We start from the raw sequence: 57,671 nt of genomic DNA on the forward strand, positions 1-57,671 counted from the left end.
GGCTTGCCGGAATGTGATTTCCGTACGGTTAAGGGAGGTACCCAATCTGGCTACTTGTCTCTTGAGGAACATGATTTTTCTTCCGAAGTTATGTGTGAAACTGGTTTTACCTACTCCTACAGGGTGGTCAGGGAAGCCGGTGTTGTTCAAAAGATCTTGAGGACAGATGATCAGAATGTTCGGGATGTTTTTGAAAATGCCTGTGCTGCCGAAGACGGAATTCTGGCAGAAGATGTATGTAAGGTTGTGCTTACTGAAGGGGCTGCAAATAAAACACCTTATGAAGATCCTTATTGGGCGTCCTTTGCCGCAGAAGTTATAAACAAATGTCACGATTAAAGTAAGGAGGAAACTATGAATTACAAAATGCTAACATGCGGCATTGCCGCCCTGGGTTTGCTAGCCTGTTCCGATAACAGCTCAAGTCCCGAGGAAGTCTCTCCTCAATATACGCCGGCAGCGGGATTGAATGAGGTTTTGAAACCGAATGATGAAACTCCTAAGGTTCCTGACATGGATTCCGTGACGCGTGAAGAAAATTCGCAATCTCGTGAAGAAATTCTGGATTCCTATCGGGATGCGGGACATTTCTTGGACGAGAGGGTCGAAGTGGAGCCTTGTTCTACTGCTGATGACAAGGATGACCACTGCATGTTGAAAAAAGATTATGCCAAAGGCAGTGTCTATTTCAATTACCTGGGCTCGGAGGAATATATTCGTTGTGAACAGTATGAAGGACGCGCTTTGGAATATCGTGTTTCAATAAAGGATTCTGTGGTAACCCAGACGTTGACCGTGTCCGAAGCCAAGGGTCTTGTGGATACGATTCCTTTCTATGCCAGCTCTAGTGAAACAAGGTTGTCCCTTTCTTGCAAGGGCCAGTATAGTCACAATGTGGATGAAGGTTCCTATAGCTGTACCACAGTGATTGAACCGAATGTATTTAAGGAACAGTATGTGCTGATTCGAAATACGTATGAAAAGGAGGATGGTCCTGACTTTAGCAGTTTGACATGCGTAGTCGAGGGCGTAGATAAAGCCTCTGGAGCGGCTTATTGCATTGAACTTGATCACAATGGGTACATTGAGGAAGACGATTCCGATGTGGATTATGAATATGTGTACAAGGTTTATTCCGATGCAAAAAGTGCAGAAGAACTAGACTTTGATGCTATTGAAGAAGAATTCAAGAAACTCCATGATGGTTCTAACGTCACTTGTGCTAATGGCGTTTGCTTGCAGGAGACAACGTACTATTCCTACGCAAATGAATCTTGGGGGCAGTTTAGCAACGATGTTGTGGTAGATTGCCTTCAGATGCCAAGTACGCCACAAGAACAGCCCACATCCGATAATTAGAAGTGGGCTTGACGCTTAACGCATTTTTGGGAGCTAGGCGGTTACTTAGTGGCAGGGAAGGCAGCAATGCCTTCCTTCCATGCTTTTAGGGATTCGTTGGATGTATCTACGCCCCAATCGGCTTCGTGGCCTTTGCTTTGACTAAAGATGACAAGACCCTTGATTTTCGGGAATTCCGTGGGCAAAATGCGGAACATTTCCCGGAACCATTCTGCCTTGCTACCGCCGTGTTCTGAACAGGAAAATTCTGCGATGAACATGGGCTTGTTGAAACCTTCGATGGCTCTGTATGCAGCCCTGAACACTTGTGAGAAGCTTTGCCAGCTAGACCAGCTTTGTGCGGTACCCCAGTTGTAGCCGTCGATAGAGGTGTAGTCTACGTAGTCGTTGCCAGGGTAGGAACCCTTCAATGTGGACTTTGCGCCGCTGTTGCTAGCGTTTGTTGTCCAAACCCATTTGACGTTGGAGACGTTCTGGGCCCGGAAACGTTCTACGATGTGGCGGTAGGCTGCGGCAACTTTGTCTTCGGCGTTATTGACGGGATCTTTGCCTGTGCCCCAGGTGTACCAATCGCCGTTGGATTCATGAAGCGGTCGCAACCAGATTTCGGATCCGAATTCCTTCACGCCCTTAGCAAAATCATCCAGGTAGGCGTCGGTTTTGCCGTCGAGGATATCCTGCGCTGTGTAAGGCTGGGGCATCCAGGTAATCATCATGATGGAACCGCGCTTCTTTGCCATTTCAACGTAGGGCTTTGTCCAGGCCCAGTCATTGTATTGCCAAAGGACAAAATGGTGGATGACGTCGAGATGGCGCCCCTGCAATCTTTCAAAAGCCTCGACGTTGGCTTCCGTAGGCTGGGGGACTTCTTCCGGTCCGCCCACCCATGCTCCAAAGAACATGGAGTTGAAAGTCTCTGCATCTGGTGTAATGGGTCCCACTTGTGGCTCGGATGTGCTTGATGATGAAATGATGTTTAGTTCTGAAGAGCTGGATGAAGGTGCTATAGGAGTGTCCGCAGAAGAACTTGGCGGGATTGTCAAGGAGTCGCTATTTTCTATTGGATTTGACGGATTTTCAACGACTCCGCTGCCATAATCAGGTTGCTCTGTTGGCTGGGTGATTTCTGGATTTGTGACTTCGCCGGTTTGAATTTCAGTAGGAATGGATGGATCGTCGGGGCTGGCGATGCTGCTTGCTGGATTGGACGTTTTGGAAGTGCTGCATGCGAACATGAACAGGCACGCACTAGCCATGATAAATGACTTGATAAAAGCGTTTTTCATAGAATTTTGTTCTCCTGCCCTCAAAATAGAAGGAAATTGTGGAGAGATTACATTTTTTTATTTAGTTTGGAATAAAAAATGTTTTAACTGTTTTGAGCTTGCTGCTGAGTTGTATTCTATTTCAGGTTGATCAGTCCAAAGCCCGCCAGGCAAACCAGAATGCCCACCACTTTATTCCAGGTGATGGCTTCGTTATAAAGCCCATACCCAACGAAAATCAGGATGATGGCGAGAATGGTGGCCTGCACGATTTGCGCGATGCTTACGGGCCAGCCGGCTTTGTAGGCATAGATGAAGCCCACTTCAAGGCCAACCACGATAAGGCCAAGAACGATGGGCGCCCAATTCAGCTGCTTGAATTCAGCAAGCAGACTGCCGGACTTTCCCAGAATAAAGTAAAGAATGAGCGAGGCTATGGCTCCAACGCTGTAGGTAATGGCCAATGCTGCGAAGGGGTTCATTCCCTTGGAAACGGACTTGGCGCAAATCTGATAGATAACGTTGCAGGAAATGATTAGGGCCATGGGCCAAACGTAGGAGAGCATAGGCGGAATATAGATTATTTAAGCAGGTCTTTTGCCCATTCGGGAATGGTGTCGGAGTATTGTTTGATCAATGTGCCGTCCACCATTCTGCAAATCAGACGGGGTGTTTCGTTCTCGATGGAATTGTCGTAGATATAAGCTCGATCGACTAAAGGCAGAATTAACGTTGCGTTTGTTTTTGATTTGTAATAACGAGAGATGATTTTAGAAATGGGAACTTCGTGTCCGCCGTTGATAACGCGATTGGTAATTCGCATTACATTGATTAATGGATTTTCTGTACACAGTCGCCGAAGGTTTCTTGAGCAATGTTGTCGGGGTTGATGTAGATGCTGTCGGCTGTCCATTCGTTTTCAAGAAGCTGGACTGTCGTTGTGGTTTTGCCAGAACCATTGGGACCGGCGACAATGCAGAGGGTGGGCTTTTTACGCATCGTTATAACCCCATCTTCTTTCTTTTTCTTGTCACGTTTTTAACGGCATTTTCGCGCATGCTCTGCAAGGCTTTTGCTGCGTTTGTTGTGGACTCGCGGGCAGAGTCGCGGACTTTCAGCATTAAAGCGTTTAGCATTTCATCAGAAGGTTCTTCAGAAGATGTCAGGCGATAGCTTTTTAAATCAACGCCGGCGTTGTACGTGGTCTGAGTGTCAGAACAGAAAGGCTTTGCCGAAAAATGTTGAACGTTGTTGACGCAGGTGTTTGTAGGTGCGTTGAGTCCAGCGACAGCTTGTGCTGTTTCGTTGGATTTTGCGCCGGGCAGCTTCACGTCGAAGGGTAGGCCTTGCTGCAGGATAATCTGCTTGTAAAACATATTGATGGCGTTGGAAACGGGAATCCCCAAGGCTTCAAGAATGCTTTCCGCCTGTTCCTTGACTTCGGGCTCGATACGTGCGTATAAATTTGCTGTTTTTGCCATATAAGACAATATAGAAAAATGTATTGCGAAACGCAATACATTATAATTGCCATCAATCATTCCGTTGTGGACTATGGCGTTAAGTAAGCTTTTTTATTTAATCGAATATTGTGTTATTTGCAATCGCGTTAGGCCTGCAACCACTTAGAGCTTCGCTCTTAGTGGGGCATGGTCCCCTTTAGGGGATGCCGCAGCCCGTATAGCGCAAGAGGGCTGGCCCGCAAGGGCAACGCCCATTATTTCACGATATGTCTATGATACTCCTGCAGGCTGCACACCTCGAATCTACCGTAGTCGTGCTTGTCCATGAGGCCTTCGACGATGGCGAGGGCTTCTTCCACATTGTGGGCGATGCCGGAAGCGGCCTGCTTGATGCCCACCTTGTCAACCAGCTGCTTGAAGAAGTCGCGGTCTTCGGCAAGGTCGATATCCTCGGGGCTTGTACCCACCACATTGGCGCCGGCCTTCTTCAGGCGCATAGCCAGGTTAAGCGGAGTCTGGCCACCGAACTGAACGATCACGCCGTAGCAGTTTTCACGTTCGTAGATGCCCATGACATCTTCGAGGGTCAGCGGTTCAAAGTGAAGCTTGTGGTCAGTATCGTAGTCCGTGGAAACGGTTGGAGGCTGCGCTTCCTTTTTTTATTTGGGGCGTGGCGCAAGCGCACTCCCATGCGTCTCGGCAGTACGAACACAAGTGTTCGTGTTGCTCTCGACTTTAGGGCGTTCCCTTGCCTGCGGCAAGGTCGGGCTATACTCGCTTCGCTCACCGAGCCTAAAGTCTCGGCCCCATAAAGACCGTTCGGCTTTCGCCTCACCTTCGCCAACACAACTTGTTAATACAAGTTGCTTTTGGCTCACGGGGGTAACCATCCCTAACGCAAAACGCTAGTCATCAGTCTCATTGGCCAGCTTAATAAAGTTATCAAAAGCCTCGATTATGGAATCTGCGTTTGTATAAGACTTGCGGATAATCAAGAACGAATAGGACTCTGTTTCGCTAAAGAAAATTTCTCTTGGGGTGATGGAAAATTCATTTTCGCCATACATACGGAACCAGGACTGAAAAAGCCTGTGTCTTGCCCGCCCCTTACTGTCGGTCGATGTGTCGATGAACGCAACCAAGGCGCTGTCGAATTTGTCCAGGAAGTTTCGAATGATCGAAACAATGGTATCTCTAGTATTACTTCCAGAAATATCGTTTACATGATTATTTGGCAGCAAACTGCTTTCTACGCGATAGATGTCCACGCAGAAGATAGGGAAGTTGGCTTCAAATTGCGAAGTCAAGTCGTTGAATATGACAGAAATTTTATTTTGAGTTTCGGTCTCAAAATAAAAGGTGTCGCAATCTTCAATTACTGGATAAATCACAAAAAAACTACTTTGTGGGAGCAAAGCCCTTCAAAGTACCGTTGGCTTTGAAATATTCCGCCCTTTGTTTCTTTTCGGCAAGAATGTCTTTCAAAAGCTTCCTTGCTTCGGATGTAGTAAACTGCTTCATAGCATTATCCTCATCCATAATATAGGATTTTGAAGAGGCCTTGTCAAAGGACTTGTCTGTTTCTGCTGACTTTTCCAAGGCTTCGTCCTACTTCTTCAATGTCTTTTTGCAATTTCTTTAATTTTGCCTTTAACTCTCTTCGTCTTGCATCTTGTTCTTCAAATTGCGCGGCTTGCGGATCGACGCTTTTGCAGAGGTATTTGGTAACAACTTTCCCGTTTTGACGGGATACATGGTAAAGATATACCTGCTTGCCTATTTTTTTTCTTCGAAGAGAACATGAGGGGAGTTTTGCTTGTTCGGAGGCATACTTCGCCTGAAGTTTTTCCAGGCGATCGAGTTCTTCTAGCAATATTCCTTTCACAACGCTCATCTTACCCTACAATATAAAAATATTTGACGGTTGTAGGGTAGAGTTGCCCTACAAGTGCTTGAAAATTGAGTTTTGTAGGGTAAAATCTCCCGATGAAATAAAAAAACACCCTGCGTCGGCAGGGTGTCTTTGTATGCGCGATGCGCAATCGGTATTCTATGTAGCTGCTATGCGGCATTAATCCTCCCTTCGGCAACGCCTGCGGCGGCGTTTACCGGGAGCGCGAGGGCGGCAGCGTCACGGGGTTCCGGGGTGGCTCCTTCGCGGGCCTTTGCACGGGCCTTTGCGCGAGCCTTGTAGAGGGAACGGCTGTTGGCGATGAATACGTTCACCTTGTCGATGAAGGCCGTGCAACTTTCGTCACCCTTGGTGGCCGCGTTGTACTGCGCGAAGTTAATCAGCTGGCGGAAGGCGCTGATGCAATCGTTGCGGAGATTCTTGCTGGTGGTCTCCTCGCGGATGCGGCGTTCCTCGGCGCGGGTCTGGTTGGCTTCGGCGAATGCGCCTTGCACCTCCTTCAGGGCGTTGAAGGCAAGCTCCAGTTCGCTCCCGGCCAGGGCCCCGGCATATTCTTCCTTGCCAATAACCGCCTGGACGTTAGCAATGACCGATTCGATGATGCCGGTGAGGCTCTTCTGGTCAACGGAACCTGCATTGCCGTAGCCCTTTACATATTCCCAGATTTCCTTGGCCAGGGCGGAACGCTGCTGGTCCAGGGAGCCTGTGAGAACCTTTACCGTTCCACGGAAATTGCGGAATGCGATGGTGCGCTTGGAATCCTGTTCCGATGCGCCCTTCTTTGCCGCGGCCTCCGCCACACTGGTGGTGTAGTCGGAGAACTTGCCGATGGTTGCCTTGTATGCGTCCAGCTGGGAACGGACATCCTTGAGGTTGATGGATGCGGCTGCCGTTGCCACGTTGTTGTGGAAACCGATGAAGCCGTCGTTGGTGATGCGGTTGAAGTTGATTGCGTTAACGTTTTTCATATAGGTACCCTCGTAAAGAGTGTTGATGTTTAGGTCAATCTGTCCGAGCAATTCCCGGCTCATTGATCACTAAACTACAAGGGTCCGCCGCTAAAGAAAAGTTTAAAAATCTATACAAAGTTTGTATGTAAATGAAGATTTTCTAAAAAGGATGCAACCATTTTGCACCACGCAAATTTTTTCTAAAATCGCCGATTTTTCGGGGCTTGCAGGCCGTTTTTTATAAAAGAAAATATTCCCATTTGGAATCGATTGCCCTCAAAAAAACTTGCAAGGAGCTTGTTTTCGGTGAAGAAGCTGCTCTACGAACCTGTAGAGATGCTTTGTCTATGTGAAGAAGCAAGTTCCTCAATCCGTGGAGATGCTTTGTCTATGTGAAGAAGCAAGTTCCTCAATTCGTGGAGATGCTACGTCTATGTGAAGAAGCAAGTTCCTCAGTTCGTGGAGATGCTATGTCTATGTGAAGAAGCAAGTTCCTCAATCCGTGGAGATGCTATGTCTATGTGAAGAAGCAAGTTCCTCAATCCGTGGAGATGCTACGTCTATGTGAAGAAGCAAGTTCCTCAATCCGTGGAGATGCTTTGTCTATGTGAAGAAGCAAGTTCCTCAATCCGTGAAGATGCTTTGTCTACGTGAAGAAGCAAGTTCCTCAATTCGTGGAGATGCTTTGTCTATGTGAAGAAGCAAGTTCCTCAATCCGTGGAGATGCTATGTCTATCCGGGGATGAATAGCTTTTGTTTAGGACCTTTGTGCTATTGTAAATTTGTGTGTATTTTCTATCTTTTTTGAAAATTAGGAAAAAGTAAGGAAAATTTATGAAGTTTCGTGGATTTAAGAACATTCTGTCGGTGCTGGCTATGCTAGTTTTGCCCACGGCTTTATTTGCCCAAACGGCATATCTTGACGAAAAAGGCTCTCTAAAAACACTAGAAGAATCTGCAACAGCGATTACTAGCTCTATGACAACCTGGAGTGCAGGCTGGTATGTTGTATCGGACAATGTAACAATTGATGAGCGCATCACGGTAAATGGTGATGTGCATTTGATATTAGCTGACGGAGCGACTCTTAATGCAAATAAAGGTATTGGCGTTAGCAGTAGTGCGACATTCAATGTCTATGCACAGTCGGAGAATGAAGCGACGATGGGTGCGCTTGTGGCTAATGCAAAAAACGTATTTGGCAGCGCTGGTATTGGTGGAACTAATATGGCGGGCTTTGGTAACATCATTATCAATGGCGGAAAGATTACGGTAATAGGCCAAACTACTGGTATTGGTGGTGGTTATAATTCAACAAGTGGAAACATTACCATTAATGGTGGTGTTATCGATGCAACAACACATTCTGCATATGGTGGTGCTGGCATCGGCGGTAGCGGGAATGGATATGTATCGAGCATTACGCTAAATGGTGGAAGCATTACTGCAACTGGTGCAGCACTAAACAGTTATGGAGGAGCAGGTATTGGAACAGGAAATATGGCCAAGAGTGGTACAATGACCATCACAATTAGTAGTGCTGTAAAGAAAATTGTTTCAACTAAGGGATCATCTGGCGCTGAATGTATCGGTCAAGGTGAAAATGGACAAACCACTATCAATGTGATATTTAAGGACGGCGAGTCGACAGTCGAAGGGAATGCCAAGGATAAATTGTTTTATGATTCTGGTGAGGGCGAACAGCGATATGTTCGAACCAAAGCATTAAATCATCATATAGTAATTAGTGATAATATCAAGGCTCAAATAACAGCAAATACAGAATATGCTTTTACAGGAGAGATGGTTACACTTTCTATTGGCGCGGCAGTTGATGTTGAATCGATTAAATTAAATGGTGGCGCAGTATCGTTATTGGATGCAGGAAATGGTCAGTACACTTTTGTTATGCCAGATGGTGATGTAAATGTGACAGCAGGAGCCTCTGATACATATTCTGTCGTTATCCCTGAACAGATGGAAATTGTAAGCTCCACAAATCCTCCAGATGGTGACGGCAAATATATTTCAGGAACGGTTGTTGAGTTTAGACCTAACTATACTTATACGGTATTTGATGTTTCTGATGGAACCAATGCTTTGGTTGCATCAAACGGTGTTTATAGTGTGACAGTTGGAACTTCTGACATAAATATTACGGCTACAATAAATCATGAGTACAATGTAAATCTAGCGGAGGCACCATATGATTTTACTGCTCTAAATAATGATGTTCTTAGTGGTACAACAGAACGCACGGTAACAATTGCCAATGGTGCAAATATTACACTTTCTAATGCGACAATAAATGGAGGTATAGTTTGCGAAGGCTCTGCAACAATTATTCTTGAAGGTTCAAATAATGTTAAGGGATATTCAAGTATAAGTAAAAATGTATTTAAAGCGGGTATCCAGGTTGGTGGCGAAGGGACTGTACTTACTATCAAAGGTAATGGTTCCTTAACAGCAATTGGTAGTGATGGAGCTGCAGGTATTGGTTTAGATTGTGTACGGTATGTTGATGCTTATGGTGGAGATATTGTTATCGAAGGAGGAACAATTAATGCTATCGGAAGTGGATCTGGAGCCGGAATTGGAACTGGCTTTGCGTATGGTGGCGCAAATATTGTAAGACTTGGTAATATTACCATTAAGGGGGGCTCGGTAAAGGCAACTAGTGGTGGGTCAGCTGAAGGCATTGGTTCGGGTTTGGTAAATCCTGGTAGTACGAATGAATTTGGTACGGTAACCATTTACGATAGCGTAGTACTCGTTGATGCATCAAGTATTGGAAAAGATATTACCTATATGCATGGCGAGAGCAATGTGACCGCCAATAAAACCGATTATTTCAATATCAGCGAAGATGGCAACCGACGCGTTATCGCACCAAAGGACGATGCCGATTATAGCATTTCCATTGCTAACGACATCGAGCATGGTACATTGACAGGAGCAGGGGCGGCAAAGTATACGGAAAAGGTGACAATTACCGTTACTCCAGACTTTGGATACAGAATTAGCCGTCTTATCGTAAAGGATGCCAATAACAATGATGTTGTAATTGATGGGAATTCTTTCGTGATGCCAAAGGGCAATGTAACGGTAAGTGCAATTTTTGAGCAAGGCCCTCACGGTACGACGGAGTTTGTGTGGCAAAATGTATCTGGCAGTATAGTTAAAGAAAACATTATCTACGATGGTGTGACTACATTAAATCTTGAAGCTAACAGTAATTATAAAATTGTTTCTAAAGACCAAACTTATTTGAGGTTAGATAAAAGCACTGTCGATATTCCATATTCCGATGGCGTAGGGGAGTTTATTGATGATGATAAATCGACGATATTTTATTTTCGCAATATCCCATCGGGCTTCTACGATATCATACTAACCGATCTTGGCGATGATAGATGGTCGGTGTCTATTCTGAAAACTGTTGCTGCTTTGGACAATGTTCCCGACCAGACTTATACGGGTAGCGAGATAAAGCCTGAGCCACTTGTTTTAGCAGGCTCACTCAGTCTTGCAGAAGGTACCGACTATGAATATTCATATTCCAACAATATAAATGTTGGCACCGCAACTGTAACTGTTACTTTCCTTGGCGAATATGACTGGGTCAAGCCTGTTTCAAAATCCTTTAATATCACGAAGGCTACGCCTACAGTTGAACCTCCGACTTCTGCCAATCCGAAGTACGCTGGTGCATGCGTCGCACTTGTCACCGCCGGATCTACGAACTTTGGAACGATGCTTTACAGTTTAGATGATGATGATGATTACTCGGAAAATATTCCTTGTGCGGATAAAGGCGGCGATTATACGGTTTACTATAAGGTCGAGGAAAGCGATAACTGGTCTGGTGCCGCAGGGAGTGTTGAAATTCAGGTGCCGGTTCGTGTTGATGTGACCGTGGTTGGCGACGGTTCTGTAAGTGGCTACGATCCCGACGAATTCTACCCTGTTGGTACAGTACTTACCCTTACCGCGGAGCCTGCAGACGGATACAAGTTCCTTAGCTGGAACAGTGATGTCGATGTCCCAGCAACATTTGAATACACGGTTGATGCTGAACAGAATAGCCTAGAAGCAACTTTCAGCAATCACTATATTGCTTACACAACCAGCGACGGTGATACTGCTTTGCCTGTGCTTTCATCTATGTATGATATTAAGAAAAATAAGTGCGAGGACGGTCTGTGTGTCATGTTTTTGGGCGATGGTGTTACAGAACTAGAAAGTGGCGCATTTCATGGTAATAAACGCTTGACTAGTATTGAAATCCCGAGCAGTATTGAAACTATTGGGCATTTCGCTTTTGCAGAAACTCCTTTGATCCGTGTGGATATGAAGTCAAAAGTGCCCCCTCAATTGGGGGAATGGATGACTTTCTACAGCGTTCCTGATGAATATTTGATTCACGTGCCTCATGGTTCAGCCGACGCCTACAGGTTTGCCGATGGCTGGAAGGATTACAAGGACCACATTGTTGATCACGACGCATCTATGCTGGTCTGGACCGATGATGCTGTAGTACCCACATGCTCCGAAACAGGTTGGGAAGCTGGCTATATCTGCAATGAGTGCCACAAGCGCTTTGCCGATGTGGATGGCCATGTTGAAATGTCCCCGGTGGCCGCCCTTGGCACAACCTACGGCGCAGCTTGTATATACAATGACGATAGCAAGGCAATTATCGACGGAAACTCCGAAACCTCCGTACTGCTCCCTTGGAATATCGATGTGGACGCAATTGAGCTGAATAGGACCTTTGCCGCTGGCACAATCTCCACCATTACGCTGCCTTTTAGCATGTATGTGGAAAATGTGGAGGGCGCTGTATTCTACAGATTTAAGTATGTTTCTTCGGATGACTGGACTGTTCACGTGGGTTCCGTTCGTGACGAACTGATCGCAAACACCCCGTACCTAGTGAAAACTACTGGCGAGACCATCTCCTTTAAGACTGGGGCTACCTTGGAACGTACATTGGATGCCTCTCCCACGGACCAGGGCCAGGATGAGGGTGATGGCTGGGAACTTCGCGGAACCTATGGAAAAATGGTCTGGAAGGAAGGTCATCCGGATCTTGGGTATGTTTATGGTTTTGCTGCCGAGAATGTTGCCGATGTCCATATTGGCGAATTTGTGAAAGCTACCGCTGGTGCAAATCTGCCGCCTATGCGAGCCTACCTCTATTACAATCCTGTCGCAACTCCGGCACCTTCTCCGAAACCATCCTTCCGTGGCATGGCTCCCATGGCTCGTTCGACTTCCAGTATCGAGACCCCGAATTACTTGGATGTGGTCGTGGATGACGATGAGGGCGGAACTCTGTATATCGGTAAACTCAATACCCGCACCGGCGAGTTCAACGCCGCGGGAGAGCGCTGGTTCGACATGAAGGGCCGTAAACTCAACGGCAAACCCAGCGTTAAGGGCTCCTTCTTCAATAACAAGAGCAAGGTTATCGTAAAATGAAAAGGCCGGAACCGAAGAAACTGTATTGCAAACCCCAGGTAAAAGTGATCAAGCTAAAACACCGTGCGAACCTGCTGCAAAACAGCGGTTTTGAAAATGACGGTCCCAAGGGTTATGGCGGCAAATTTCAGTAATAGGAGTAGAAATGAAAAAGCAAGAGCAGAAGAAACAGTACAAAAAGCCCCAGGTGAAGGTGATCAAGCTGAAGCACCGTTCAAACTTGCTGCAGAGCAGCCTTCCCGACAGAATGGGTGTTGTCGTTGACGATTAGTTTGTTTTTACGATTTCGCCTTGAAGTATAAAACGAAAGTCCTTCCGACCAAAATCGGAGGGATTTTTTTGTGCGGATTTTAGGGCAGGTGTTTGACAAAGGTTCTGCGGAAAACTATATTAGGTAGTGCAACAGGGTGGTAGGTCGTCACCTGAGAAAAAAAGAAAGGCCGACTAGATGCAACAGGGTGGTAGGTCGCCACCTGAGAAAAAAAAGAAAGGCCAACTAGATGTGCCGGAGTAAAATCCGGCATTTCTTGTAAGGAGGAACAAGTGATTAACATTGTTGTACTGACGCCCGCATTTTACGCAAAGCATGTATCGGATTCCGAAATTCTTTGCAAGCAGCAGCGCCCCTACCTAACGTTAATAATAGAGGCCTTTGGAAAAAAGTTTGCTGATCCTTTTAGGACAAATGCTCATAAACCAAAAAAACGAAAAGGCGTTCCTCAATCCGTATATTTTTTCGGATCATCTGGCAGTTCCGAATTAAGTAATGAACAAAAAGTTCCTGCACTAGATTTTTGCAAGGCTGTTGTAATTGTAGATGAAGATGTTGGCCTTCCTGCGTCTATTGATAAACGGGAGTTCCAAGAGCTTAATTCAAATTACACTAGAATTGTGGAAATGTTCAAAAGATACTATGAGTTTTACATAGCATCAAAAGATGATGCTAACTTGAAGGATCTTCCCGAAATAAAATATTCGGCCTTACAGTATTTTGTCTGAGTGCTATGGATTTTTCCAGATACGATAATTTTTTCTTTCTGTTGCGTATCGCCCTTGGGTGTCCGGGGGCAAGTGCTGGCGTGTTTCCGCGGCTGTCTGCGGAAGAGTGGAAGCGTATTTACGACGAGGCGGACCGGCAGACTCTTCTGGGGCTTGCGTTTGACGGGGTGATGAAGTTGCCTCAGGAGCTGCGCCCTCCCATGGAGCTGATGTTCCAGTGGGCCAGCGAAGCGGAATCCTTTAGTGGCCTGAACAAGATTTTGAATGAGGAAGCGGCGAGGCTTACTGAATTTTTTAAGGGGCATGGCAGAAGTTGCGCCGTTTTGAAGGGGCAGGCCAATGCCCGCCTTTACCCGAATCCGCTTTGCAGGCAGCCGGGTGACATCGACATCTGGGTTTCCGGCGGGAAAAAGAGCGTCGTGGGTTTGCTGCGGGAAACTGGAATGCAGGAATCGCTGAAGGATTCACCGCATCACACCCACATGAAAAATGATCGCGCCATCGATGTGGAAGTTCATTTCCGTACCTCTTCGGGCAATTACAATCCGTTTGCGACAAGGCAACTGCTGAAATATCTGGACTGGGAAATCCTGAACTCGGTAGAGGTTCCCGAAGGTTTCTGCGCCCATTCCATGAAGTTTGCGCTGGCCATGCAGCTATCGCACATCTATCGCCATTTTATTGGTGGCGGGGTAGGGCTCCGGCAGATTGTAGATTACTATGTGTTGCTTAGGCATTCCAGCGAAAGTGATCGCCACGAACTGAAGGCGAACCTGAACAGCTTTGGATTGCGAAAAATTGCGGGGGCCCTCATGTGGCTGCTTCGTGAATCGTTTGGTCTTGACGAAAGTCTGATGCTTTGCAAGCCTGACGAATTCCGCGGGCGGTGGCTCCTGCGGGAAATCCTGCAGGGTGGCAACTTTGGTCGCCATGTAGGAGGCGGTCGCCTCAAATGGCTCTACTGGTGGCTTGGCAAGCGCAAGAAATCCTTAAGTTACTGGCGCTTCGATTTGGCGGAAACCTTCTGGGCGGAAGTCGATTACTGGAAAGTTTTTGTAGAAAACACTTCGACACGAATCCGGCTGCGCAAGATTTCATTAAGGGATGTGAAGTTCTGATAATGCTTTCGCGTTAGGCCCCGCAGCCCGCATGGGGTCGGACTCGCGCGGCGCTTGCCTTGTGCAGTTTCAAGGAGCGCGAGGCTGAACGACAAAAAGACCGAACTGGATTTTTCCAGTTCGGTCTTTTTATAGCGCAAGAGGGCCGGCCCGCCAGGGCAACGCCCTGGATCCTTCGCTTCGCTCAGGACGACACTTTAGTGAATGGAGATCCCGGAACAAGTCCGGGATGACATCCTCTTACTTCACGATATGTCTATGATATTCCTGCAGTGAGCAGACTTCGAATCTACCGTAGTCATACTTGTCCATGAGGCCTTCAACGGTAGAGGTGAGGGCTGCGATGGTAGTAGTGATAGGCACGCCGCTGACCACTGCCTTACTGCGCATCTGGATTTCGTCCACCATGGCTTCGGCACCGGTTTCGGAGGTGTTCACGATCCACTGGACTTCGTTATCGTGGATGAGGTCCAGCAGGTTCGGGCGACCACGGGAGATACGGAACACGGCGCGAGTCTTGATACCAGCGTTGAAGAGGATGGTAGAAGTACCGCGGGTGGCGTAGATGCCGTAGCCCAGGTCTGCAAGCTTCTTGATGAGAGGCACTGCGCGTTCCTTGTCTTCGTCCTTGAGGGATACGAAGATGTTGCCCTTGTCGGGGATGCGGTTGCCGGAAGCCAGCTGGCTCTTGAGGTAGGCGAGGCCGCGGTCGCGATCCAGGCTCATGACTTCGCCGGTGGACTTCATTTCCGGAGAAAGGGTGACGTCCACGCCCGGGAACTTCACGAAGGGGAATACAGCTTCCTTGACGCTCACGTACGGAACATGGACTTCTTCGGTGAAGCCGATTTCTTCGAGAGTTTCGCCCAGCATGCAGCGGCTTGCGTAGCTTGCCAGAGGCACACCGATGGACTTGGAGACGAAGGGCACGGTGCGGGAAGCGCGGGGGTTCACTTCGATCATGTAGAGTTCGCCATCCTTGACGGCCAGCTGCATGTTCATAAGGCCAACCACATGGAGTTCCTTTGCGAATTCCTTGGCGTAGGCGCGTACGCGGTCCTGCAAATCCTTGGAGAGGGACATGGGCGGGATGACGCTTGCGGAGTCGCCGGAGTGGATACCTGCAGGTTCCACGTGTTCCATGATGGCGCCAACCACGGTGTGCTTGCCGTCGCTGATGCAGTCCACGTCAAGTTCGGTAGCATCTTCCAGGAAGCGGTCGATGAGGATGGGCTTGCCTTCGCCGATGGCGGCAGCTTCTTCCACGAACTTGCGGAGGTACTTTTCCTTATAGACGATCACCATGCCGCGGCCACCCAGAACGAAGCTGGGACGGACCAGAACGGGGTAGCCGATCTTGTCTACGATGGCGAGGGCTTCTTCCACATTGTGGGCGATGCCGGATTCGGCCTGCTTGATGCCCACCTTGTCAACCAGCTGCTTAAAGAAGTCGCGGTCTTCTGCAAGGTCGATATCCTCGGGGCTTGTACCCACCACATTGGCGCCGGCCTTCTTCAGGCGCATTGCCAAGTTAAGCGGAGTCTGACCACCGAACTGAACGATAACGCCGTAGCAGTTTTCGCGTTCGTAGATGCCCATGACATCTTCGAGGGTCAGCGGTTCAAAGTACAGCTTGTCAGAAGTATCATAGTCCGTAGAAACGGTTTCCGGGTTGGAGTTTACCATGATGACTTCGTAGCCCTGCTTCTTCAAAGTGAATGCAGCGTGGCAGCAGCAGTAGTCGAATTCGATACCCTGGCCGATACGGTTCGGGCCACCGCCCAGCACCATGATGCGCTTCTTCTTGTCGCGGTTCGGAACTTCGCGGACGGGTTCGGTATTGTCGGCGTAGCAGGAGTAGTAATACGGAGTGACTGCTTCAAATTCACCGGCGCAGGTATCTACAGAATAGTAGCTGGGCTTCAGGTTGATACCGTTACGGGCTGCCATGACTTCTTCCGGAGTCTTGTGGAACAGGTAACCGATCTGGATATCGCTATAGCCGAATTCCTTGGCCTGGCGGAACAGAGCCTTGTCCTTGCAGAGGTTTTCGAGAGAACCTGCAGAGAGGATTTCGTCTTCGAACTGGGCCAGTTCTTCCATGTGTCGGAGGAAGTATCGGTCGATCTTGGTGAGTGCGTAAAGCTTTTCGACGTCCCAACCGCGGCGGAAGGCGGCGTACACCACGAAGATGCGTTCTGCGCTGGGGCGAGCCACTTCGCGAGTCAAGGTTTCGTCGTCGTAGGCCAGGAATTGTTCGCACTTGGCGCAGGCACCGAAGCCGCCGAAACCAGTTTCCAGAGAGCGGAGAGCCTTCTGCAGGGACTGCTTCAGGTTGGAGCCGATAGCCATGGCTTCACCCACAGACTTCATCTGGGTGCCGAGAGTGCTATCTGCCTTGGGGAACTTTTCGAAGGTAAAGCGGGGAACCTTGGTAACGACGTAGTCCAGAGCCGGTTCGAAGCAGCTGGGGGTAGACTGAGTAATGTCGTTCTTCAGTTCGTCCAGAGTGTAGCCCACAGCGAGAAGGGCTGCAATCTTTGCGATGGGGAAGCCCGTTGCTTTGGAAGCAAGAGCGGAAGAACGGCTCACGCGGGGGTTCATTTCGATGATGATGCGACGGCCCGTCTTGGGGTCGATAGACCACTGAACGTTGGATCCACCGGTTTCAACACCGATAGCTTCCATCACCTTCAGGGAGTCGTCACGCATTGCCTGATAAGCGCGATCGTCAAGAGACTGGATCGGAGCCACAGTGATGGAGTCGCCTGTGTGAACGCCCATGGGGTCCAGGTTTTCGATGGAGCAGACGATAACGGCATTGCCCTTCTTATCGCGCATGACTTCCATTTCGAATTCCTTCCAGCCCAGGAGGGATTCTTCAATCAAGACTTCGTTGTTCAGGGAAGCGTCGAGACCGCGGTTCACGATGGTTTCGAATTCTTCCGGGTTGTGTGCGATACCGCCACCGGTACCACCCAGGGTAAAGCCCGGACGGATGATGAGAGGCCAACTGCCGATGGTGTTTGCAATGGCGAGAGCTTCGCTCATGGAGTGTGCAGAACCTGAGCGGGGGAGGTCCAGGCCGATGTTCAGCATGGCGTCCTTGAAGAGCTTGCGGTCTTCTGCGCGGGCGATGGATTCGGCCTTGGCGCCGATCAGTTCCACGTTGTAGCGTTCCAGAACACCCTTTTCGTGGAGTTCCATGGCCAGGTTCAAAGCGGTCTGGCCACCCAGAGTGGGGAGCAATGCATCGGGACGTTCGCGGCGGATGATTTCGTGGAGAATGTCCACGTTCAGGGGCTCGATGTAAGTACGGTCGGCCATTTCCGGGTCGGTCATGATGGTTGCCGGGTTGCTGTTCACCAGCACCACTTCGTAACCTTCGCGGCGGAGCACCTTACAGGCCTGCACGCCGGAGTAGTCGAATTCGCAGCCCTGGCCGATAACGATCGGACCAGAACCAATGAGCATAATCTTCTTGAGGTCTGTACGCTTAGGCATATTGTGTATTCCTCTTTAATAAACTTTGTTCAGGTCGCCACTTCGTGGCTTTGAGGTTTGAGGGCGCTTCGCTTTGAGGTTGTTCTTGAGGTGTCCTCTAGGCGCCTTGCGCCGACCTCATACCCCTAGCGAGCTTGCGAGCGAACCTCTTACCTCTTAAATTCCTCGATCATCTTCTTAAATTCTTCGAACAGGTAGTAGGAATCGTTGGGACCCGGAGCGGATTCCGGATGGTACTGCACGCTGAATGCAGGAACGTCCTTGCAACGGATGCCTTCTACGGTGTTGTCGTTCAGGTTGATGTGGGTGACTTCCACATTGGCCGGCAAGCTTGTTTCGTCGATGGCGTAGTTGTGGTTCTGGCTGGTGATTTCCACGGCGCCGGTCTTCAGGTACTTAACCGGATGGTTGCAACCGTGATGGCCGAACTTCAGCTTGGAAACCTTGGCGCCCAGGGCGAGACCCAGGAGCTGGTTACCCAGGCAGATACCCATGAGAGGATACTTGCCAAGGAGCTGCTTTACGAGGGCTGCAACCTGGGGCAGGGAGTTGGGGTCTGCGGGGCCGTTGGAGAGGAACACGCCATCGGGATTCTTAGCCTGAATCTGTTCGAAGGTGGTGTTGATGGGCATGACGGTCACCTTCATGTCCTGGCTGGCCAAGTCGCGGAGGATGTTGGTCTTGATACCGAAATCCAGGGCCACCACATTGTACTTGCCCTCGGTAGAGAATTCGTAACCGTTGGGGTCGCTGACCACAGAAGCATAGTCCTGACCATCGAGGCCAATCCATTCCTGGGCCTTCTTGATGGCGTCGGCTTCGCTCATTTCGGTGGCTTCCACATGGAGGTAAGCCTTCTGTGCGCCGTTGTCGCGGAGGTGCAGCGTGAGGGCGCGGGTGTCTACACCTGCGATGCCGGCCTTCTTCTGTTCCTTCATGTAGGAATCCAGGGACTGTTCGCCCACGTTTTCGGAGGCGTCGCAAAGGTCGTTGATGACGATACCGTTCAGGAACACCTGGCGGGATTCGGACTTTTCGATGTTAGCGGAGTAGGCGCCCACTTCTGCGGTGGTGAACACTACGAACTGACCAGCGTAAGAAGGGTCGGTCAGAATCTGCTTATAGCCGGCCATACCGGTGTTGAACACTGCTTCGCCTACAGTGTCCTTGGCTTCGCCGAATGCGTAGCCGTGGAATACGGTGCCATCGGCCAGGGCAATGAATGCCTTGCGATCGCGCTTTGCTTTCCAGTTGAATTTATCGTTCATCGTTTTACCTTTTTACTTGTTCTAATTAAAACTCTTTTGGATTCTTCGCTTCGCTCAGAATGACGCGGAGGGGTGTGCTGCGCGGCCCCTTTTCGTAGAGCAAAAAAAGAGGCAAAAGCTAAAAGCCTTTGCCTTAAAAACACTAAAACTGAAAACAGAAACAACGTCTTGAAAAGTAGAAACCCAACCGACTTTCTGGATTGCCGGTGCTGCACCCTGGAGTGCACGCTGGAGATTCTGTACTTCAGTTCTCTTCATCGGGTGCAAAAATAGAAAAGGAGATTCCCCTCGGCAATAGGTGGTTTTATAAAAAAAATCCTTTTTATTTTGGGAAAAAGAGGGGTGAAACGGTCTAATTTTTTACAAAAAATGAATAAAATAGGCTGCGTCTTAACGTAATTGCTTGAAAAATAAAAGATTTTGTGTATTTACATAAATTGTAAGGTACGCGGTACCCTAAAGATGCTATAATAATCACTTTCTGGAGGACCCGCCAAATAAAAGTGAGCAATGTTTGTTTATATTATTATTGTAATAATTAGAACGGGATATTGTATATGGATGCAGGTGTAGTTTACGTAGTTCATGCGTTATTTTTCCTTGGTATAGACCTATTTGTCTTGGGCAAGGCTTTTTCTCAAAGAGCGGAATCTTCGTCGCATTTGTCGTTCAGCGCTTTTGCGCTGGCTGTGACTTTGCTTCAGATTTCCGCAATCGGTGTCATCTGCTCGGAGCATGGATTAGTCGATTTCCCCTTGTGGGGTAAATGTCTGCTCTATTTTCTGTTGGTGGTGTTCCCGGCTGTGGCCAGCTATCTTGCCTCTGTCTGGATGTTCCGTCTGTTTGCCCTTAGAAAGAACAAAAAGTTTACGAAACAGAAATGGTTTGTTGCCATCCCCCTGATTGCCTATGCCCTGGTTTGCCTAATTTCATTTAAGACCCATTGGGTGTTTTATATTGATGAGAGTGGTGCCTACCGTCGCGGAAGCCTGTTCTTGCTGCAACTGCTGGTGCCGTACTCTTACGTGCTGAGTGTATTTGTTTACCTGCTTCGTGAAAAGACTTCCAAGGGAAAATTTTCGCTGCAGCCTAGAGCGATCAGCTTCCTGTTGCTGTATGTGATTCCCCCCGTATTTGGATCCTGTGTTCAGGTTCTTATGAACTTGAAGGGATGCTTCTCGGAACTGGGCTTGAGTGTTGCCCTTGTGTTCGTCTATATCGGCATGTACATGGGTGATGCTGAAGAACACCGTCATATGAAGGACCTGGCCAATTTTAACCGCCAGCTGCAGCACGTCAACGAAAAAATGAGAAAGCTCCTGATGCGTGGTGAAATGCAGGCGAAGACTATCGCCGAAACGATCCGTGGTGGATTTAAGATTGGACGGAATGACGATGCCTTTTCCTTCAAGTATGTGTCGGAACAATTTGCGCAAATGCTCGGCTATACTGTAGAAGAATTGCTGTCGGTATCTGGTGGTAGCCTTGAGGGGATTGTTCATCCCGATGACTTTGGACAGGATATTCCCACGCTGAAAAATAGTGAAATCTATACTGTCAGCTACCGCCTGCGCTGCAAGGATGGTTCCTGGAAACATGTGGAAGAACGTGGCCGCTTGATCAAGACCGAAGGCGCCGAAGATGAAATTTGGGGCGTCGTCTTTGACAAGGATGAAATCGTCCGGACGGAAACGGCTCTTGTCAATGCAGAAAATAGTCGTAAAAAATTGGCGGAATACAACGACATTATTACCAATGCCGGACTTGGGGTCTGGTTTGTTACCTTTAGAGAAGGCTTGCCCAGTCTGTTGAATGGAAACGAAAAGTTCTACGAGCTGATCGGCGTTGATGGCGGTTCCATGTCTGAGGAAGACTTGCATGAATACTTCGCGTCGAGAATCATCCCGGAAGATGTCCCCATATTTGGTGCTGCTGTTGAAAAGATGAAGTCTGGCCAGTTTGCCGAAGCGCTTTACCGCTGGAATCATCCTAAGCTGGGAATCGTGTATAACCGTTGTGGTGGAACTGCAGTGCGTTTGCCCGATGGGGCCTACTGTCTCCGTGGTTATCACGGTGACGCTACCGAAATTGTGGCCAATGAACAAGAACAGCAGGAACTCCTGAAAAAGGCCCTTGCCGCTGCAGAGGAATCCAGCCGTGCGAAGACGACGTTCCTTAACAACATGAGTCACGATATCCGTACCCCCATGAATGCCATTCTTGGATTTGCAAGCCTAATCGAAAAGGAAAGCGATAATCCGGCCAAGGTGAAGGAATACCTGAAGAAGGTGATGAATGCCGGAGACTTCCTGCTTTCGCTGATTAACAATGTGCTTGAAATGGCTCGCATTGAAAGTGGTAAATCCGAGGTGGTGGAAAGCCCGGTTAATCTGCGCGAAATGGTCGAGGTTACGTCAAGTATCTTTGAGGCTTCCCTTAAAGAAAATCATCTGACCATGAATTTTGCCGTGAATATTGTTCACGAAAATGTCTGCATCGATGTTGTGAAGATGCGCGAAATTTCCGTAAACCTTTTGAGTAATGCTGTAAAGTATTCTGTAGAAGGCGGAACCATTAACGTCGAACTGACAGAAAAGCCTTGCGATAAGGAAGGCTATGCCGCTTATGATTTCATCTTCTCAGACAATGGTATCGGTATGGCTCCAGATTACTTGCCCCATATATTCGATTCCTTTGTCCGTGAAAGAAATTCCACCGAAAGCAAGATTGCGGGAACTGGTCTTGGCTTACCCATCGTGAAGAAACTGGTGGACCTGCTTGGCGGTACCATTGAAGTAGAAAGTAGCCTTGGAAAGGGAACCAAGTTTACTCTTGGCTTTGTCCATAAAATCTGTGAAGAAAATGTTGTTTCTGAAAAGTCAAGTTCCGATGCAGAAAAAATGGATCTTGCTGGTCTTAGAGTTCTGTTCACAGAAGATAACGACCTGAATGTGGAAATCGGAACGACGCTTCTGGAAGAAGTTGGCTTCAAGGTTGAACGTGCCGCAGATGGTTGTGAATGTCTGGAAATGTTGACTAAGGCCGACCCGGGCTATTACGACTTTATTTTGATGGACATCCAAATGCCTAAAATGGATGGCTATGAAACTACCCGTCAAATTCGAAAGCTTCCTGATTCCCGTAAGAACATTCCCATTATTGCGACAACGGCCAATGCCTTTGAGGAAGACCGCCGTGCCGCTCTAGAAGCCGGAATGAACGACCATGTGACAAAACCCATTGACATGATCGTCCTTACGAAAACCATAAGCCGCATACTGAACGGACGAAAGTAAATTTCGACTATAAAATAAGAACCCCGCCAGAATGAACTGACGGGGTTTTATTGTTATGGGTTGAAATTGCGACTATTCATTAAAATTAATTGTTTTTTTAATAATCAATAACTTTAGTTATTGATTTGATACATATTTTGTATTTTTTTACTTAACCACCAAGTGATTCGACTATCCTTGGAATAGTCTCCAAGATTCGCCGCCCCAAAAAAAGTGGTATCCTCATACGCAGAAAGAAGATTTGTATCCATGGCGTCAATTACATCATTCATCCGAGTCCTTATTTCAGACTTAAAATCTTCATATCCATAGGATTCATCCCAATAATCTTCAGACATAAAAGGCCAAATGAACCCTTTTTCCCAGCCGTACGCCCCATGTACCATGAGAACGTTATGATTTTCAATACTTTCCATTGGTTTAGGTATAGCCCAAACTACGATGGATAAAGCCTTCATTATCAAAAACAATTTTTTCATTATTTTGATCCTAGTATATTATATTATTTCCTTTTCCATCACCAAAGGAGATTTCCTGTGAACTAAAACTAGACATTCTTTCTATCTCCTTTTCATGATATTTATACACAGTTTGATGCAATTTTAAATAAGGTCCCATAAAAGAAACATTTGCATAATTTCCTAATTTATATTGATTTCTTTCCATAATAAATTTCAAATTATCATTTATAAAAAGCTCTGCATCGTAAGTTTCTTTATCCAATTTCAAGCAATACACATCTTCGCCCCAAGCCCTCACGTCGTCGCACTTTCCAATCCACTTCAATTTTTCGTCAAGACGCTTGTACGTAATCGTCCGCGTCACCGTATCCAAAACAGCATACTGGCAATATGAGGCTCCAGAATCCAGCGACGTAAGCGCATTATCAAACGTTCTTGAATTCATGGAATATGAACCCAGGGCGATAAATTTTCCATCGAGCCACTGGTGAATTCTTTGTACGCTAACCTTTTGGCTACATCCTTCAAAGGACTTACTCAATTTCATCTCATGTGGTTCATCCCCAATCTTCCACAATTTTATGTATTCCCCAAGGACCCCGCCCCAGACAATGGAATCCGTCATCTGCCCGCCAAACCAGCCAGAAGATTTTTCTTCACTCAGGGAATCGCACCATCTCGGTCCATCTTCCTGCACACGGTAATTGTACAGGCAAAGACGTGGATTTCCCGCACCTCGGCCTTCTAAATATTCCCCATTCCATCGTTCCGTTGTTTCATGCCAGAAACGAAAATCACCAACAATCACCAGCGAGTCATCAACAAAACCTACAACCTTCGCATTACTCCGATCATCATCCCACCAAAATTCCTCCTTATCGCTGCACCCCAACAAACCGATGCAAACAAACGCCATCGCTAAAACAGCAAAGTTCAACCTTGCAAATTCAACCTTTTTTGACAGATTTTTCATATTCTATCCTCTTAAAATCCTTCTGCGATTAATCAAACAGAAAAATAGCATTCCACACTGCATATTCAACGCCCCGGTGCCTTCGTGCGGGGTATTGAGCGTGATTATTTTATCCACATCGCCGTTGTAGAAATTGCCCTGCACGTACTCGCGGGAAACGACACCGCCCATGCTGTGACCGATAAGGATGTAGCGGGAAGCCAATTGACGATAGAGGTCGGAATTTTGGCGAACGGAATCGAGAGCGACCTGACCAGAATCTGTTCGCCCTGTACTTGGATTATGAAAAACAGCCTTCACTTCCTGGGCTTCTTCCATCAAGGCACGGCGATGTCCAAAACCACCCTCACCATAGCGTTTATTTCCTTTGTTCCTTCGTTCAAGCCAAAAACAATTATCACTATCCACACCCCAAGTCATGCAACATCCAACCTGGATCCCGATAATAGCGTCGTATAAGCCCAAATTCTCAGCTTCAGCCTTTGATATTCTAGACTTATTCGTTACGAAAACGAAGCATACTTCATCATTGTCATCAATCCAATCGCTATCGCCCCCAGGTTTGGGTGGAAGGTAGCCTTGTATTTGACCTTCAAAGTTTTTGAAATTTACGCATTCATGGAAACCGTTCTGAAGACCGACTCTATTTTTTATTTCCGGACGCCAAACGTGGTCGTATTCTTCCCATAAAGGATACTCTTGATAGCGATTCTTTTGATTCGGTCGCAAATCCGCTTAGATGCGAACCGCATCATTTTTTTAGAAAAAAAAGGATGCGGATCGCTGCATTTACCTAAACGGGGCTCTTGACAGCCTCTAGACGATAAACGCAAACGACCCACGCCCCGAAAGGGCTGTTGCCCATGGCCATACAACCAAAGACCAGCTTGAAAAAAGCCGGCACGACAAACTGAAACATACCGTCAAAACGGCATGCCTGCGTGAGCGCTCGCCTTGTCCCCGTTTAGATGAAATTGTCTAGATTTCGATTGGAGAACAAGAGCAAAAACTCTATTTTTAACAAAAAAAACTAAAAATTAAGGAATTAGTTTGACAAATCAGGAATTATTTCAACAAACTCCTAACCCATTCTGGAACATCGTTTGAAACGGCAATTGTTTTACCAGACTTTATTAAAGCGACTCGTCTGAATCTTTTGGAATTGTCATAAAGTTCAACTTTATTGCATAGTGGGAGAATTTCTTTTAGCTTTTCAAGAGATTCTTTATAGCGCCGTTCTATGTCAGCTTCGGGGATTCCATGCCCACCTGCGGCAACTCGCAGGAGAACGCGTTGCTTAGCAATTTCTACAGAATCCACATACACGAAATAAAGTTCAATTGTATAACCAAGGCTTTGTGCCTTTTTGATGTTTTGAATTGCACTTTTACCACAAAGAGTTGTTTCTTGGTTGAAAGAAGTCAAAGAAGCGAAATAGGTCTTGATTTTCTGAATTGCAATTTTTCCTGCCGTTACGACATCAGCGGCATTTCTCCAATCTCCATTGTTTTGGCGAACAATTTCGTCAACATTTACTCTAGGAATGTCGAAAATATCCCTATTTGTTTGATATAGGGTTGATTTTCCAGAACCGTTGGGACCTGCGAAAACAATGTATTTAGGCAATTAAAACCTCTTTGCGGCGATGACTTCTTCTTGCTTCTGCTGCAAAATTAAATCGCTTACCAACGCAAAGAAACGGGCTTCTTCTTCAGAACGAGCCTTTTCAAGAATGTCAGAAGTTTCGTCAAAATTCATCTTCTTGCATTCGTCGTACAGTTCTTGCAATTTTTCAATTTGACACATTTTAAAACTCCTTTGACAACAATATAGATATTTCTATCGCAAAAACAAATAGATGCAAAAAAGAGCCCCGCCTCCAATGAGACGGGGTTCTTTAAGTTTAGGCTAGATTCCCGCTTTCGCGGGAATGACAAGCAGGTCCATAGTGCAGCAAACATTCCTGTCTACTGTCTACTTCCTACTGTATACTCGCTTACACCTCTTCAATGCTTGCGTGGTACTCCTGCAAGCTCTTCACTTCGCCCTTGCCAGCCTTAGCAGCGGCGATGCCCTTGACGGTGTCGAGAGCGGCGGCCAGAGTGGTGATGTAAGGAGTCTTGTACTTGATGGCAGCCTTACGGATGGCGGATTCATCGGCAACAGCGTCGCGGCGAGCCCACGGGGTGTTGATGATGAGGTTCACCTGCTTGTTCAGGATGACATCCAGAACGTTCGGGCGGCCTTCGGCGATCTTGTTCACCACTTCGCACTTGACGCCCGCCTTTTCGTAGAACTTGGCGGTGCCTTCGGTTGCGTAGATCTTGAAGCCAAGTTCCTGGAAACGCTGACCCACTTCGATAGCCTGGTCGCAGAGGTTGGTCTTGTCAGACAAGCTGATGAGAACTGCACCGCTGGAAGGCAAGATGGAACCTGCAGCTTCCTGGCTCTTGTAGTAAGCCAGGGCGAAGTCTTCGGAGAGGCCCAGCACTTCACCGGTGGAACGCATTTCAGGGCCGAGAACCGGGTCAACCTTGGGGAACTTGTCAAACGGGAATACAGCTTCCTTGGCGCCGTGGTGCTTGAACTTCTTGTCCTTCAGCTTCAAATCTTCCAGCTTTTCACCCATCATGAGGCGGGTGGCAAGGCGGGCCATCTGAGTGTTACAGACCTTGGAGACCAGAGGCACGGTACGGGATGCACGGGGGTTGGCTTCGAGAACGAAAACCTTGCCGTCTTCGATGGCGTACTGCATGTTCATGAGACCGCAAACGTGGAGGGATTCTGCAATCTTACGAGTGTAATCCTTGATGGTCTTCAAGTTTGCTTCGGTAATGGTTACCGGCGGGATAATGCAGGCGGAGTCACCGGAGTGGACACCGGCAAGTTCCACGTGTTCCATCACGGACGGAATGTAAACATGTTCGCCATCAGAGAGGGCGTCGGCTTCGCATTCCAGAGCGTTGTGGAGGAAACGGTCGATGAGGAGCGGGCGATCCGGGGTAACGCCAACAGCCTTGGCAACGTATTCGCGGAGCATGTTTTCGTCGTAGATGACTTCCATGCCGCGGCCGCCAAGCACGAAGCTGGGGCGGATCATCACAGGGTAGCCACCGATCTGCTTGACGCAAGCGAGGGCTTCGTCGATGTTGGTAGCCATGCCGCTTTCGGGCATGGGGATTTCCAGCTGGTCCATCATCTTGCGGAACAGGTCGCGGTCTTCAGCAATGTCGATGGAATCGATGCTGGTACCGAGAATCTTCACGCCTTCGTCGCTGAGAGCGCGGGCGATGTTCAGCGGAGTCTGGCCACCGAACTGCACGATAACGCCAGCGGGCTGTTCCTTCTTGTAAATCTGGAGAACGTCTTCGAGGGTAACCGGTTCGAAGTACAGCTTGTCGGAAGTATCGTAGTCGGTAGAAACGGTTTCCGGGTTGCAGTTCACCATGATGGTTTCGTAACCCATTTCGCGGAGAGCCATTGCAGCGTGGCAGCAGCAATAGTCGAATTCGATGCCCTGGCCGATTCTGTTCGGGCCACCGCCGAGGATCATGATCTTCTTCGGGTTGTTGGTGGCGGTAGATTCGTCCTTGCAGTTGTAGGTAGAATAGTAGTAGTACTGATCCTTCACGCCGCTAACAGGCACTGCGCACCAGCCTTCAACCATGCCAAGTTCGATACGCTTTGCACGAACGTCCTTTTCACGGATGCCGAGGATCTTTGCGATGTACTTATCGCCGAAGCCGTCCTTCTTGGCCTGGATCAAAAGTTCGTCAGAAGGCATGCGACCCGGAGTCTTGAGCATCTTTTCTTCAAGTTCAACCAGTTCGCGCATCTGCTGCACGAAGTAAGCCTTTTCGTAAGTAGCGGCGAAAACTTCTTCGTCGGTTGCGCCCTTACGGATGGCTTCGTACATCTGGAAGTGACGTTCAGAAGAAGCGGTCTTCATCATGTCGAGAAGTTCTTCCTTGGTCTTCTTGTTAAAGTCCTTAGCAAAGCCAAGACCTGCACGGCCATTTTCCAGACCGCGGATTGCCTTCTGGAGGGTTTCCTTATAGGTCTTACCGATAGCCATGACTTCGCCCACAGCCTTCATCTGGGTGCCCAGGCAGTCATCAACGCCGCGGAACTTTTCGAATGCCCAGCGAGCAAACTTCAGCACAACGTAGTCACCACTCGGAGTATACTTTTCGAGGGTGCCGTCGCGCCAGTAGTCCATCTGGTCCAGAGTCATGCCAGCAGCGAGCTTTGCAGAAACGAGAGCGATGGGGAAACCGGTTGCCTTGGAAGCAAGAGCGGAGGAGCGAGAGGTACGAGGGTTGATTTCGATAATCACCACGCGGCCAGTCTTCGGGTCGTGTGCGAACTGAACGTTGGTACCGCCGATCACGCCGATAGCTTCAACAATCTTGAAAGCGTCGGTCTTCAGCTTTTCTTCAAGCTTCTTGTCGATGGTGAGGAACGGAGCGGCACAGAAGGAGTCGCCAGTATGAACGCCCACCGGGTCAATGTTTTCGATGAAGCAGATAGCGATCATCTGGTTCTTGGAGTCGCGAACCACTTCAACTTCCAGTTCTTCCCAACCGAGAATGGATTCCTCGATGAGGCACTGGTGAGTCATGGAAAGTTCAAGGCCGTTACCGCAAATGGTACGGAGTTCTTCGACATTGTAGCAGAAGCCGCCACCTGCACCACCCATGGTGTATGCCGGACGAACCACAACAGGGTAGCCGATTTCAGCAACGATCTTTTCGGCTTCTTCAACAGAGTGGCAAATGCCGGAGCGCGGGGTGTCGATGCCCAGCTGCTGCATGGTAGCCTTGAAGATTTCACGGTCTTCGCCGCGTTCGATAGCGTCCAGGTTCACGCCAATGACCTTCACGCCGTACTTGTCCAGAATGCCAGCCTTGTTCAGAGCAGAAGACAGGTTCAAGCCAGTCTGACCGCCGAGGTTCGGGAGCAATGCCTGGGGACGTTCCTTGGCAATGATCTGTTCCAAGCGTTCGAGATTCAGCGGTTCGATGTAAGTGGCGTCGGCCATGACCGGGTCGGTCATGATGGTTGCCGGGTTAGAGTTCACCAGCACGATCTTGTAACCCTGTTCGCGCAGAGCCTTACAGGCCTGGGTGCCAGAGTAGTCGAATTCGCAAGCCTGGCCAATGACAATAGGACCAGAGCCGATGATGAGAACCTTATCGATACCTTCGATCTTCATTTTTTATCTCCGTTTGATTTAACTAATAAATGCCGGATCCTTCGCTCCGCTCAGGATGACGCGGTGGGAGCCGATCAAGATGACACGGGGCGAGGATAAATAAAACGCCGAACTAACAAGTCCGGCACTAATAAAATCAACAGTCTTGGAAATAATGGAAATAGCAACGGCGGAACAATGAATGGCGGAAGCAGCACCGTGGGTGCCAGTTCGCTTCATCATCTTTACATTTTTTGCCATTTTAGCCAATCGCTTATTTCACAAGGGTTAAACTTGTATAAATATAGCTTTAATTACAAAAAATGAAAGGCCTTTTTGGAATATGGGGACATCAAAAAGGTACCGCAGACTTGGGGGGTAAACCTGCGGTATTTTTACGTTATTGGCGTAACTTATTGAATGTCAGTGTGTTACGTGCGTTCGTCCGCGGCCTTCAGCAAGTTCAGGAACAGCGGGGCCGGATGAATCAGGGAAGACTTCAGTTCAGGGTGGCACTGGCAAGCCATGAAGTAGGGGTGGTCTGTCAGTTCCATAATCTGCATGATGTCTTCGCCGGAAGCCTTTCCTGAGAAGATAAGCTTCTGCGGGTTTGCGCCAGTGGGGTCGCCCTGTTCAATCTGCTGAACATACTGCGGGTTCACTTCGTAGCGGTGGCGGAAACGTTCGCGGGCGACGTTGGAACCATAAATTTCTTGAGCCTTGCTGCCTTCCTTGATCAGGATGTCGTGACCGCCCAGACGCATGGTGGCTCCCATATCCTTGATATGTTCCTGGCCGGGCAGGTAGGCGATAACCGGATGTTCCACGTGGTAGGTGTCGCTTTCCATTTCCACGGTGCCGGCTCCCTTCATGCCGCAGACGTGGCGTGCAAATTCCACCACGGAAAGCTGCATGCCGTAGCAAATGCCCAGGAAGGGAATCTTGTTCTCGCGGACATATTGGATGACCATGATCTTGCCTTCGATACCGCGGCTGCCGAAGCCACCGGGAACGATAACGGCGTCGACGCCTTTCAATGCGGATTCTACGGAAACGGCACCTGTTTCAATCTTTTCTGTGTCCACCCAGCGGATGTCTGCGCGCAGGTCCAGGTGAGCGGAAGCGTGACGGATGGATTCCACCACAGAAGCGTAGGAATCTTCCAGAGCCATGTACTTACCGCAGATGGCGACCGTCAAAGTCTTGCGGGGCGTTACGGAATTGCGCTTCAGGGATTCCACCAGCTTGCTCCACTGATCCAGTTTGGGCGGGGCGTAAATGTTCAGGCGCTTGGCGAGAATTTCGGGAATGCCTTCGGCGTCATAAACCAGCGGACATTCGTAAACGTGCTGCACGTCCACGCCAGAAATCACGTGGTCTGCAGGCAGGTTGCAGAACAGGCCGATCTTTTCTTTCAGATGGGGCTTGATATATTCTTCGCAACGGCCGATAACGATTTCCGGATAGATACCCAGGCGGTTCAAGTCATGGACGGACATCTGGGTGGGCTTGGACTTCTGTTCGTTAACGCCAGAAGGAATAGGCACGTAAGTCAGGTGTACGAACATGGCGTTGGTGCGGCCCACGTCGTGGCTCAGCTGACGGGCTGCTTCGATGTAGAACTGGTTTTCCAAGTCACCGACGGTACCGCCGATTTCAATCAGGAGGACATCAGCCTTTTCCTGGTCGGCGATGCGGTAGAACTGTTCCTTGATCAGATCGGTAACGTGGGGGATGAACTGGACGGTGTGTCCCAGGTAATCGCCGCGACGTTCCTTGTCGAGAATCATCTTGAAGATGCGGCCCATGGTGAGGCTCCAGTCCTTCTTGGCGGTCACGTTCAAAAAGCGTTCGTAGTGGCCGAAGTCCATATCGCACTCGCCACCGTCGTCCAACACGAAAACTTCGCCGTGTTCGGTGGGGTTCATGGTGCCCGGGTCTGTATTCAGGTAGCCGTCACATTTTACGGGAACCACCTTCATTCTAGCAGAAAGCAGCGCCCCGATGGACGCTGCCGCTACCCCTTTGCCAAGTCCGGAGATGACACCCCCGGTCACGATAATGAATTTCGTCTTTCCGTTGTAATTGTACTGCAATGCCATAATAAAACCTTTTTCGTGTGCTGTTCTAGGCCCAGCATCACGTCCCTTGTGTTTACACTTTATGTAATTTCAACGCCTATACACGCAATAAGTGTGCCAAGGAAGAGTAACTGCATATTTTGGGGTTTAAAGCAGGAATTGTAAAAGCTTAACTTTACAAAAAACGAAAAATTAAGTCTGTGTTTTACAGTTTTTGTATAATAATGACTGGTGGTATAATCCCCCGTTTGCAAGTCAAAACGGTCCTGTTTTGGAAAGCTGATTTTCGAGGGTGTTGAGAATTGGTGTTGTGCTCGTACTGCGTGTATATGGCACTTGTTTATACGTCTGCTATACCTTAGTGAGCGGTAATTTTTCCGTAATGATTTTGTAATGCAAATTATTTTTGAAATCTTACGTTATATGTTTAATTTTTGATAAATTGCCTTTCTGCGCTAGTTTGTATAAGCGCAGGAGATGTTAATGATGAACAATAAGATGATTACGGCTTTGGTCCTGGCAGGTGGTGTTGCCTCCTGGGCCCAGCTGCTTTACGAAAAACCTGTTGACGAAAAGGTTGATCGCGTTTCTTTGGAACGTCCTTCCCGCATGGGAGAGAGCGTGAAGAAATTCGTGGATACCCAGAAGGCTTCTAAAAAGGTTAAGAAGGTTTCTGTGAAATCTGACCTTTTGGGCCGCAGCCGCAATAACACGCTCACCTATGAAGTCGACGTGGCTTCTCAGCAGAAAATGAAGGTTTTGGTCAACGATGTCATGGTTGAACATGCCAGCCTTGAAACTGAATCGGGTTCTTTTGATTACAGCGCCTCTGCCGATTCCAAGAACTACGAACTGAACGGCGTAAAAATGTCCGAATCGCAGTTCCAGAAAAAGGCTGACAACAGTCGCAAGAAACTTCGCAAGAACAGAAGGAAGTTTAAGGCCCCTCGTGTAGAGTACATGACTGCAAGTGAAATTGAACAGGAAATTTCTTCGAACGAGAACGTTTATGTTTCCGAATATAAAGGCGTGAAGTATGATGGTCTCGATTTTGGCGAAGACACCTATCTGGAAGACTTCTATATCCGCACTAAGTCTGGTATTGATACTTACGCCTGGAATAAGGGCTACTATGGCCAGGGTGTGGGTATTTACTATAGCGAAGGTGGTTGCGTTCCCGATAACTATGTAAACCACAATTACTTTACGCAGATGAATAACTGCCCCAACGGCGTTTCTAGCCATGCAATTGGTGTGGCCCGTGTTCTGCAGTCTTCTACCGGCGAATCTCACATTTATGGATCTGCTGAGGTTATTTATCCCGAGGATCCCGATAAGTATCCTGTACCTATTTATATCGGTTCCCAGTCTTGGGGCTATGTGTACGATTACCCCTATTATTGCTCCGCTGACGCCATCATGGATAACTACATCTATGAATATGGTGTAGCCCAGTTCGTTGCTGCAGGAAACGATTACCGCTATTCCTATGTGTCGACTCCTGCAAGATCTATGAATGCTGTGGCTGTTGGAGCCGTTTCTCCCATCGATTACAAGTACATGGTCTATTCTTCCTCTAGAAATGGATATGCCCATAATGATAAGCCTGAAGTGGCCAACTTTACCAACTTCTATTTCCGCAGGGATCTTCATTACAGTGACGAGAATGGATCTTACAATGGCCGATTCAATGGAACCAGTGCTGCAACCCCTTATACGGCAGGCATGGCTGCACTCCTGTTGTCTAAGTACCCGTCTTTGAAATGGCATCCTGAAATGCTGAAGGCGGTAATGTTGGTGGGAAGTACTCGTGATGTGGGCAATACGGACTATGATTATGATGGCATCGGAACATTCAAGGCTGGCATTCCCATGCTTGACAGGCTGACTACTTCTCCCTTGTTCAAGAATCGGTACTGGTATGGTGCGAACAACACCAATTTTGACAAAAATGGAAGAATCAGTTTTACTGAATCTAATATTCAGAAGGGCAAGCGTTACCGTGCCGCTATTTCATGGCTGTCTTCGGGTGAGTACGTGATGAATAATCAGAGACTCCCTCAGGATATTGACCTGGTGATCAGGCAGAATGGGACAATCATCGCTTCGTCTGCTTCGTCGTACAATCCCTTTGAGTTGGTTGATTTTGTTGCTCCCAACTCTGGCGAAATCGAGGTGGTCATTACCCGCTATAGAAACAGCTCTGCATCCGAAAACGTGAAGCTTGGCTTTAGCATTCTGCAGGTGGACTAAACCCCCTCCTAAAACCACCATCTGCTGATGCGAAAAATCCTCAGTCCGAAAGGGCTGAGGATTACTTTTTTTTGAAAGATTTCTGAGTTGTATGGACCCGAAAATGTTAGGGCTCGTCTGCGAATGGGTCGGGAATGTCGAAGTACTGATCGGTTTCCTTGCTTTCGACGCAGCGTACGGGTGTCCAGATTTCTCGATCCTGACTGATGATGCTTGCCTTGTCGGAATCGTTTTGCAGAAGGAGAACAGTTAACTCGTGGTTGTCTTCGTAATCGCTAGAAAGAATGACTCCCTTTATTCCCTGGTCGTAATAACGTGTGCGGAATTCCTTGGCGTCGTGGTCGTAATGGTAGGGGTCTGCCAAACCTGTGGCGAACATGGAAAATCCCAGGAGGTCTGTGGCGGGGGAGGCATTGTCGTCGGGTGTCCAGCTGGTTGTTGCCTTCAGGTTCATTCCGGCCTGATTTGCGCCGCCGGCGATTTCAATCAATTCGGCGAAGTCGTTCTTGTTTGGCAAACGCCAACCTTTGGGGCAGATGCCGCGAATGGCACCCTGGGCCTCGCAGTAGTTGTCGGTGCCGCATCTTCTTCCGTTGGAACTGAAGACGGCCGAAGAGTCCATGGCCGTGCCCAGAGAGTAGAAACGTCCGAATTTAGCGCAATTCTCTTCGTCATTGTTGGGACAGGAGTTGCCGTAATTGTCGTTGAAATTGTAATTCAGGTTCTGGGCCATCCAGTTGGTGGTCCCGATTTTAACCGTCTTGTACGTCTGATTATCGCGGGTATCGATCAAGACGCCTGTTTCAAAAGGCTGTTCGCTGGAAGAGCTGATGTCTTCGCTGGAAGAAGAAATTTCTTCGCTAGAAGATGAAATGTCTTCGCTGGAGGAAGATTCCGGTTCGTCAGAGGAACTGGAAGTTTCTTCTGAAGAACTGGAAACCTTTTCTGAAGAACTGGATTTTTCTTTAGAAGAACTGGAAGTGTCCTTGGAAGAGCTGGACGAGGGCTGATCTTTGCTTGTGGAGGACTGAATTTCGCTGGTGCTGGAGGCGGGATCGTCTTCCGGGCTGGTGGAATCGTTACCGCAGGCGCATAACGTGAGCGCGATTGCCGAAGCAACCAATTTGAAGATTTTCTTGTTCATTTTAACTCCTAATAAGTTCAAAATAAATATAACAAGAGTTTATATGTTGATTGCTTTTGGGGATGTTAAAAAAAGAAAACGCGAATCTTTCGATCCGCGCCTTCATTATGAGGTTCGATTTTTAATTGTGCGTGCAGTTTCGCTCGCGCTGTTCATTAGTAAATAAAGTGACATTGGGCCACCCACCTTCGACGGGTGGCCATGCTTTTTATCTTAATAGATAAAAAGCATTTCACGATACTTGGGCAGCGGCCACTGTTCATCGGAGATGATGCCTTCCAGCTTGTCCACAACCTTGCGGAGGGAGACCATAGCTTCCAGCTTCAGCTGATGCTTGCCGGCGATAGCCTTTTCCATGACGGCGATTTCTTCGACGAGGGCCTTGTAGCCTTCGGCCAGTTCCTTAGCGTAGGAATCGACGGAAACCAGACCCTGGTTGATTGCCATTTCGTTCACCTTCAGGGCTTCGGAGTAAGCCTTCACGACCTGCGGGAGGACGATGCTCTTGGCCATGTCGTAAGCGACCTTGGCTTCGATGTCGACGCGCTTGTGGTAGTCTTCCAGGTTGACTTCGTAGCGGGATTCAAGTTCCACCTTGTTGAACACGCCGTACTTCTTGAAGAGGGCCACGTTTTCCTTCTTGGTGAGGGCACCGAGAGCTTCCATGGTGGTACGGATGTTGGGGAGGCCGCGCTTTTCGGCTTCAGCAACCCATTCGTCGGTGTAGCCGTTACCGTTGAAGATAACGCGCTTGTGTTCCTTGATGATGGACTGCAGGAGCTTCTGGAGTTCCTTGTGGAAGTTGACCTTGGAGACCTTTTCCATCTTGTCGGCGATCATGTCGAATGCTTCGGCAACGATGGTGTTCAGGATAACGTTCGGTTCAGAGCAGGACTGGCTGGAACCCGGTGCACGGAATTCGAACTTGTTGCCAGTGAATGCGAACGGGGAAGTACGGTTACGGTCGGTAGCGTCGCGGGGGAGCGGCGGCAGGATGTCGGAACCGAGCTTCATGGCACCGCCCTGCTTGCTGGACTTGGGTTCACCCTTTTCCAGCTGTTCGACGACGTCAGCAAGCTGGTCGCCGAGGTACATGGAGATGATTGCCGGAGGAGCTTCGTTAGCACCGAGACGATGGTCGTTGCCAGCGCCAGAAACGGACATTCTCAGCAAGTCGGCGTGGGTGTCTACTGCATAGACAACAGCGCAGAGAGTGGTGAGGAAGATTGCGTTCTGGTGAGGATCCTTACCCGGGTTCAAGAGGTTGGTCTTACCGTAGTTCACGGACCAGTTGTTATGCTTACCGGAACCGTTGATGCCTGCAAACGGCTTTTCGTGGAGGAGGCAAACGAGACCGTTGCGGTCTGCAACGTTACGGAGCACTTCCATAATCTGCATGTTGTGGTCGCAAGCCAGGTTCACTTCTTCGAACATGGGAGCAAGTTCGAACTGGGCAGGAGCCACTTCGTTATGACGGGTCTTAGCCGGAATGCCAAGCTTCCACAGTTCGTCTTCAACTTCGTTCATGAAGTTCAAAATGCGAGCCGGGATGGAGCCGAAGTAGTGGTCTTCCATCTGCTGGTGCTTAGCGGAAGCAGCACCGAAGAGGGTGCGGCCAGCCTGGTAAAGGTCCGGACGCTGGAGGTAGAACTTCTTGTCTACCAGGAAGTATTCCTGTTCTGCACCGAGAGTAACGGTGACCTTCTGCTTTTCAACGCCGAAGAGACCCATGAGACGGTCGGCAGACTTCTGGAGGGCCTGGATAGAGCGGAGAAGCGGAGTCTTCTTATCGAGAGCTTCGCCAGTGTAAGAGCAGAATGCGGTGGGGATGCAAAGAGTTGCACCGTTACCGTGACGCTTGATGAAAGCGGGAGAAGTCGGATCCCAAGCGGTGTAGCCGCGAGCTTCGAAAGTGGAACGGATACCGCCGGAGGGGAAGGAGGATGCGTCCGGTTCACCAACGATCAGGTTCTTGCCGGAGAAAGCCATGATAGCCTTGTCGCCTTCCGGTTCCAGGAAGGAGTCGTGCTTTTCAGCAGTAGAACCGGTAAGGGGCTGGAACCAGTGAGTGAAGTGGGTTGCACCGCGGTCCATTGCCCACTTCTTCATAGCGTGAGCCACTTCGCCAGCGATGCTGGGGTCAAGTGCTACGCCATTTTCGATGGTAGCGAAAAGCTTCTTGCAAACATCCTTGGGGAGGTATGCCTTCATGGCTTCGGAGTTGAATACGTCCTCGCCGTAAAAGTCAACGTTTGCCGGGCTTGCAGCCATGATGCCTGCTGCCGGTGCTTCTGCAATTTCGGTAATTGCATTCATTCTATACTGGTTGCTCATAATGAACTCCTATTTGTTTTGTTTTCGGCGTCCATTATGCAAAAGCCGTGCCAACTTTTACGGATTTGGAAAAAGTGGCGGAAATAGCTTGTTTTTAGGATATATAAGATAGTACGGGTACTTTATGAACTAAGGAATCGTTTAGAGCTTTTGATTCGTGTTTTTACAGAAAATGAAATAAACTGTGCCGTGAAAGGGGGTGCTCTAGGTTCTCTGGTATGAGGCGGGACTTTCGACCCGCTCTTTTTCTTGTTGGTCGTTTTGCGTTTACTGCCGTTTTTGATCAAATTTAGAGGATTTTTACATTCTGCGTAAAATTAAATCTTGTTTTTACAAAATGCGTAATCGCCTTTGGGATGGGATTAAAGCGAAAAGGACTGCAAACCTTTTTATTTCATTAAAAAATTAAAGGTTTTTCCAAAAATGTAAAGATTTTCAATTTTTGTTCGTTTCTTGTGTGGGATTTAAAAATTTTGGCACGCATTTTGCAATAAAGCCGCGGAAAAAATAAAACACAAGGAATAATACAATGAAAGCTCAAGCTCTTTATAATCCGGCTAACGAACATGACGCCTGCGGCGTGGGTCTCGTAGCCAATATCAACAATGTGGCATCGCACCAGATTGTGCTTCAGGGCATTACTGTTCTGAAGCGTTTGATGCATCGTGGTGCGGCTGGTGGCGACCCGGAAACGGGTGATGGCGCTGGCCTTTTGCTTTCTATGCCCCACAAGTTCTTCAAGAAGATCTACAGCGACCTTCCTGAAAAGTACGGTGTGGCCATGGTTTTTGTAGACAACTCCGTTGCCGCTGATTCCTACGACGAAAAGATTAAGGAACTTGCTGCAGCCGAAGGTTGCCCTGTCCTCCATGTTCGTGAAGTTCCGGTAGACCCCAACGCTATTGGTCGTACCGCTCGCGAAACTCTTCCCCATATCCGTCAGTACATTTTCGACGCTTCCAAGCCGGAAAATGCTGAAATCAAGCTCTTTGTGCTGCGCCGTCAGATTGAAAAGGCCTGCGAAAGCCTGTACATCTGCTCCTGCTCCAGCAAGACTATCGTTTATAAGGGTCTTCTCCTTGCTATTCAGATCGAAGCCTTCTATAAGGATCTGAATGACGTTGATTTCGAAAGCCCCATCGCTCTCGTTCATCAGCGCTACTCCACCAATACTTTCCCCACCTGGCCTCTGGCTCATCCGTTCCGCTACCTGGCCCACAACGGTGAAATCAATACCCTCCGCGGTAACTTGAACAGCCTGAAGGCTCGTGAACCCCACCTGAAGAGCGAACGCATTGGCGACGATCTCCAGAAGTGCTTGCCGCTGATTGCCGGCGGCCAGAGTGACTCCGCTAGCCTCGATAACATGTTTGAATTGCTGGTGGCTGCAGGCCGTAGCCTCCCGCACGCTATCCTCATGATGATGCCGCAGGCTTGGGGTGCTAAGCATTATATGGGCCGCGACGTCCGTGGCTTCTTCGAATATGAATCCATGCTCATGGAACCGTGGGATGGTCCTGCTGCAGTGGCATTCTCTGACGGTGTAAACGCAGGTGCAATCCTGGACCGTAACGGTCTTCGTCCCGCACGTTATACCCTCTGCAAGGATGGCCTCTTCGTGATGGCTTCTGAAACTGGCGTTCTCGATATTAACGATGACGAAGTAGAAGAAAAGGGCCGTCTCAAACCCGGTGAAATTATCTACCTGGATATCGAAAACCATCGTATCTTGAAGAATGCCGAAATGAAGGCTTTCGTTGCTCGTAGCAAACCCTACCGTCGTTGGGTCGCCGAAAACAAGATGAGCGTCCGTGGCCTCTTCAGCGAAATTAATCCGTCTGACGTACCTGATGATTTGCTGATCCAGCAGAAGCGTTTCGGCTACTCTGCCGAAGATCTGAGTGTCATTTTGCAGCCCATGGCCAAGAATGGTCAGGAACCTATCGGTTCTATGGGTAACGACGCCGCTCTGGCTGTCCTTTCCGATAAGCCCCAGCCCCTGTTCAACTACTTCAAGCAGCTCTTCGCTCAGGTCACCAATCCGCCTATCGACCCGATCCGTGAAGAACTGGTCATGAGTCTTACCACTTACATCGGTAACCATGGTAACATTCTGGAAGAAACTCCGGAACAGGCTCACCTCATCAAGATTCCTCGTCCCATTGTTACTGAAGACGAAATCAAGCACTTCGAAAACATTGGCGATAAGAGCTTCAAGGCCAAGGTGCTCAAGATGCAGTTCCCCATGGGTGGTAACGGCGAAGTTCTTGAAGCTGCCTTGCAGAACCTGGCTGGCGACGCTGTCCGCGCTGTTCAGGAAGGTTTCAACATTATCGTTCTTTCTGATAAGAACGTGGATTGGGGCTATGTTCCCATGCCGTCTCTCCTGGCAACCGCAGCTGTAAACCGTACCTTGGTTGAAGCAGGTGTCCGTCCGGAAATCGGTTTGATCGTCCAGTCCGGTGAAGTTCGCGAAGTCATGCATTTCGCTTTGCTCCTGGGTTACGGCGCAACCGTCATCAACCCGTATCTGGCATTCCAGAGCATTACCAACATGTGCCACACCGGCGAACTGGATGTGGGTCCTGTCACCGCCGCTGCCAACTACGTGAAGGCTGTGGACAAGGGTCTTCTGAAGATCATGTCCAAGATGGGTATTTCTACGCTGCGTAGCTATCGCAGTGCCCAAATCTTTGAAGCTGTTGGCTTGAACCACGAAATTATTGAAAAGTTCCTGCCGGGTACTGCAAGCCGCATCGAAGGTATCGGTCTTGCTGAAATCGCCCAGGAAGTGGAACAGCGCAACAACATTTCCCTGAAGGATGCAAGCCCCATTCTTAAGGAAGGTGGTCAGTACAAGTTCCGCAAGGATGGCGAAATGCACTTGTGGACCCCCCAGTCTCTGGGCGCATTCCGTCAGGCTGTTCAGCTGGGTGACTACTCCAAGTTCAAGACTTACTCCAAGCTCGTTGACGATCAGTCTCAGCGCTTGGCAACTCTCCGCGGTCTCTTCAAGTTCAAGGAAACTACTCCCATCGATATTTCCGAAGTGGAATCCCGCGAATCCATCATCAAGCACTTTGTTGCTGGCGCAATGAGCCTTGGTTCCTTGAGCCCGGAAGCTCACGAAGCAATCGCTATCGCCATGAACCGTAACGGTGCCATGAGCAACTGCGGTGAAGGTGGCGAAGACCCGGATCGCGATACTCCGGCAGCAAACGGCGACGTTCGTAGCAGCGCTATCCGTCAGATCGCTTCTGGTCGTTTCGGTGTGACCATCGATTACCTCCGCAAGGCAAAGGATTTGCAGATCAAGATGGCTCAGGGTGCAAAGCCCGGTGAAGGTGGCCAGCTGCCTGCTCACAAGGTGAACGAATTTGTGGCTCGCATCCGTCACTCCATCCCGAATGTGTCCCTCATTTCTCCTCCGCCGCATCACGATATTTACTCTATCGAAGACTTGGCTCAGTTGATCTATGACCTCCGTAACTCCAACCCCAAGGCTCGCGTTTCCGTGAAGTTGGTTTCTGAAGTGGGTGTGGGTACGGTTGCTGCAGGTGTTGCCAAGGCTCATGCTGACGTGGTCCTTATCTCCGGCCACGATGGCGGTACCGGTGCATCTCCGCTGACTTCTATCAAGCATGCCGGTCTTCCCTGGGAATTGGGTATTGCCGAAGCAGAACAGACTCTCGTTCTTAACGACCTCCGCGGCCGCGTCAAGCTCCAGGTGGATGGTCAGTTGAAGACTGGTCGTGACGTTGTGATCGCAGCCCTCCTCGGTGCAGAAGAATTCGGTTTCGCTACCAACCTGTTGGCAAGCCTTGGCTGTATTATGGACCGTAAGTGCCATACCAACCAGTGCCCCATGGGTCTTGCTACTCAGGATCCGGAACTCCGTAAGCACTTCAAGGGCAAGCCGGAATACGTTGAAAACTTCCTGTTCTTCATCGCTGACGAAGTCCGTGAAATCCTTGCAAGCCTTGGCCTCAAGAGCTTGGACGAAGCCTGCGGCCGTAACGATCTCCTTGACATGAATTCTGCAATTGAATTCTACAAGGCAAAGAAGCTGGACTTCAGCAAGATCTTCGCTTCTGTGGATGCAGGCAACGGTAAGGAACAGATCAAGAAGCACGACCCGAACTTCGTTCCTGAAGAACTGGTGAACTTCGACCGTCGCGAACTCCTGCCTTTCGTACAGGATACCCTGAAGACCGGCAAGCCGGTAGAAATTTCCGCCATGATCCACAACGTGGACCGTACCGTGGGTACTGAACTTTCTGGTGAAGTGGCTGAACACTTTGGTGCAAAGGGCCTGCCGGAAGATACCATCAAGGTTCACCTGCAGGGTGTGGCTGGCCAGAGCTTTGGCGCCTTCCTCGCACCGGGTGTAACCCTCGATATCGAAGGTGAAGTCAACGACTTTATGGGCAAGGGCCTTAGCGGTGGTAAGATCATCGTTCGCCCGTCCAAGAACGCAACCTTCAAGGCTGAAGACAACGTTATCGCCGGTAACGTGATCGGCTACGGTGGTACTAGCGGTAAGGTGTTCATCAATGGTCTTGCTGGCGAACGCTTTGGTATCCGTAACTCCGGTATGCTTCTCGTTACCGAAGGCGTGGGTGACCATGGTTGCGAATACATGACTGGTGGCCGCGTGGTTGTGCTGGGTCGTGTAGGCGTGAACTTCGCAGCAGGTATGACTGGTGGCTTCGCTTACGTCTATGACGAAACCGGTCACTTCGACTTGAGCTGCAACGTGGATTCCGTTGACTTGGAAAGCGTTCTCCCGGGTACCGAAAGCGAAACCGAATTGCTTGACATCATCAAGCAGCATGTGGAAGCTACCGGCTCTGAAAAGGGTAAGCGCATTCTCGAAGACTGGAACAACTCTCGTCCGAAGTTCGTGAAGGTCTTCCCGGTGGAATACCGCAACGCTCTTGCCAAGTTGTAGTTTAAAGCTTATAGGATAAAGTTTAAAGGTTGAAGGAGTTTCTTTAACCTTTAAACTTTCCGCTTTACGCTAAATAGAACTTTCCGCTTTACACTACTTTAACCTTTAACCTTTCCGCTTTACGCTAAATAAGGAACATTATATGGCATTAGTACAGAGAATCCAGGACGTGTACCGCCCCGTAGAAGAACGCGTTAAGGACTTGAAGGAAGTTGAACGCCTCTTCACAGAAGAAGAAATTAAGGCACAGGCAGGCCGCTGCGCTGATTGCGGCATCCCTTTCTGCCATGGTGCAGGCTGCCCTCTGGGTAACCTGATTCCCGAATTTAATACCGCCGTAGCTGCAGGCGACATCCGCAAGGGCTACGACATTATCAGCAAGACGGCTTTCTTCCCGGAATTCACGGGCCGTGTTTGCCCCGCCCTCTGCGAAGCTAGCTGCACCCGCCAATTGAACGATGACGCCGTCATGGTTCGCCAGGTGGAAAAGTTTATGATCGAAACCGCCTTCAAGGAAGGCTGGGTGGAACTGCCCGAAGCTGCTCCCAACGGCAAGACGGTGGCTGTGATCGGTTCTGGTCCTGCAGGCCTCTTTGCTGCAGAAAGCCTCCGCCGCAAGGGTTACGCAGTAACCGTCTACGAAAAGAAGCCCAAGGTTGGCGGCCTCCTCCGTTACGGCATTCCTAACTGGAAGCTGGAAAAGGAAGTCATCGACCGTCGCGTTTCCCTCATGGAAAAGGCTGGCATCAAGTTCGTATGCAACTGCGAAATCGGCAAGGACATTTCTGCTGAATACATCCGCAAGAATTTCGATTACCTGTTCCTGGCTATCGGTACTCCCAACGCTCGCGATTTGAACATTCCTGGACGCGATGCAGAAGGTATCTACCTGGCTCTGGACTTCCTTCATGGTGAAGGTGAAAAGTATAATGCCAAGGGCAAGAAGGTCTTGATCATTGGCGGTGGCGACACCGGTAACGACTGCGTGGGCAAATCCCTCCGTGAAGGCTGCAAGAGCGTTCTCCAGGTGGAATTCATGCCCAAGCCTCCTGAAGAACGTTCCCCGTCTACTCCGTGGCCGGATTGGCCGTACATGCTGCGCACCAGCTATGCTCACCACGAAGGTGGCGAACGTCGCTGGAATGTGTCTTCCAAGCAGTTCATTGTGAAGGACGGCAAGGTGGCTGGCGTGGAAGCCGTGAAGGTTGAATGGGAAATGGCTCCCAACGGTCGTCCCATCAAGCCTAATGAAGTTCCCAATTCTACAGAAATCATTGACGCTGATTTGGTGGTTCTGGCTATGGGCTTTACCGGCGTTCCGGCTGAAGGTATTGTGAAGGACCTGGGCCTTGAATTGACTCCGCGTACTGCAATCATTCAGGATCCGTCCCGCAACATCTACGCTGTAGGTGACTGCGCTAACGGAGCTAGCCTGGTTGTAAGAGCCATGGCCGACGCAAAGGCCAAGGTCAAGAGCTTATAGGATAAAGGTTAAAGGATAAAGGGTAATGTCTTTACGCTTTAAACTTTCCGCTTTACGCTAATAGAGTTCCTTGTGTAACAACACGGGTCGCTGGTGGGTAAAACTGCCGGCGGCCCATTTTTTATAGTCCGGCGTGGAATGTTTTTTTGGGATTAAACGTTCCATTTTGATTAAAAAAAAAGGTCTAGAATATATCACTTAACACACTTTTAATAGTTTGATTTTTTGTTATCTGACTCACCCACCAAAAAGTTTGTATCTTATTTCCTGTAAAGATGAATGTCGCTGAAAAAGCGAATCAAAGGATCCTCCTAACCCCCAAAAAAATCCAGTCTCCTTCGGGAGGCTGGATTTTGGTTTTTTAGAAATCTTTTGGATGTCTGGCGTTTTATGCCTTGCCCAACTTCTTTTTCTGCTGGGTGCCGGCCACCTTAGAGGCGACGTAGCGGGGGAGGAGTTTTCCTGCTATGGTGGCAAGTTTCATGAAGAGGCTGGGAACGATGATGGTCTTCTTCTTGAACATCTGCTTGAGGGCGTAACTGGCGCAGAACTTGGGGGAGATTCCCGGCAGGGCGAACTGTACGTTGGCCACGTCGTTGAATTCCGTCTTTACGGGGCCCGGGCAGAGAACGCTGGCGGATACGTTAGACCTTGATTCCTGAAGTTCCATGGCGATAGCCTGGGTGAGGCTGACCACGTAGGCCTTGGTGGCGTAGTAGGTGGCCATGTAGGGGCCGGAAGGCATCAGGCCTGCGCTGGAGCCTACGTTCAAGAGGTGGCCGCCGTTCTTGGCCAGAATGCGGACCGCCAATTTCGAAAGCAGATGCAGCGCAATCACGTTCACGTTGATCATGCGCAGTTCCTTGTTCAGGTCTGTTTCGGCGAAGGCGCCGCAGTCGCCGAAGCCTGCGTTGTTGATGAACACGCCCACGTCGAACTTCTCCAGGAATTCTCCCAGGCGTTCGCATTCGCTTTGGCTGGAAAGGTCTGCAGTGAAAACTTCTGCGGGGGTACCTAATTCCTTGGCCAAGGCCTGCAGTCGATCTTCACGACGTGCAACCAGAATAAGACCATAACCGCGGGCAGACAAATCCTTTGCGAATTCGGCGCCGATGCCCGAGCTGGCGCCTGTAATTACTGCGTATTTCATAAAAGAAAGTATAGATAATTTTAGATGGGGTGTGTTTTCAATTTTTTCTTTACTTGATTTTTGTTTTTTTTTACATTAGTTGGCGCGAAAAGGTGTTATCTTTTTTTTGTTCGAAAAGGGTAGGAGTTTATATGAATCGTCTTGCTACATTAGGCTTTGGTCTTGCCTTGTGCGGAGTATTTTCTGCTTGCGGCAGTGATGGCGGTACCTCGTCCAGCGAAGATAATAATCCCGAATTTGAAAGCAGTTCCTCTGCTGGTGAAAACTTGAGTTCATCACAGAACCTGATTACGAGTTCCGCGACGGAAACTTTGTCCTCTGCGGAGGTTGTGAACTTGTCAAGTTCTGCGGTTGACGGATCCGGTAGCTCGGCGGAATCGGTAGGGTCAAGTTCTTCTGTTTTCAATAAATCCAGCAGCTCCGTTTCTTCAGGATCAAACCCTGCGGGCGGTCTCAATTCTGACGGAACCTTTACCGATTCCCGTGATGGCAAGACCTACAAGACGGTGAAGGTTGGTAACCAGGTCTGGATGGCCGAGAACTTGAACTACGAAACAGCTCAAGGCAGCGCCTGTTATGGAGATGATGCGGGCTACTGCGAAGTTTTTGGTCGCCTGTATTCCTGGGATGCCGCAACGGATGCTTGTCCCGAAGGCTGGACTCTGCCCAGTGAATTGGACTGGTATGCCCTGGTTGATGAAGTGGGTGATGCAGACTTAAGATTCTCCCAGGGATGGGCTGGGGGCATGCCACCTAAAAATGATTATGACTTTGCTGTGTTGGCTGCTGGTTATGGATCTTATGGATTTTTCTCTTCCAATGGCAGCTCCGCTATTTTCTGGACTGCCACGGAAAATTGCACGGTGGGAGGGGCTTCCTGTGAAGAAGGTATTGGCTTCGTTTTTGGCTACGAGAGCCCGAAACCGTCGAGAAGTTCTTTGGAAAAGGAAATTGTTGTCTCGGTTCGTTGTATAATGGAATCTAGTGGGACTCAGGACAATTCTTCCTCTTCCGCTTCGCTTGTTGATCCCTCGACCGTTGTGAAGGGGTCCATGACGGATGCCCGTGACGGTAAGACTTACAAGACAGTGACTATCGGAACGCAGACCTGGATGGCTGAAAATCTGAACTATGCCTACAATCTTCCGACGGCGACTTTGGATTCTTCCAGCATCTGTTTCGAAAATAATCCGGAATCCTGCGCTCAGTTTGGTCGCCTGTATTTGTGGAGTGCCGCCATGGATTCTGCTGCTGTATTTGGAACGGCGGGCAAGCATTGCGGTTATGCCGAAGGCAACTGGGATCATGTCTGCGAAAGGCCTAATTTGAAAACCCGTGGTGTTTGTCCGGAAGGCTGGCATATTCCCGGCAAAGACGAGTGGAATACCTTGTTTAGTGCGGTGGGAGGTAGGTTTACTGCTGCTCCGAAGTTGAAGGCTACAGATGGTTGGGCAGAAAATGGAAACGGAACGGATGATTACGGTTTTTCTGCTGTACCCACGGGTTTCTGGGAGGATCCTGATCGATTTGGCGGTGCAGGCGAACGCACGGAATTCTGGGCCAGCACTGAAGATAATGGATATAATGCCTGGAAAACACGATTTGGCTATTATTCTGGTGAGGTTGATTTCTGGCCTGGCAGTAAAAAGTATGGTGCATCTGTCCGTTGCATAAAAGACTGATTTTACTGAAAAAGCAAACTTTACAAATAATGTAAAAATGCAAAAGCTGTTTTTACAAAATATGTAAATATTTTCAAATCGTGAAATTGACGTCATCCTTATAAATTCCCTTTTTTTTGCGAAAATTTCAGCTTTTACTGAAAATGTAAAAAAATGGCATGCTTTTTGCTATTTGAGGGCGAAAATAAGGATTACAATTTATGTCAATGAAATTCTCCAAGTGGACCGGCCTCGGAAACGACTTCGTTCTGGTGGAACCGGGTGAAGCTTTTGATATGACTCCGGGTGCAGCCCTGGACCAGCGCGTGATTGAACTGTGCGACCGTCGTTTTGGCATTGGTGCCGATGGCGTGGTGGTGGTGACTCCGCTTTCTAGCTCCGAAGAATATGTGGTGGGCGAGAAGGATGTCCGTGCCGGCTACGACTGGAACAAGAAAGGCAATGGTGTAGATTTCGAAATGCGCATTTTTAATGCTGACGGTTCCGAAGCCGCCATGTGCGGAAACGCCACCCGTTGCGTTGCAAAGTTTATTGTGTCTCGTGGCCTGGGCAACGGGACCTCTTTTGTTCTGCACACCAAGAGCGGTCTGATCAAGCCGAGTATTTTGGGTTCCGCAGCAAGTGCCGCAGACCTAGAAAAAATGCAGGTTTGCGTAGACATGGGTGCTCCCCGTGATTTCCTGGGCACCATCAAGCTCTCTGCAGGCTCCTTTGATTTTACCGGTGAAACGGTCTCTATGGGCAATCCCCATACCGTGATTTTTGTAGACGATATCGAAAAGATCCAGCTTGAAAACTGGGGCGTTGTCCTGGAACACGATAAGCAGTTCCCGGACCGTTGCAACATTGAATTTGCTCAGGTGGTGGCTCCCGGCAAGATCCGTATGCGCGTGTGGGAACGCGGCTGTGGCGTGACCATGGCTTGCGGTACCGGCAGTTGCGCCACTCTGGTGGCTGCCCAGCGCACCGGTCGCGTTGGCCTGGAATCCGACGTGGTCCTGGATGGCGGAACCCTCCACATCAAGCACGAAGAAGGCGGCTCCGTCCTCATGACCGGCCCCGCGAAGGAATGCTTTACCGGAGTTTGCGAGCTATGAGCTGTGAACCGTGAGCTTCAGCAGTCGCGACGAAGTCGCTATCTCAATAAAGCGCGAATGCGCCAAATTTTAACCTCAAAGTGAGTGAAACGAACGACCTCACACCTCAAAGGGCGAAGCCCGACCTGAGAACTAAATTATGAATAATTCAATCATCAACCCGTACTACGATCGTCTTCCTGGCAGCTACCTTTTCTCTACTATCGCCAAGAAGATTAAGGAATACCAGGGCACCCACGCCAATGCCGACATTATCCGTCTGGGTATCGGCGACGTGACCACTCCCATTATCCCTGCCGCTATTGAAGCCATGCACAAGGCCGTAGACGAAATGGCATGCAAGAACACCTTCCGCGGTTACGGTCCGGAACAGGGTTATGACTTTTTGCGCGAAGCCATCATTCGCGGCGAATATACTCCCCGCGGCGTTGAAATGGATCCGGACGATGTGTTCGTCAGTGACGGTTCCAAGTGCGACGTAGCCAACATCCAGGAACTTTTTGCCGCCGACGTGAAGATTGCCATTCCCGACCCGGTTTATCCTGTCTATCTGGATTCTAACGTGATGGCTGGCCGTACCGGCTTTATGCAGGAAGACGGCCATTTTTCTGAAGTCACCTACCTGGCTTCTACTGCCGAAAACAATTTCCAGCCGGACCTTCCCAAGAATCCTGTTCACCTGATTTACCTGTGCAGCCCCAATAACCCCACCGGTACCGTTCTTTCCCGCGAAACTCTCCAGAAGTTCGTGGATTACGCCAACGAAACCGGTGCCATCATCCTCTTCGATGGTGCTTACAACTGCTACATCCAGGATGAATCCCTGCCTCACTCCATTTATGAAATTCCGGGTGCCCGCACCTGCGCCATTGAATTCCGCAGCTTCAGTAAGACTGCTGGCTTTACCGGCGTCCGTTGCGCCTACACCATCGTTCCTCACGAACTGGGCAAGCTCCGCGCCATGTGGAATCGCCGCCAGTGCACCAAGTTTAACGGTGTGAACTACGTTGTGCAGCGCGCTGCCGAATCCATCTACAGCCCCGTAGGTTGGGAACAGACCAAGGCTGTGATCAAGGGCTACATGGATACCGCTTTCATGATCCGCTCTGAATTGACTGCTGCCGGCTACACCGTCTTTGGTGGCGAACATGCTCCCTACATCTGGTGGAAACTTGAAAACGGCGAAAAGTCCTTCGACTTCTTCGATCGCCTCCTTGGCACTTGCGAAGTGGTGGGTACTCCGGGTAGTGGCTTTGGCCCCTGCGGCGAAGGTTATTTCCGCTTGACCGCCTTCGGTGACCACGAACAGACCAAGGTTGCCCTGAAGCGTATTAAGGAAAAATTGTAAAAATTAGCACGGAATTTGCAAAATCCTATGTAGAATTTGTGAAAATCTTACATTTCATGTAAAATTGAATGTATTTTATAAAGGATTCTTATAAGGATTGCTGACAGGCCCCGCAATTTTTATAAAAACAAGAGTGCCTGAAAAAGACCCGAACCTAGAGACTATTATGAAACAGCCCATCGGTCCAGAAATATCTGTCATCCAGAAAATCAGCGCTGCCATTATCCATGAACGCGACGCTGAAAAGCTGCTGAGCAACGTTCTTGCCATTCTGGACACAGAACTTGGCATGTTGCGCGGTACTTTCACGTTGCGTTTTGGCGATACCCTGAAGATTGAAGCCTCCCATGGCATGACTGAAGCTGAAAAGCAGCTGGGCCAGTATCATATCGGTGAAGGTATTACTGGACATGTGGCTGAAACTCGCCGTAGCCATGTGATTCCTGACCTGCGCAAGGATTCCAGATTCCTGAACCGCACTGGCTCTCGTAATTACGATAGCCAGGTGGCCTTTATTTGCGTGCCCCTGATTCATGACGAGGAGCTGATTGGAACCCTTTCTGTGGACCGTCCGGTGGATGTGAACACGGACTTGGACCACGATGTGGCCTTGCTGGAAATTATCGCCAACATTACGGGTGATGCAGCCAATGAATGCCAGGAAGTCCATTCTGAACATGCCGCCTTGCTGGAAGAAAACCAGAAACTCCGTGACATGTTGTCTGGCAATCCCACGGAACTGGTGGGTAACTGCCGCGAAATGCAGATTGTGTACGAACAGGTTCGCCAGGTGGCTCCTTCCGATGCTACCGTTTTGATTCGTGGTGGTAGCGGTACCGGTAAGGAAATGATCGCCCGCGCTATCGTGAACCTGTCTGCCCGTAAGGACAAGCCGTTCATTACCCTGAACTGTGCCGCCCTTCCCGAAAACCTTGTAGAAAGCGAACTCTTCGGTCACGAAAAGGGTGCCTTTACTGGCGCTGTGAACCGCCGTATCGGTCGTGCAGAAGCAGCCAATGGCGGCACTCTGTTCCTGGACGAAATTGGCGATCTCACCATGCAGACCCAGGTGAAGCTCCTCCGCTTCCTGCAGGAAAAGACTTTCAGCCGCGTGGGTAGTAACGAAGAGCTTCATTCCGATGTCCGCTTCCTGGCTGCAACTAGCCGCAACCTGGAAGAACTGATGGAAAAGAAACTGTTCCGCGAAGACTTGTTCTACCGTCTGAACATTTTCCCGATTTCTATGCCGGATCTGGCCAAGCGCCAGAGCGATATCATCTTGCTGGCAGAACACTTCATCGAAAAGATGAACCTGCGCTACAACAAGAAGGTCGCTCGTTTGTCTACAACGGCCATCAACTTGCTCATGAGCTACCACTGGCCGGGTAACGTCCGTGAACTTGAAAACTGCATGGAGCGTGCTGTTCTCACTGCCGCTGACGATTGCATCCACAGCTACAACCTGCCGCCTTCGCTGCAGACCAGCCTTAGCACCGGCTCCATCATTTCTGCCGAAATGAAGAGCGCCCCGCTGGATGTGATGATGAATAACTACGAACGCGAATTGATTACCGAAGCCATCAAGCGCCACAACGGAAACATTTCTGCCGCTGGCCGCGAACTGGGCGTAAGTCCCCGCATGATGAACTACCGCATGAACAAGCTGGGGTTGAACAACAAGTAAGGCGGCGGTTTTAAGTGTATATTTGAGTTAAAAGGGGTCCCCTGCAGGGGACCTTTTTTATATTTAAATCATGTTCGGATTTTATCGATTTGCTTCTGTCTGCCCCAACCTGAAGGTTGCGGATACTGCCTTTAATACCGCAGAAATTATTCGCTGCGGAAAGCTTGCACAGGCTGAGGGTGCCGCCGTTACGGTGTTCCCGGAACTTTGCATTACGGGGTATACCTGCAGTGACTTGTTCCATCAGGAACTGCTGCTGAAGAATGCTTATGCGGGCCTGCAGAAAATTGCAGAAGCATTTGCCGATTCCGATATGATTGTGGCGGTGGGCTTGCCCCTCCGCATGTTTGGTCGCCTTTATAACTGTGCCGCCTTTGTGCAACGCGGGCAGTTGCTTGCGGTGACTCCGAAAATCCATTTGCCCAACCAGCGGGAATTCTACGAAAAGCGTCACTTCAATAGCGGTCGCGATCTGCTGAATTCCGCAGACCGCATTACCTGGGATTTCCCGGGTTTTGGCGAAGTGCTTGTAACCAACTTCATTCGCAGCGGCGTAAGTTCCGTTGGTGTGTTGAGTGCTGCTGATGCTTCCTCCGCATTAGGAGGATGCGTCGCGGAAAGTGCTGGCTCTGAAATCTGCTTCGGAGTTGAACTTTGCGAAGACCTTTGGACTCCCATGCCGCCCAGTGGAGAACTTGCCCTGGCTGGCGCAAACGTTATCCTGAATCTTTCTGCCAGCGATGCTCTGGTAGGGAAGGGCGACTACCGTCGTAATCTGGTCATGAACCAGTCTGCCCGCTGTATGGCGGCTTACGTCTATTCTTCTGCAGGTGTCCAGGAATCTACTACGGATATGGTGTTCAGCGGTCACCTGATGATTTCCGAAAACGGAAGCATGTTGGCCGAAAGCAAGACTTATGGCCGTGACTCCGAAATCATTTATGCGGACGTTGATGTGCAGCGTCTGAATATGCAGCGTTTGAGTGAAGGCTCCTTCCAGGACTTTGATGCAACTCCTTATTTTGCGACGGCCGCTGAATTCGGCCCTTTGCCGGAAGTAACTGAACTGAACCGCTTTATCTGTTCCACGCCCTTTGTGCCTGGTAATATTGATGCCCGCGACGCCAACTGCAAGGAAATCTTCAACATCCAGTGTGCCGGCTTGGCCAAACGTCTGGAAGCCTCCCATTCTAAGCGTGCTGTAGTGGGGCTTAGTGGCGGTCTTGATTCCACTTTGGCTTTGTTGGTAATTGCAGAAACCTTCAAACTTTTGAATCGTCCTGCTTCCGAAATCCTGGTGCTGACAATGCCCGGCTTTGGCACTACAAACCGCACCAAGAATAACGCTGTCGAAATGGCAAATCTTTTGGGCGTCGAACTGCGTACCGTGTCCATCAAGGACGCCTGCATGCAGCACTTTAGCGACATCGGTCATGATCCTGCTGTACTGAATGTGACCTACGAAAATGTTCAGGCCCGCGAACGCACACAGATTTTGATGGACGTTGCCAACAAGGAAGGCGGTATCGTGGTAGGTACCGGCGACCTTTCTGAAATCGCTCTGGGCTGGAGCACCTATAACGCTGACCATATGTCCATGTACGCCGTGAACTGCGACATTCCCAAGACCTTGGTCCGTCATGTGGTGGCTTGGTACGCCGACCGCGCCCGCAATTTCTTTGCCGCAGATGTAGCCGCTGGCTCCGCCGACGAGACTGCTGCTTTCAAGTCCGCCGATGCGCTTTCCGCAGTGCTTCGCGACATTTTGGATACTCCCGTTTCTCCGGAACTTCTGCCTGCCGACGCCAACGGCCAGATTGCCCAGAAGACCGAATCCATCCTTGGCGCCTACGAAATTCACGATTTCTATCTGTACCATTTTGCAAAGTACGGTGCAGAACCTGCAAAGATGCTGTTCCTGGCAAAGCATGCCTTCGCCGGTCTTTATCCCGACGAAGAACTGGAACGCTGCCTTACTTTGTTTGTACGCCGCTTCTTTACCCAGCAGTTCAAGCGCAGCTGCATTCCCGACGGCCCCAAGGTGGGTACCATCTCCCTGTCGCCTCGTGCCGACTGGAGAATGCCCAGCGACGCAAGCTTTGGTGACTGGCTCGCCAATTCCCTGAACGCAAGCTTTAGGGAATAACGGGAAACCTGCGCAAGTTGCAAGGAGGTGTTTTCAATGAACAAGAAATTTTTTGGAAAGAAAGTGGTAAAGTTTGGCTTTGTAGCCTTTGCTCTGGCTTTGGGCCTTGCCGCATGTGGTGATGGCGGCTCTTCAAACGGACCGGCTAATAACCATGAGGACACAAACATTTCTTCTGTTGAGTCTGAAGAAAATTTGCCCAGCTGTACAGAAAGCGGGGAAGGTTTCGTTAACTTTATTAATGGGACAAAGGAAGGTTTCATTTGCAAGGATCGTAAGTGGGTCCATTACGATATGATTGCGGACGTTGAAGAAAATCTGCCTGGCTGCACGGGGTCAAGAGAAGGCCTGTCAGCTTACCTTTATGAAGAAGACCGCGAGTTGAATTGCGTGGAAGGCTCCTAGGATGTTGTTGGCGAGGTTGCAAGTAGTTCTTCCACCAGTGTTCCTGGCACATCTTCCAGTGTCATTCCGGGCACTGACCCGGAATCTTCATCCGACGAAGCCGTTGATCTTTCTTACGCTACAAAATGCCCTGTGGGCCATACATGCACTTACGCACCTACCGAATACTTGAATCCGAAGGTCACCTATGGCGAACTTCTGGATGAGCGTGACTACCAGATGTACAAGACGGTAGAAATCTGCGACGATAAGAATGAAAATTGCCAGACCTGGATGGCCCAGAACCTGAACTATGCTTACACCGGAGTGGCTTTTGACAACGGCTATTATACCTCCGACTCCATCAGCTGGTGCTATGACGATGATCCAAGTAATTGCGCAACCTATGGTCGCCTATATACCTGGGCAGCCGCGGTTGACTCTGTTGCTATTTACAAGAACTACGGTGAGGAATGTGGCTATTGGAAGTTTTGTACCCGTTTCAGTGCCTCTGCATGGGTTACGGCGCCTGTTCGTGGCGTTTGCCCCAGCGGCTGGCACCTGCCGAGCAATGCTGAATGGGGTGCTCTCTATACGAATGTGGGCGGGGCCAGCTATGCCGGTCAGAAGCTGAAGGCGAACACCAGCCTGTGGACCTCTTATAGTGGAGTGACTAATGATGATTCTTTTGGATTCTCGGTTCTCCCTGCCGGTAACCGCGGCTACTACGGTGATTTCTACGGTCAAGGCCGCCTCGCCTTCTTCTGGAGTTCTACTGAGTACAAGTACAACGGCTCCGATGCGTGGAGCCAGTACTTCAGCTACGACTACGCGGACCAGGGCATCTACGACAAGGACTACGCGCTCTCCGTCCGTTGCCTTAAGGACTCTTTCTAACCAAGGTGCCGTAGGCGCCTCAAAAAAAGGCGGCGCGAGCCGTCCTCCCCCTAAAAAAAAAGGAGCCACCAGGGCGTAAGCCCCAAGGCTCCTTTTTTGTTGCAAGACAAAGGAAACCAAATGGAAGAAAAACAAGCTGCACTCTACACAAATTCTAGAGTGCTAGAAAATGAAACAGGCAACACCAGCTCCATACACATGTACCTTCGCAGGGCCCACTACCACGTCTTTGAACGGAGCGCAAGCCTGTTTCAACAATATATCGCCAAGTACAAGGTAGTGCTTACAGTTCCAAAGAATGTAGGCCGCGAAGTGGACCATGCAGGAGTTTAATAAGAGGGTAGCATTGAACTGACCCCCAAAAGGAAAAACAATGGCAAAAATCAACTACAACTCCGAGACCAGGGAACTGGAGAAACTCTTGAAGAAACTTGTTTGTTTTCGGCGTTAGGCAGAAGCTTAACGGAAATAAGAGATAGTGCATGAAAATGCAAAAAAAATCCCGGCGTTCACACAGAAACGTCGGGATTTTTTGTTTAAGGGGTATGCTGGGATTGTCGCGGAACTGGTCCGCGACGTTCCTAGTTATTTGAACAGGTCGTTGTCGCCGTCGTCCTCGCCTTCGGAATCCGAAGTGCCGTCATCGAAAGTGTCCGGCGGAGAAATGCGGCTGGCGCGCTTGACCTTCTTGGCGGTAAACTTGCTGCCCAGAGCCTTGTAGCCCTTGACTTCTGCAACCTCAGTCAGGTCAAGTTCTTCCTTCTGGACTTCGCGGCCCACCTGATATTCCATCAGTTCGCGGGCGTCGTCGGTGGCGAAGAATTCGATCATCTGGGTGTCCTTATGATCGCTGACCAGGCTGAATTCCGTAGTCATGGGGCAGCCTTCAAGATTGAAGCGCTTGACCATGTAGTTGAAGTTTCCGCCTTCGAAGTACAGCACCGTAAAGACCTGTGCAGGATCGTACTTGTGAATGTACTTGATGCCTGTACCCACGAGAATGGGATCTGCCATGTCGTGGACGCGGGCGGTTCCGTTTTCCTTGACGATAAGGACCTTGTCCTTTTCGCCGAATTCGCCGATACGGTCACCCTTCTTCTGGGTGCTGATGATACCGCTGGGGGCGTCAAAGTACAGCACGCGGGCGCCCAAGGTACTTACACCCTTGCGCAGGCGCTTGATGCTCTTGACCGGGTACTTGGTAACGATATTGCCCATGGCGCCACGGCCCTTCACTTCGATGGTGCTGAAATCCACTTCGAAGTTCAGCTTGGTACGGGGGCGGGGCTTCAGGGTGACTTCTACCACTTCGGCTTCGCCGTTCAGGTTGCTGGACATGTAGAGAATCTTGCTGCCCGGCTTACCCTTGCCCATGAAGTAGTCCTTGTCGCGGGTGACGCCACCCACGTTAAAGCGCTTGATGTAGTAAGCTCCGTCCTTGCCATCCAAATGGATGACGTTATAAATATGACGGTCATCATCCTTCTTGAACTTTTCGACTAGGATAATATCCTTACCTACGAAGTCCTTGTCGCTGACCTTGACCACCTTGAAGCTACCGTCGGCCTTGAATACGATCAGGTCGTCGTATTCAGAAACGTCGAAGAGGTATTCTTCCTTCTTCATACTGGTGCCCAGGAAGCCTTCCTTGCGGTTGACATACAGTTTCTGGTTGGCGATGGCCACATGTACAGCGTTCACCTTGCCGAATTCTGCAATCTGGGACTTACGTTCCTTGCCTTCGCCATACTTCTTGAGGATATTCTTGAAGTGGTTGATGGTGTAGTCGGTAATATGTTCCTGGTTGAACTTGTTTTCGGCAATCTTTGCATCCAGTTCTGCCAACAGTTCGTCGGCCTTCTTGCGGTCGAAACGGCTGATGCGGCGGATAGGAATTTCTGCAAGCTTCAGGATTTCTTCTTCGGTGACCTCGCGGCGGAGCATCTTCTTGACGTAGGGCTTCAGGCCTTCATCAATGAGCTGGACCATTTCTTCGCGGCTCTTGGCATTCTCGATAACCTGGTAGACCTTCTTTTCTATGAAGATCTTTTCGAGGCTGGTCATGTGCCACTTGTCTTCAAGGTGCTTCAGTTCGTTCTGAAGTTCCCACTGCAGCAGGTGAACCGTATGTTCGGTGTTCATGCGCAGGATTTCGGACACGCCCAGGAATTTGGGGTGCTTGTCTACAATGACGCAAGTGCAGGGGGACAGGCTCTTTTCGCAGTCGGTAAAGGCGTAGAGGGCGTCCATGGCCACCTGGGGATCGGTACCGGCCTGCAGGTGGATCAGAATTTCCACATCGCGGCTGGTGTTGTCGTCCACATGCTTGATCTTGATCTTGCCCTTGTCGTTGGCCTTGACGATGCTGTCGATCAAACTTGAAGTTGTGGTGCCGTAGGGGATTTCGCGGATGGCCAAAGTCTTGTTGTCGACCTTTTCGATCTTGGCGCGCACACGCACGCGACCGCCACGCTGACCGTCGTTATATTCGCTAACATCGATAATGCCGCCGGTAAAGAAGTCGGGATAGAGTTCGAACTTCTTGCCCCTGAGGATGGCGATACTGCATTCGCAAAGTTCGCGGAAGTTGTGGGGGAGAATGGAGGTGCTGAGACCCACGGCAATGCCGTCGACGCCCTGAGCCAAAAGCAGGGGGAACTTGACAGGCAAGGTTACCGGTTCTTCGCTACGTCCGTCGTAGCTGGGCACCCATTCGGTGGTTTCGCCGTTAAAGACCACGTCTACGGCAAAAGGTGTCAGACGTCCTTCGATGTAACGGGGGGCTGCAGCGCGGTCGCCGGTCAGCGGGTTACCCCAGTTACCCTGGGTATCGATGAGCAGGCCCTTCTGGCCCAGGCCCACCAGGGCATCACCGATGGATGCGTCACCGTGGGGGTGGTAAGCCATGGTACGACCGACGATGGTTGCCACCTTCTGGTAACGGCCGTCGTGATTTTCGAACAGGGAGTGCAAGATACGACGTTGCACCGGCTTCAAGCCGTCTTCGTAATACGGAACGGCGCGGTCCAGAATTACATAGCTGGCGTAATCAAGGAACCAGCCGTCATACAGTTTTTCTAGGTGGTGTACATTGGACAGGCCCAGAGTAGTATCCTGGTGCTCACCCACCTTAACATCGTTAAAAGATTCTTTGGAAGTTTCTACTTCGTTTTCGTTATCGTTGTTCATGTCGCTCATAAGTCGTGTAGAAATAGAATAATGTCGTACGTTCAAAAATCAGTTTTGGGGCTTAATGTAGAAAAAATTTCTGACAGTAAAGTGACATTGCTACACCTACGGTGTTCCCCAGTTCCTGCTACAGCGACTGACATGTGTTGTGCAGCCATCTGTAACCCGACTCGATAATGTTCTGCAATGGTGTAGCCCAAATTAAGGGTGTATCCGACAGTTGACGCGGAAATCCACTCATCACTGGTTGTAGATCGGCCATTCAATTCCACTTCTGCGCTCATTATGGAACCGCCCACAAAAAAGTGAGAAAGGCTTTCGCTTTCGTTCGCCCAAATCATTAATTGTCCGCACACATCTATTTGACTGGATTTCAGATAAGTGCGACTTGCTAACGAACTGGTATTTGTCCCTTTTTCAACACGAACATTAAATGTGTCAATGGTGATTATAAAGGGTTCCCCAGGGTCGATGCTGTAAAGGATTTCATCTTTCAATCGGGCGTTCAGCGAACTTTCATAAACATCGTTTTTCGATCCCGAAAGAACGTAGTTCCAATTCGATTCTCCAACACCATACATATCAACGAGATCTGGCCTGAT

40 protein-coding genes and 3 pseudogenes (2 of these 43 cut by a window edge) are annotated in these 57,671 nt (G+C 49.4%); 18 read left to right on the forward strand and 25 right to left on the reverse strand.

The features are described 5' to 3' along the window. A protein-coding gene (locus BUB38_RS02450; protein ID WP_073156496.1) for a hypothetical protein crosses the window boundary here: on the forward strand, positions 1-339 show its 3' portion. 207 nt of this gene lie to the left of the window's left edge; 339 of the gene's 546 nt are visible here — the last part of the coding sequence; its start codon lies off the left edge, out of view; the stop codon is at positions 337-339. Positions 340-354: 15 nt separating this feature from the next. Next, entirely contained in the window at positions 355-1,359 is a 1,005-nt protein-coding gene (locus BUB38_RS02455; protein ID WP_073156499.1) for a hypothetical protein, read from the forward strand. Positions 1,360-1,400: 41 nt separating this feature from the next. Here the strand turns inward: BUB38_RS02455 and BUB38_RS02460 are convergent, their stop codons facing one another. The 9 genes and pseudogenes from BUB38_RS02460 to BUB38_RS02510 form a co-directional block, all read right to left on the reverse strand. Continuing rightward, positions 1,401-2,645 carry a glycosyl hydrolase gene (locus tag BUB38_RS02460; RefSeq protein WP_083541841.1) on the reverse strand — a complete coding sequence of 415 codons (1,245 nt, stop codon included), beginning with the start codon at positions 2,643-2,645 and terminating at the stop codon, positions 1,401-1,403. Between the two features lie 116 nt (positions 2,646-2,761). After that, complete coding sequence (locus tag BUB38_RS02475) at positions 2,762-3,169, reverse strand: EamA family transporter (RefSeq protein ID WP_217650853.1); 408 nt, start codon at positions 3,167-3,169, stop codon at positions 2,762-2,764. A gap of 35 nt (positions 3,170-3,204) precedes the next feature. Further along, positions 3,205-3,623 (reverse strand): annotated as a pseudogene (locus BUB38_RS16935) (hypothetical protein). 319 nt (positions 3,624-3,942) lie between these two features. Next, positions 3,943-4,105, reverse strand: a pseudogene (locus tag BUB38_RS16940) (type II toxin-antitoxin system RelB/DinJ family antitoxin); the annotation flags it as partial. 314 nt (positions 4,106-4,419) lie between these two features. Continuing rightward, a pseudogene (locus BUB38_RS02490) lies at positions 4,420-4,737 on the reverse strand (hypothetical protein); the annotation flags it as partial. 255 nt (positions 4,738-4,992) lie between these two features. Beyond that, entirely contained in the window at positions 4,993-5,478 is a 486-nt protein-coding gene (locus BUB38_RS02495; protein ID WP_073156515.1) for a DUF6169 family protein, read from the reverse strand. A gap of 7 nt (positions 5,479-5,485) precedes the next feature. Continuing rightward, complete coding sequence (locus tag BUB38_RS16835) at positions 5,486-5,608, reverse strand: hypothetical protein (protein WP_256374941.1); 123 nt, start codon at positions 5,606-5,608, stop codon at positions 5,486-5,488. Positions 5,609-5,651: 43 nt separating this feature from the next. Next, positions 5,652-5,981, reverse strand: a complete 330-nt coding sequence (locus BUB38_RS02505) for a DUF6788 family protein (protein ID WP_073156520.1) — start codon at positions 5,979-5,981, stop codon at positions 5,652-5,654. Between the two features lie 167 nt (positions 5,982-6,148). Next, complete coding sequence (locus tag BUB38_RS02510) at positions 6,149-6,967, reverse strand: DUF6261 family protein (RefSeq protein ID WP_139258168.1); 819 nt, start codon at positions 6,965-6,967, stop codon at positions 6,149-6,151. 816 nt (positions 6,968-7,783) lie between these two features. On the opposite strand from BUB38_RS02510, the gene BUB38_RS02515 reads away from it, so the two are divergent. From BUB38_RS02515 to BUB38_RS02525, 4 genes are all read left to right on the forward strand, one after another. Then, complete coding sequence (locus BUB38_RS02515) at positions 7,784-12,433, forward strand: InlB B-repeat-containing protein (RefSeq protein ID WP_073156526.1); 4,650 nt, start codon at positions 7,784-7,786, stop codon at positions 12,431-12,433. A gap of 145 nt (positions 12,434-12,578) precedes the next feature. Next, positions 12,579-12,704, forward strand: coding sequence for a hypothetical protein (locus BUB38_RS16840; RefSeq protein WP_254917750.1), 126 nt, complete (start codon positions 12,579-12,581; stop codon positions 12,702-12,704). 272 nt (positions 12,705-12,976) lie between these two features. Beyond that, positions 12,977-13,432 carry a hypothetical protein gene (locus BUB38_RS02520; protein WP_073156529.1) on the forward strand — a complete coding sequence of 152 codons (456 nt, stop codon included), beginning with the start codon at positions 12,977-12,979 and terminating at the stop codon, positions 13,430-13,432. Between the two features lie 5 nt (positions 13,433-13,437). Continuing rightward, entirely contained in the window at positions 13,438-14,550 is a 1,113-nt protein-coding gene (locus BUB38_RS02525) for a nucleotidyltransferase domain-containing protein (protein ID WP_073156531.1), read from the forward strand. Between the two features lie 240 nt (positions 14,551-14,790). On the opposite strand, the gene carB (BUB38_RS02530) is transcribed toward BUB38_RS02525, so the two are convergent. Both carB (BUB38_RS02530) and carA read right to left on the reverse strand, forming a co-directional pair. Further along, complete coding sequence (carB, locus tag BUB38_RS02530) at positions 14,791-18,054, reverse strand: carbamoyl-phosphate synthase large subunit (protein WP_073156534.1); 3,264 nt, start codon at positions 18,052-18,054, stop codon at positions 14,791-14,793. Between the two features lie 149 nt (positions 18,055-18,203). Further along, positions 18,204-19,322: a glutamine-hydrolyzing carbamoyl-phosphate synthase small subunit gene (carA, locus tag BUB38_RS02535; RefSeq protein WP_073156537.1), complete on the reverse strand. Its 1,119-nt coding sequence runs from the start codon at positions 19,320-19,322 to the stop codon at positions 18,204-18,206. A gap of 695 nt (positions 19,323-20,017) precedes the next feature. Between carA and BUB38_RS02540 the strand changes: the two genes are divergently transcribed. Beyond that, positions 20,018-22,618, forward strand: a complete 2,601-nt coding sequence (locus BUB38_RS02540) for a hybrid sensor histidine kinase/response regulator (protein ID WP_175547627.1) — start codon at positions 20,018-20,020, stop codon at positions 22,616-22,618. Between the two features lie 113 nt (positions 22,619-22,731). Here BUB38_RS02540 and BUB38_RS02545 read toward each other — a convergent pair whose 3' ends face one another. The 9 genes from BUB38_RS02545 to pyrG all read right to left on the reverse strand — a co-directional run bounded on the left by BUB38_RS02545 (position 22,732) and on the right by pyrG (position 31,348). Continuing rightward, complete coding sequence (locus BUB38_RS02545; RefSeq protein WP_073156541.1) at positions 22,732-23,097, reverse strand: hypothetical protein; 366 nt, start codon at positions 23,095-23,097, stop codon at positions 22,732-22,734. A 10-nt stretch (positions 23,098-23,107) separates the two neighbouring features. Continuing rightward, positions 23,108-24,052: a hypothetical protein gene (locus tag BUB38_RS02550; RefSeq protein WP_254794855.1), complete on the reverse strand. Its 945-nt coding sequence runs from the start codon at positions 24,050-24,052 to the stop codon at positions 23,108-23,110. A gap of 3 nt (positions 24,053-24,055) precedes the next feature. After that, positions 24,056-24,781 carry an esterase/lipase family protein gene (locus BUB38_RS16565; RefSeq protein WP_073156543.1) on the reverse strand — a complete coding sequence of 242 codons (726 nt, stop codon included), beginning with the start codon at positions 24,779-24,781 and terminating at the stop codon, positions 24,056-24,058. Positions 24,782-24,845: 64 nt separating this feature from the next. After that, positions 24,846-24,971 carry a hypothetical protein gene (locus BUB38_RS16845; protein WP_256382238.1) on the reverse strand — a complete coding sequence of 42 codons (126 nt, stop codon included), beginning with the start codon at positions 24,969-24,971 and terminating at the stop codon, positions 24,846-24,848. A 146-nt stretch (positions 24,972-25,117) separates the two neighbouring features. Next, positions 25,118-25,678 carry a zeta toxin family protein gene (locus BUB38_RS02560; RefSeq protein ID WP_073156546.1) on the reverse strand — a complete coding sequence of 187 codons (561 nt, stop codon included), beginning with the start codon at positions 25,676-25,678 and terminating at the stop codon, positions 25,118-25,120. Beyond that, the gene (locus BUB38_RS02565) at positions 25,679-25,858 is read right to left on the reverse strand and encodes a hypothetical protein (protein ID WP_073156548.1); all 180 of its coding nucleotides are present in this window, start codon (positions 25,856-25,858) and stop codon (positions 25,679-25,681) included. Positions 25,859-26,048: 190 nt separating this feature from the next. Continuing rightward, positions 26,049-29,267, reverse strand: a complete 3,219-nt coding sequence (gene carB, locus BUB38_RS02570) for a carbamoyl-phosphate synthase large subunit (protein WP_073156551.1) — start codon at positions 29,265-29,267, stop codon at positions 26,049-26,051. 18 nt (positions 29,268-29,285) lie between these two features. Then, positions 29,286-29,507 carry a hypothetical protein gene (locus tag BUB38_RS02575; RefSeq protein ID WP_073156554.1) on the reverse strand — a complete coding sequence of 74 codons (222 nt, stop codon included), beginning with the start codon at positions 29,505-29,507 and terminating at the stop codon, positions 29,286-29,288. A gap of 170 nt (positions 29,508-29,677) precedes the next feature. Then, entirely contained in the window at positions 29,678-31,348 is a 1,671-nt protein-coding gene (gene pyrG, locus BUB38_RS02580) for a glutamine hydrolyzing CTP synthase (RefSeq protein WP_073156558.1), read from the reverse strand. A gap of 462 nt (positions 31,349-31,810) precedes the next feature. Between pyrG and BUB38_RS02585 the strand changes: the two genes are divergently transcribed. Beyond that, positions 31,811-33,580, forward strand: a complete 1,770-nt coding sequence (locus BUB38_RS02585; RefSeq protein WP_073156561.1) for a S8 family serine peptidase — start codon at positions 31,811-31,813, stop codon at positions 33,578-33,580. A gap of 106 nt (positions 33,581-33,686) precedes the next feature. On the opposite strand, the gene BUB38_RS02590 is transcribed toward BUB38_RS02585, so the two are convergent. Both BUB38_RS02590 and BUB38_RS02595 read right to left on the reverse strand, forming a co-directional pair. Continuing rightward, complete coding sequence (locus BUB38_RS02590; RefSeq protein WP_073156564.1) at positions 33,687-34,724, reverse strand: FISUMP domain-containing protein; 1,038 nt, start codon at positions 34,722-34,724, stop codon at positions 33,687-33,689. Positions 34,725-34,937: 213 nt separating this feature from the next. Then, positions 34,938-36,995 (reverse strand): glutamine synthetase III family protein, encoded by a 2,058-nt coding sequence (locus tag BUB38_RS02595; RefSeq protein WP_073156790.1) that lies wholly within the window; start codon positions 36,993-36,995, stop codon positions 34,938-34,940. A gap of 592 nt (positions 36,996-37,587) precedes the next feature. Here BUB38_RS02595 and gltB point away from each other — a divergent pair. Continuing rightward, a complete protein-coding gene (gene gltB, locus BUB38_RS02600) occupies positions 37,588-42,009 on the forward strand; it encodes a glutamate synthase large subunit (protein ID WP_073156566.1) in 4,422 nt (1,473 codons plus the stop codon). Between the two features lie 142 nt (positions 42,010-42,151). Then, complete coding sequence (locus BUB38_RS02605; protein WP_073156569.1) at positions 42,152-43,492, forward strand: glutamate synthase subunit beta; 1,341 nt, start codon at positions 42,152-42,154, stop codon at positions 43,490-43,492. 388 nt (positions 43,493-43,880) lie between these two features. On the opposite strand, the gene BUB38_RS02610 is transcribed toward BUB38_RS02605, so the two are convergent. Beyond that, positions 43,881-44,642: an SDR family NAD(P)-dependent oxidoreductase gene (locus BUB38_RS02610; protein ID WP_073156571.1), complete on the reverse strand. Its 762-nt coding sequence runs from the start codon at positions 44,640-44,642 to the stop codon at positions 43,881-43,883. Between the two features lie 131 nt (positions 44,643-44,773). On the opposite strand from BUB38_RS02610, the gene BUB38_RS02615 reads away from it, so the two are divergent. The 8 genes from BUB38_RS02615 (at position 44,774) to BUB38_RS02650 (ending at position 54,213) form a co-directional block, all read left to right on the forward strand. Then, on the forward strand, positions 44,774-46,324 hold the full coding sequence (locus BUB38_RS02615) for a fibrobacter succinogenes major paralogous domain-containing protein (protein WP_073156574.1): 1,551 nt from the start codon (positions 44,774-44,776) through the stop codon (positions 46,322-46,324). A gap of 200 nt (positions 46,325-46,524) precedes the next feature. Beyond that, a complete protein-coding gene (gene dapF / locus BUB38_RS02620) occupies positions 46,525-47,421 on the forward strand; it encodes a diaminopimelate epimerase (RefSeq protein WP_073156576.1) in 897 nt (298 codons plus the stop codon). A gap of 139 nt (positions 47,422-47,560) precedes the next feature. Continuing rightward, entirely contained in the window at positions 47,561-48,769 is a 1,209-nt protein-coding gene (locus BUB38_RS02625; protein ID WP_073156578.1) for an LL-diaminopimelate aminotransferase, read from the forward strand. Between the two features lie 166 nt (positions 48,770-48,935). Beyond that, positions 48,936-50,453 (forward strand): sigma-54 interaction domain-containing protein, encoded by a 1,518-nt coding sequence (locus BUB38_RS02630; protein ID WP_073156581.1) that lies wholly within the window; start codon positions 48,936-48,938, stop codon positions 50,451-50,453. Positions 50,454-50,523: 70 nt separating this feature from the next. Further along, positions 50,524-52,599, forward strand: a complete 2,076-nt coding sequence (locus BUB38_RS02635; protein WP_073156584.1) for an NAD(+) synthase — start codon at positions 50,524-50,526, stop codon at positions 52,597-52,599. Between the two features lie 36 nt (positions 52,600-52,635). Then, positions 52,636-53,004 (forward strand): hypothetical protein, encoded by a 369-nt coding sequence (locus BUB38_RS02640; protein WP_073156586.1) that lies wholly within the window; start codon positions 52,636-52,638, stop codon positions 53,002-53,004. Positions 53,005-53,136: 132 nt separating this feature from the next. Beyond that, complete coding sequence (locus BUB38_RS02645; protein ID WP_073156589.1) at positions 53,137-53,880, forward strand: fibrobacter succinogenes major paralogous domain-containing protein; 744 nt, start codon at positions 53,137-53,139, stop codon at positions 53,878-53,880. A 120-nt stretch (positions 53,881-54,000) separates the two neighbouring features. After that, entirely contained in the window at positions 54,001-54,213 is a 213-nt protein-coding gene (locus BUB38_RS02650; RefSeq protein WP_073156592.1) for a hypothetical protein, read from the forward strand. A 252-nt stretch (positions 54,214-54,465) separates the two neighbouring features. Here BUB38_RS02650 and BUB38_RS02655 read toward each other — a convergent pair whose 3' ends face one another. Together BUB38_RS02655 and BUB38_RS02660 are read right to left on the reverse strand one after the other, a co-directional pair. Then, the gene (locus BUB38_RS02655) at positions 54,466-57,078 is read right to left on the reverse strand and encodes a DNA gyrase/topoisomerase IV subunit A (RefSeq protein WP_073156594.1); all 2,613 of its coding nucleotides are present in this window, start codon (positions 57,076-57,078) and stop codon (positions 54,466-54,468) included. A 32-nt stretch (positions 57,079-57,110) separates the two neighbouring features. After that, positions 57,111-57,671, reverse strand: partial view of a hypothetical protein gene (locus BUB38_RS02660; RefSeq protein WP_139258169.1) — the 3' portion only. 21 nt of this gene lie beyond the right edge of the window; the window shows 561 of its 582 coding nt (coding positions 22-582); the start codon falls outside the window, past its right edge — the gene reads right to left on this strand; the stop codon is at positions 57,111-57,113.

It is taken from the genome of Fibrobacter sp. UWH5 (assembly GCF_900142505.1).
Lineage (GTDB): Bacteria > Fibrobacterota > Fibrobacteria > Fibrobacterales > Fibrobacteraceae > Fibrobacter.

Coding starts and splice junctions, on each gene's coding strand:
- BUB38_RS02455 (WP_073156499.1), top strand. CDS start 355: ATGAATTACAAAATGCTAACATGCGGCATTGCCGCCCTGGGTTTGCTA.
- BUB38_RS02460 (WP_083541841.1), bottom strand. CDS start 2,645: ATGAAAAACGCTTTTATCAAGTCATTTATCATGGCTAGTGCGTGCCTG.
- BUB38_RS02475 (WP_217650853.1), bottom strand. CDS start 3,169: ATGGCCCTAATCATTTCCTGCAACGTTATCTATCAGATTTGCGCCAAG.
- BUB38_RS16835 (WP_256374941.1), bottom strand. CDS start 5,608: ATGAAGCAGTTTACTACATCCGAAGCAAGGAAGCTTTTGAAAGACATT.
- BUB38_RS02505 (WP_073156520.1), bottom strand. CDS start 5,981: ATGAGCGTTGTGAAAGGAATATTGCTAGAAGAACTCGATCGCCTGGAA.
- BUB38_RS02510 (WP_139258168.1), bottom strand. CDS start 6,967: ATGAAAAACGTTAACGCAATCAACTTCAACCGCATCACCAACGACGGC.
- BUB38_RS02515 (WP_073156526.1), top strand. CDS start 7,784: ATGAAGTTTCGTGGATTTAAGAACATTCTGTCGGTGCTGGCTATGCTA.
- BUB38_RS16840 (WP_254917750.1), top strand. CDS start 12,579: ATGAAAAAGCAAGAGCAGAAGAAACAGTACAAAAAGCCCCAGGTGAAG.
- BUB38_RS02525 (WP_073156531.1), top strand. CDS start 13,438: ATGGATTTTTCCAGATACGATAATTTTTTCTTTCTGTTGCGTATCGCC.
- carB (WP_073156534.1), bottom strand. CDS start 18,054: ATGCCTAAGCGTACAGACCTCAAGAAGATTATGCTCATTGGTTCTGGT.
- carA (WP_073156537.1), bottom strand. CDS start 19,322: ATGAACGATAAATTCAACTGGAAAGCAAAGCGCGATCGCAAGGCATTC.
- BUB38_RS02545 (WP_073156541.1), bottom strand. CDS start 23,097: ATGAAAAAATTGTTTTTGATAATGAAGGCTTTATCCATCGTAGTTTGG.
- BUB38_RS02550 (WP_254794855.1), bottom strand. CDS start 24,052: ATGAAAAATCTGTCAAAAAAGGTTGAATTTGCAAGGTTGAACTTTGCT.
- BUB38_RS16845 (WP_256382238.1), bottom strand. CDS start 24,971: ATGTTTCAGTTTGTCGTGCCGGCTTTTTTCAAGCTGGTCTTTGGTTGT.
- BUB38_RS02565 (WP_073156548.1), bottom strand. CDS start 25,858: ATGTGTCAAATTGAAAAATTGCAAGAACTGTACGACGAATGCAAGAAG.
- carB (WP_073156551.1), bottom strand. CDS start 29,267: ATGAAGATCGAAGGTATCGATAAGGTTCTCATCATCGGCTCTGGTCCT.
- BUB38_RS02575 (WP_073156554.1), bottom strand. CDS start 29,507: ATGGCAAAAAATGTAAAGATGATGAAGCGAACTGGCACCCACGGTGCT.
- pyrG (WP_073156558.1), bottom strand. CDS start 31,348: ATGGCATTGCAGTACAATTACAACGGAAAGACGAAATTCATTATCGTG.
- BUB38_RS02585 (WP_073156561.1), top strand. CDS start 31,811: ATGATGAACAATAAGATGATTACGGCTTTGGTCCTGGCAGGTGGTGTT.
- BUB38_RS02590 (WP_073156564.1), bottom strand. CDS start 34,724: ATGAACAAGAAAATCTTCAAATTGGTTGCTTCGGCAATCGCGCTCACG.
- BUB38_RS02595 (WP_073156790.1), bottom strand. CDS start 36,995: ATGGCTGCAAGCCCGGCAAACGTTGACTTTTACGGCGAGGACGTATTC.
- gltB (WP_073156566.1), top strand. CDS start 37,588: ATGAAAGCTCAAGCTCTTTATAATCCGGCTAACGAACATGACGCCTGC.
- BUB38_RS02605 (WP_073156569.1), top strand. CDS start 42,152: ATGGCATTAGTACAGAGAATCCAGGACGTGTACCGCCCCGTAGAAGAA.
- BUB38_RS02610 (WP_073156571.1), bottom strand. CDS start 44,642: ATGAAATACGCAGTAATTACAGGCGCCAGCTCGGGCATCGGCGCCGAA.
- BUB38_RS02615 (WP_073156574.1), top strand. CDS start 44,774: ATGAATCGTCTTGCTACATTAGGCTTTGGTCTTGCCTTGTGCGGAGTA.
- dapF (WP_073156576.1), top strand. CDS start 46,525: ATGTCAATGAAATTCTCCAAGTGGACCGGCCTCGGAAACGACTTCGTT.
- BUB38_RS02625 (WP_073156578.1), top strand. CDS start 47,561: ATGAATAATTCAATCATCAACCCGTACTACGATCGTCTTCCTGGCAGC.
- BUB38_RS02630 (WP_073156581.1), top strand. CDS start 48,936: ATGAAACAGCCCATCGGTCCAGAAATATCTGTCATCCAGAAAATCAGC.
- BUB38_RS02635 (WP_073156584.1), top strand. CDS start 50,524: ATGTTCGGATTTTATCGATTTGCTTCTGTCTGCCCCAACCTGAAGGTT.
- BUB38_RS02640 (WP_073156586.1), top strand. CDS start 52,636: ATGAACAAGAAATTTTTTGGAAAGAAAGTGGTAAAGTTTGGCTTTGTA.
- BUB38_RS02650 (WP_073156592.1), top strand. CDS start 54,001: ATGGAAGAAAAACAAGCTGCACTCTACACAAATTCTAGAGTGCTAGAA.
- BUB38_RS02655 (WP_073156594.1), bottom strand. CDS start 57,078: ATGAGCGACATGAACAACGATAACGAAAACGAAGTAGAAACTTCCAAA.